We start from the raw sequence: 56960 nt of genomic DNA on the forward strand, positions 1-56960 counted from the left end.
CCGCCACCACGCCACCGCCGCAGACGAACTCCGCCGCGTCACGACCGGCACGAACCTGCGCTAACCTGACCACGCGACCTGAGGAATTCCGATGAGCAACTCTGGGGAATTTCGATGAGCGCCATCATCAGGTCGTGGACAACTCAGCCGCTCGTGCCTGTCCTGCCGATGACCGAATATGGGCCAGCAGACGCCGTGGACGCGCACGTGAGGCCCATGTCGAGGCCCATGTCCCCCGGCCCTCACCAGCGCCAGCGCAAGCACGAGATAGCACTCCCCTACCGCGTGGGCCCGGCGTGCGCGAGAACACACGCAAAAGGCCCGCCCCTCGTGAGAGGGACGGGCCAGAAGCCTTCGGACAGCGCCTAGTGGGCGTAGCGTCCGCGGTAGTACTCGAACACCCAGCCGACGATCGCGATGATGAACAGCGGGGCCGCGAAGTACGCGAACCACCATCCACCGATCGACAGGCCGAGGAAGATCAGGCCGACGGCGAGGGCCAGCACGAACGGCCACCAGCTCTGCGGCGGGAAGAACCCGAGCTCGGGGTCGGCGTCAGCGATCTCCCCGTCGAGACGATCCTCCGGGAGGACGTGCACGCGGAAAGGCTTGGCGGAGCTGCCCAGGTAGAACGCGACGAACGCCACGAACAGACCAGACAGCGCCAGTGCGACGATGCCGACCCACTCGTAGTGGCCGAGAGCCGCACGAGTCCACAGGACGTAGATGACGGTCACAACCGCGTAGAAGACGGCGAGGACCCAGAGGAGGCGGGCTGAGGTCTTCACTCTCGTTCTCCGATCTTGTCGTTGACGGGCGTCAGGTCACGGTATCCGTGTGGTGCGACCTCGGGGTGGTTGAGGTCGAACGCCGGGCGCTCCGAACGGATGCGTGGGATGGACGTGAAGTTGTGTCGCGGCGGCGGGCAGCTGGTTGCCCACTCGAGCGAGGAGCCGTAGCCCCACGGGTCGTCAACCGTGACCTTCGGCGCATTGCGCGCGGTGAGGAAGATGTTCAAGAAGAACGGCAGGAGCGAGATGGCGAGTACGAACGCGCCGATCGTCGACAGCTGGTTCATCCACGTGAAGTTGTCCTCGGGCTGGTAGGTGGCGTACCTCCGCGGCATGCCCATCACACCGAGCCAGTGCTGGATGAGGAACGTCATGTGGAAGCCGATGAACAGCAACCAGAACTGGATCTTGCCGAGGCGCTCGTTGAGCATCTTGCCGGTCCACTTCGGCCACCAGAAGAAGGCGCCGGCGAACATCGCGAACACGATGGTGCCGAAGACCACGTAGTGGAAGTGCGCCACGACGAAGTAGGTGTCCGACACGTGGAAGTCGAGCATCGGCGAGGCCAGGATGACTCCCGTCAGGCCACCGAAGACGAACGTGACGAGGAAGCCGAGCGAGAAGAGCATGGGCGTCTCGAACGTCACCGAGCCTCGCCAGAGAGTTCCGATCCAGTTGAAGATCTTCACTCCGGTGGGCACGGCGATCAGCATCGTCATGAGCGCGAAGAACGGCAGGAGCACGGTGCCGGTCACGTACATGTGGTGCGCCCACACGGACGCTGACAGGGCGGCGATCGCGATCGTCGCGTAGACGAGGGTCTTGTAGCCGAAGATCGGCTTCCTGCTGAAGGCCGGGAAGATCTCGGAGACGATGCCGAAGAACGGCAGAGCGAGCACGTAGACCTCTGGATGGCCGAAGAACCAGAACAGGTGCTGATAGAGGATCGCACCACCGGCCTCGACGTCGTAGATGTGCGTCAGGAACACGCGATCCATGAGGAGACCGAACCAGGCGGCAGCGAGGACGGGGAAGGCGAAGAGGACGAGGATCGACGTGATCATCGCGTTCCAGGTGAAGATCGGCATGCGCCACATCGTCATGCCGGGCGCGCGCATGGTGATGATCGTCGTGATGAAGTTCACGGCACCGAAGATCGTCGCGAAGCCTGTCGCCGCGAGACCGGCCACCCAGAGGTTGCCGCCTACGCCTGGGGAATAGGTGGTCGTCGACAAGGGGACGTAGGCCGTCCAGCCGAAGGATGCCGCACCTCCCGGCGTGAGGAAGCCGCCGACCGCGATGAGCGCGCCGAAGGTGAAGAGCCAGAAGGCGAAGGCGTTGAGTCGCGGGAAGGCGACGTCGGCCGTGCCGATCTGCAGAGGCACGAGGACGTTCGCGAAGCCGGAGAACAGCGGCGTTCCGAACATGAGCAGCATGATCGTGCCATGCATGGTGAAGAGCTGGTTGTACTGCTCTTTCGTGTCGATGATCTCCATGCCCGGCTCGAAGAGCTGGGTACGGATGACCAGCGCCATCACGCCACCGATGCAGAACCAGACGAAGCTGGAGATCAGGTACATGTACCCGATGGTCTTGTGGTCCGTCGAGGTGATCCAGGAAACGAGGACATTGCCCTTGCGCTCGACTGAGCTGCTAGGAGCGGTGGTCGCCTCAGAGACCGGGGTGATGCCTGGACGGTTCAGCGTTGACGTCATATTCGTCGCCCCTATTCCGACTCGTGGTTGAACTCGGGAACATCAGTGCCCGGAAGGTTCTGGTTGCGGTTGTAGTCGTCTCCGTGGGAGCCGACGTTGCCCGCCGCGCGAAGCTCGGCGATGTAGGCGTTGTACTCGGCCTGCGAGACGACCTCGACCTGGAAGAGCATCATCGAGTGGTACTCGCCGCAGAGCTCGGCGCACTTGCCCATGTACGTGCCTTCACGTTCTGGGACGAACGACATGGTGTTGGTGTGGCCGGGGATGTTGTCGATCTTGTAGTGGAAGTCGACGATCCAGAAGGAGTGGATGACGTCGCGCGACTTGATGTCGAGCGTGACGTTCGCACCGACCGGAAGGACGAGCTTCGGCAGCGCAGCCTCGTCGACCTCCCCGGTGGCGGCGCCGCGCTCGCCGCCCTCGGACGGCTCGCGGATCTCCTGCGCCTGGATTCCCTCGTAGTAGACACCGGAGTCGTACTCGGTGTTGCTCGTGGGCAGGTAGTTGAAGTCCCACGCCCACTGCTTGCCGTAGACCTCGATCTTGACGTCCTGCTCTTCTTCGGCGAAGTTGGAGACGACCGGGGCCTCCTCACGCACGGTGAAGGCGAAGAAGCCTGCGACCAGGATGACCGGGACCACGGTGAAGAGGATCTCGATGGGCATGTGGTAGCGCAGCTGCGCCGGCAAGCCCTTCTCGCCCTTGCGGCGGCGGAACAGAACTGACGCCCAGATGATGAGACCCCAGGTGATCCCTCCCACGACGAGGAGGATGATCCAGGAGTTCACCCAGAAGTTCGTGAAGGCGTCGGAATGGTTGGTGACACCAGGGTCACCGGGCATGTAGCCCCGTAGTTCTTGCGACGTGCAGCCAGCCAGGATCAGAATCAGGGCTGCTGCAATCGGAGCGGCGAACCACTTCACGCGGCGGGTGTCTCGCACGGCAAACCTTTCGAGGTGACGCATACAGGTTGCTGTCAGTCTAGTGCGAATCGGAAGGGTCGATGACCCGGGGCGCGCGGGGACGACAAAACGGCGCGGTCAGAGACCGCGCCGTTTCGGGTGTGTCGCGAGGGTGAGCCCCGCGTGTCGAGTCAGTGGAAGGAGTCGCCACAAGCACAGGAACCCTGCGCACTCGGGTTGTCGATCGTGAAGCCCTGCTTCTGGATCGTGTCTTCGAGGTCGATCTTCGCGTTGTCAAGGTAGGGAACGCTCATCGGATCGACGATGACCTCCACGCCATCGAAGTCGACCGTCGCGTCACCGTCGAGGATGCGCTCGTCGAAGAACAGCTGGTAAATGAGGCCGGAGCATCCTCCTGGCTGGACGGCGATGCGCAGTCGCAGGCCACCCTCGCTCTCCTGGCCGATCAGGTTCTTGATCTTGTCAAGGGCCGCCTGGGTCAGGGTCACGGAGTGCGTGGCCTCGCTCACGGTGATGCCTTCAAGAACTGCGCTCATGGATTCTCCTCGTGCTGCTGGGCGGGACGTCCTGCTCCCGCGCTCTTCACCTCAGTAACGGCGTATGGCTCCAGGGTATTCCTCCTCAGCCGGAATCGCATCAGCTGATGTCGGCATCCGGCCGCGCGAAGCGGAGGAGGAAGAGGCCTTCGGCCGAGATCGCGCGACGCAGCACGCCCAGGTCCTGCGACTCGTTGGGGCTGTGCGCCATCGTGGCCGGGTCCTCCACTCCGGTCACGAGGATCTCGGCGTCGGGGTACACCTCTGCGAGGGCGGCGATGAACGGGATCGACCCGCCGATGCCCGTCTCGGCAGGCTCCGCGCCCCACCCGTCGCGCATCGCGGACTTCATAAGGCCGACCGCGGGTCCCGCGGTATCGACGAGGAACGGCTGCCCGACGTCTGGCTGGGTGATCTCGATGTGCGCTCCGAATGGGGCGTGCTCGGTGAGGTGACGCTCGATGGCCGCGTAGGCCTCCGCTGCGTCGTCACCTGGGGCGATGCGGGCCGAGAGGCGGACCGACACGACGGGAAGGAGCGTGTTGGACGCTTCAGCGACGCTCGGCGCATCGATGCCGGTGATGGTGATCGCGGGCTGGTTCCAGAGCCGGTCGTGCATGCTCCCCCGCCCGATCGTCGAGACCCCCTCGAGGAGCTCTGCGTCGCGCCGGACGTCCGCCTCATCCCCGCCTGCTGGTCCCGCGCTGCGCGTGCCGAGACCCGCCACGGCGACCGCGCCATCCGCATCCCAGAGCGTATCGAGCAGGCGCACGGCCGCGAGCATCGCGTCCGGCACTGCACCCCCGAGCATCCCAGAGTGGGAGGCATGACCGAGCGTTCGAACGGTGACCTTCATCGTCACGTTGCCGCGCAGGGAGACGGTCAGCCCAGGAGTGGTGGTGGAGGGGTTGTCGCTGTCGGCGACGATGATCGCGTCGGCCCCGAGGGCAGCCCGATGCTTGGCGAGGAAGTCCGAGAAGCTGCGCGAGCCGTTCTCCTCCTCGCCCTCGATGAACACGGAGATGCCGATTCTGGGCCTCCCTGACGTGGACGCGCTGAGCGCCTCGAGAGCCGCGATATGCGTCATGACTCCCGCCTTGTCGTCACTCGCGCCGCGACCGTAGAGCCGCCCCTCGCGCAGGGTCGGCTCGAACGGCGGGGTTCGCCAGTCGTCGGCGCTCCCCTGCGGCTGCACGTCGTGGTGCGCGTAGAGCAGGACGGTGGGCTGGCCCGGCTCGGCCTGTCGCGTCGCGATCACGGCAGGCTGGCCCGCGTGGCCCTCGGACGTCTCGACGCCGTCGATCTCGACGGAGTCGAACAGCTCGAGCTCACGCAAGAGCTCCGCTGTGCGTTCGGCGCTGCGCTGCACGTGCACTCGGTCGAAGGCGTCCCAGGAGACGGACGGGATGCGGACGAGGCCGGAAAGTCGGGCGATGGTGACAGGAAAACGGTCCTCGACCGCTTCGAGGAGTCGCTGTTCCTGATCGTGTGCATCGAGTGGGGCTTCGGGGAGAGTCATAGCGGTTAGGCTAAATCACACCAGAGTTCTTGAGAGGCATCATGTCGAAGCACGAGTCCAAGAGCGCCGAGACAGCATCGCTTCCCGCGAAGTCTCCGGCGAAGAAGCAGCAGCCGACCCCCACGAGGCGCGAGCGCGAAGCGCAGAACCTGCGTCCCCTCGTCCCAGAGGACCGCAAGCAGGCCAAGCGCGAGATGCAGGCGAAGGTCCGCATCGAGCAGGCGAAGGCACGTGAGGGGCTCGCCAAGGGCGACGACCGCTACCTCCGTCCGACCGAGCGCGGTCCGCAGAAGCGCTTCATGCGCAACTACATCGACGCGAGGTACTCGATCGGCGAGCTGCTGCTGCCGATGATGTTCCTCGTGATCTTCGCGACGTTCATCCCGAGCCAGTCGATCGGCATCTGGGCCATGAGCTTCATCTGGGCGTTCCTCGCCGTGTGCATCCTCGAGGCCGTCATGGTCGCCAACATGATCAAGCGCCGCATCGCCGCGGTCGTCGGCAAGGACAAGGTCGAGAAGGGCATCATGATCGGCACGATCGCCCGCTGCCTGCAGCTGCGAGTCATGCGCATGCCCAAGTCGCAGGTCAAGCGCGGCGCGAAGATCGAGTTCACCGGCAAGTAGTCGCGTCAGGGGCGCGACCGGCTGCCCGCAGGAAAACTCGAAGGCCCGAACGGTATTCCGCTCGGGCCTTCGCTGTTTCACAATCTAGACCCGCAGGGTTGCCCGAAGGTGTCAGGCGGCTGGGAATCCGACATGGTGCCCAAACTGAGACCTTCGCGCGGAAGCGTTGGTCAGCGTGCGAGACGTGCGAGTCCGCGATTGATGCTGGCAGCCCACATGGGACCCGCGTAGAGGAACTCGGTGTAGCCCTGGACGAGCGTTGCGCCCGCATCGAGGCGTCGGCGAACCTCGGCCGCGTCCGCGACCCCTCCGACGGAGATGATGCACAGCCGGTCCCCGGACGCCTCCTTGACGATGCGCAGGACCTCGAGTGAACGCTCGGTCAGGGGACGACCGGACAGGCCTCCAGCGCCGAACGCCTCCACGATGCGTGCCGACGTGCGCAACCCCGAGCGCGAGATCGTCGTGTTGGCCGCGATGATTCCGGCCAGACCCTCGTCGATGGCCAGCTGAGTGACCTCCCGGATCTCCTCGTCGTCCAGGTCTGGAGCGATCTTGACCAGCAAGGGGACACCGGGTGCCGCATCCCGTGCCGCTCGAAGGATGGGCGTCAGCGATCCAAGGGACTGCAGGCTGCGCAGGCCGGGCGTGTTCGGCGAGGAGACGTTCACGACCAGATAGTCCGCGACATCTTTGACCGCGGCCGCGGCGGCCGCGTAGTCGAGATGAGCGTCGTCAGCCTCGGTCGTCTTGTTCTTGCCGATGTTGACGCCGACGATGACGGAGCGGTTGCGACGAGCCGCGATGTTGGCGGCCGCGAGTTCAGCTCCGCGATTGTTGAAGCCCATGCGGTTGATGAGCGCGCCGTCGGCGACGAGCCGGAAGAGCCGCGGACCGGGGTTGCCCGACTGCGGGCGGGGCGTCACGGTCCCGACCTCAACGTGGCCGAAGCCGAGCGTGGCGAGGCCGTCGATGTCCTCGGCGTCCTTGTCGAAACCGGCCGCGAGACCGAACGGCGACGCGAAGCTAAGGCCCATCGTCTCGACCCTGAGCGATTCGGCAGGCGCGGCGAGCGGCGAGAGAAGGGCAGCCGGCCCGCGACGACCGAGCGCACGGATGACCCCGGAGGCGAGCGCGTGCGCGCGTTCCGGGTCCATCTTGGACAGGACGTGCCTGAACAGCAGACGATAGGCGGCGTTCATCGGGTCTCTCCCTTGACTGTCGACTCGCCGTCGGCTGACTCGGTGGCGTACTGGGCCCTGATGCCGTCCTCGTGCATTCGATCGATGGCGGCACGGAAGTCGTCAAGGCCGGCGAAGCCCTGGTAGACGCTCGCAAAGCGGAGGTAGGCGACGTCATCCAGCTCACGCAGCGGCGGCAGGATGGCCAGGCCGATGTCGTTGGCTTCGATCTGCGACGCCCCGGTCGCGCGGATGCTCTCTTCCACGCGCTGCGCGAGGAGCGCCAGGTCCGTATCGGTCACGGGCCGCCCCTGGCAAGCCTTGCGGACACCCGCCACCACCTTGTCGCGTGAGAACGACTCGACGACGCCGTTGCGCTTGATGACCGTGAGGCTCGCCGTCTCGGTCGTGGAGAATCGGCGCCCGCATTCCGGGCACTGCCTCCTTCGACGGATCGCGAAACCGTCGTCGCTCGTGCGTGAGTCGATGACCCGTGAGTCAGGGTGACGGCAGAACGGGCAGTGCATCAGCTGAACCTCGCCGTCACTGCCTCACCGTGCGCCGGGAGGTCCTCAGCACCTGCGAGCGCCACGACATGCTCGCTCACGGCGCGCAGGGCCTCCCTGTCGTAGCGGATGATCTGCTGCGGGCGGAGGAACGTGTGCGCGCCGAGACCGGGCGTGTGCGCGGCCTGGCCGCCCGTCGGCAGCACGTGGTTGGAGCCAGCGAGGTAGTCCCCGAGGCTCACTGGCGAGTTGGCGCCCATGAAGATGGCTCCAGCGTTGTGGAGCATCGCGAGCATCGCCTCGGGCTCGCGAGTCTGCACCTCGAGGTGCTCGGGCGCGTAGGCATTCGACACTCTGGCTGCTGCGGCGAGGTCGTCGACGAGGATGACGGCGGACTGGCGGCCGCCGAGCGAGACGCGCACGCGCTCGGCGTGCTTGGTCGCCGCTGCTCGGGCCTCGACGCGCTCGAGCACACGCTTCGCCCAGTCCGCGTCGGGGGTGACGAGAAGCGCCGACGCGAGCTCGTCGTGCTCGGCCTGGCTCACCAGGTCCGCCGCGACGTGGTCCGCATCTGCGGAGTCGTCGGCGATCACGAGGATCTCCGTCGGGCCCGCCTCGGAGTCGATGCCGACGAACGCCTGCACGATGCGCTTCGCTGCAGCGACGTACACATTGCCCGGGCCCGTGATGACCTCGACCGGTTCGAGGCCGACGTCAGGGACCCCGTGCGCCAACGCGCCGATGGCGCCTGCCCCGCCCATGGCGTAGACCTCGGTGACCCCGAGGAGGCCAGCCGCGCCGAGGATCGTGGGGTGGACACCCCCACCGAACTCCCGCTGCGGCGGCGACGCGATCGCGATCGAGGAGACGCCCGCCGCCATCGCGGCGCAGACGTTCATGACGACGCTCGACGGATAGACGGCCTTCCCGCCAGGCACGTAGAGGCCGACACGCCTCACCGGGTGCCAGCGGAGCTCGACGACGGCGCCGTCACCGAGGGTCGTGACCCTCGGGTCGGGAACCTGGGCAGCCGAGCCAGCGCGGACACGCTCGATCATGGCCTCCAGGCCAGCCCGCACCTGGGGGTCGAGACTCGCCGTGGCTTCGTCGATCGCCTCCTGCGGGACCCGCAGGTGCGGTGGCTCGACACCGTCGAGGCGCACCGCCTGCTCACGGAGCGCGGAAGCTCCCTGCTCGCGGACCGACGAGATGAGCTCGGCGGCCGTGCCGAGCGCACGCCCGACGTCGAGCTCGGCGCGAGGGAGGATGTTCCGAAGCTCGGAGGCGCTGAGCGCAGAACCACGCAGATCGATGAGTTGCATCATGGTGTCTCCATCGTAGTCAGGCGGGAGTGGGGGCCGTCTCGTCCGCGACACGCGACCGGGACTACTCGAGGCAACTGGGCCCGAGCAGAGCCTTCAGCTCCCCGTAGAGGTCCTGGGTGATCCGCACACGGTGCGGCAGCTCGAAGCGGCGGATGACACCCGGCGTGCGAAGTCGGAGCCGCACCTCGCTCTCCCCCGAGTGGCGGCGCAGAACCTTGCCGAGCGCATCCACGACCGGCTCCGTCGCCCGAGTGTCCGGGATGGTGAGCGTGAGCGTGCCCGCGTCCTCGGCCGCTGCGATCTTCGGCAGCGTGAGGCCCTGCGCGTGCAGGTTCATACCGTCGTCTCGCTTCGACACGCGACCCTTGACGGCCACGATGACATCGCCTTGGAGCTGTGTCTGGAACTCCTGGTACGTCTTGCCCATGAACATGACGGTCATGGTGCCGCCGAAGTCCTCGACCTCGATCATCCCGTAGGGATTGCCCGAGTTCCGGGCCACCCGATGCTGCACGCTCGTGATGAGACCGGCGATCGTGACCTGCTGCCCGTCCTCCAGGTGCTCGGCCTGCGTCAGGTCGAGGATGCTCGTGGTGGCGAGCTTCGCGAGTTCTCGCTCGAGTCCCGCAAGCGGGTGGTCGGAGACGTAGAGCCCGAGCATGTCCCGTTCGAAGGCGAGCTTGTCGCGGCGATTGAACTCGGGGCGGACGGGAACGTCGTCCTCCTCGGCTTCGAACTCGTCGAGGCCCGCGAAGAGGTCGACCTGCCCGTGCGCTTCGTTCCGCTTGCGCGACACCGCGACGTCGATGGCGTTCTCGTGCACCTCGACGAGGGCGCGGCGAGTGTTGCCAAGCGAATCGAAGGCGCCGGCCTTGATGAGCGACTCCACGGTGCGCTTGTTGGCCACCGTCGTCGGCACCTTCTTCAGGAAGTCATGGAACGAGACGAACGCGGTCTTCGACTCGCGCGCCTTCTGGATCTCCTCGACGACGTTCGCTCCCACGTTCCTCACGGCGCCGAGACCGAAGCGGATGTCCTCCCCCACCGCGGTGAAGTTGACGAACGACTCGTTGACGTCGGGGGCGAGCACCGTGATGCCCATGCGGCGGCACTCGTTGAGGTACATCGCCAGCTTGTCGCGCGAGTCGCCGACGCTCGTGAGCAGCGCTGCCATGTACTCAGCGGGGAAGTGGGCCTTCAGATACGCGGTCCAGTAGGAGACGACGCCGTAGGCGGCGGAGTGTGCCTTGTTGAAGGCGTAGTCGGAGAACGGCAGCAGGATGTCCCAGAGCATCTTTACGGCTTCATCGGAGTAGCCGTTGGCGTGCATTCCGCCCTGGAAGCCGGCGAACTGCTTGTCCAGCTCCGACTTCTTCTTCTTGCCCATGGCGCGGCGGAGGATGTCGGCCTGGCCGAGCGAGAATCCGGCGACCTTCTGCGCGATGGCCATGACCTGCTCCTGATAGATGATCAGGCCGTAGCTGGTCGAGAGGATCTCCTGGAGCGGCTCCTCGAGTTGCGGGTGAATCGGGGTGATCTCCTGCTCGCCGTTCTTGCGCAGCGCGTAGTTGATGTGGGAGTTAGCACCCATCGGCCCGGGACGGTACAGCGCGATGACCGCGGAGATGTCCTCGAAGTTGTCGGGCTTGAGGAGGCGCAGCAGGGAGCGCATGGGCCCACCGTCGAGCTGGAAGACCCCGAGCGTGTCACCCCGCGTCAGCAGCTCGTAGGCGCCGACGTCGTCCAGTTCGAGGTCCTCGAGGACGAGATCGATGCCGCGGTTCGCCTTGATGTTGACCACCGCGTCACTCACGATGGTGAGGTTGCGCAGTCCGAGGAAGTCCATCTTGATGAGCCCGAGGGACTCGCTCGCCGGATAGTCGAACTGGGTGACGATCTGGCCGTCCTGCTCCCGCTTCATGATCGGGATGATGTCGATGAGCGGGTCGCTCGACATGATGACGCCGGCCGCGTGCACGCCCCACTGGCGCTTCAGGTTCTCGAGACCGCTCGCGGTGTCGAACACCTTCTTCGCGTCCGGGTTGCTCTCGATGAAGGCGCGCATCTCAGCGGCCTCCGAGTAGCGCTTGTGCTCCTTGTCGAAGATCCCGCTGAGGGGGATGTCCTTGCCCATCACGGCGGGAGGCATGGCCTTCGTGAGCTGGTCGCCCATCGAGAACGGGTATCCGAGCACGCGCGAGGCGTCCTTGAGCGCCTGCTTGGCCTTGATCGTGCCGTAGGTGACGATCTGGGCGACGCGCTCCGAGCCGTACTTCTCGGTGACGTACCGGATGACCTCCGACCTGCGGCGATCATCGAAGTCGACGTCGAAGTCGGGCATCGAGACTCGGTCCGGGTTGAGGAAGCGCTCGAAGATGAGGCCGTGCCGCAGCGGGTCGAGGTCGGTGATGCCCATGGCGTAGGCCACCATGGACCCTGCACCGGAACCGCGACCTGGCCCGACGCGGATGCCGTTGTCCTTCGCCCAGTTGATGAAGTCGGCGACGACCAGGAAGTACCCCGGGAAGCCCATCTGGTTGATGACGCCGATCTCGTAGTCCGCCTGCTTGCGGACGTCGCTCGGGACCCCGGCCGGGTACCGCTTGTCGAGACCCGCGTCGATCTCCTTGATGAACCAGGTGCTCTCCGTCTCGCCCTCCGGCACGGGGAAGCGGGGCATGTAGTTCGCGTTCTCGTCGAACTCGGCTGAGCAGCGTTCGGCGATCAGCAGCGTGTTGTCGCACGCCTCAGGGTGATCGCGGAAGATGGCTCGCATCTCGGCTGCCGACTTTAGGTAGTAGCCGGTGCCGGAGAACTGGAACCGGTTCGGGTCGTCCATCGTCGAACCGGACTGCACGCACAGCAGCGCCGAGTGGCTGTCGGCGTCGTGCGAGTGCGTGTAGTGCAGGTCGTTGGTCGCGACCAGGGGAAGGCCGAGGTCCTTGGCAAGCTTCAGCAGGTCCGGCATGACGCGGCGCTCGATGTCGATGCCGTGGTCCATGATCTCGCAGAAGTAGTTCTCTGCGCCGAAGATGTCGCGGAACTCGGCGGCTGCCGCACGCGCCTCGTTGTACTGCCCGAGGCGAAGCCGCGTCTGCACCTCGCCGGAGGGGCATCCGGTCGTCGCGATGAGCCCCTTCGAGTACGTGTTGAGCAGCTCGCGGTCCATGCGCGGCTTGAAGTAGTACCCCTCCATGGAGGCCCGGCTGGAGAGGCGGAAGAGGTTGTGCATGCCCTGCGTCGTCTCGCTGAGCATCGTGATGTGCGTGTAGGCACCGGAGCCGGAGACGTCGTCTCCCCCGCCGTTGCCCCACTTCACACGAGTGCGGTCGCCGCGGTGCGTTCCCGGAGTCAGGTACGCCTCGGTACCGATGATCGGCTTGATGCCGTGCTCTTTCGCGGCCTTCGCGAACTCGTACGCCCCGAACACATTCCCGTGGTCGGTCATCGCCACGGCCGGCATGCCCTGCTCGACGGCGGCCTTCATGAGTTCGCCGATCCGGGCCGCCCCATCGAGCATCGAGTACTCGCTGTGGACGTGGAGGTGGGCGAACGAGTCTGCTGAAGGCAATGTCTCTCCGAGAAGATGGGTGGATCGGCGCACCCATCTTAGGTCGCCGGAGCGCCTCCGAGGACGAGCCTGTGGACTACAGCTCGCCTTCGCGGAGCAGCTCGAGCGAGTGCGCCAGGTCGTTTGGGTACTCGGTCGTGAATCGCACGGGCTCGCCGGTCCGCGGGTGGGCGAACCCCAGCTCCTTGGCGTGCAGCCACTGGCGTCTGAGCCCGAGCTTGCCAGCCAGGGTCGGGTCGGAGCCGTAGAGGGGGTCGCCCACGCACGGGTGCCGCTGGGCGGCCATGTGCACGCGGATCTGGTGCGTGCGTCCGGTCTCCAGGTGAACCTCGAGCAGTGCCCCGCGCCGGAAGGCCTCGAGGGTCTCGTAGTGCGTGACGGAGGGCTTCCCCTCGCTGGTGACGGCGAACTTCCAGGAGGAGCCTGGGTGGCGACCGATCGGCGCGTCGATCGTTCCCGAGAGCGGGTCCGGGTGTCCCTGCACGACCGCGTGGTAGACCTTCTCGACCTGACGATCGTGGAACGCCTTCTTGAGCTGCGCGTACGCGAGCTCGCTCTTCGCCACGACCATCAGGCCACTCGTGCCCGCATCCAGACGGTGCACGATTCCCTGGCGCTCCGACTGCCCGGAGGTCGAGATGGTGAAGCCCGCCGCGGCGAGCGCGCCGAGCACTGTGGGGCCGTCCCAGCCGATCGAAGGATGGGCGGCAACGCCGACTGGCTTGTCGATGACGACGAAGTCGTCCTCGTCGTGCACGATCTTGAGGTCGGGCACGGCGATCGGGACGACCTCGACCGGCCCGGCCTGCTCCCACTCGACGGAGATGACGGCGCCGGCTGTCATCCGGTCGGATTTGCCGACGAGCCTTCCGTCGATCGTGATCCCGCCCGCCGCCGCGATATCGGCGACCTGTGTCCTGCTCAGACCGAGCAGCTTCGAGACGCCTGCGTCGACACGGGTGCCCTCGAGGCCGTCAGGGATCGGGATCGTCCTGGATTGCATTACGCGTCCTTCTTCGCCTTGGGTCGGCGCTTGCCGTCGAAACCGATGTCGAACAGGGTGAGCAGCACGAACGCCGACATCCCAACGACGATGCACATGTCGGCGACGTTGTAGATCGCCGGGAGCATCCACGGCGTGTAGATGAAGTCGATGACGTGGCCGACGCCGAAACCGGGCTCGCGGAAGAGCCGATCGAAGAGGTTCCCGAGAGCGCCTCCGAGCACGAGCCCGAACACTGCGGCCCAGCGCTTCGACGCGAGCCTGCGAGCGACGACCAAGATGACGATGACCATGATCGTCGACACGCCCGTGAAGATCCACGTCGAGCCTGCGGCGAACGAGAACGCGGCGCCCGGGTTCCTCACGAAGTGCCACTGCAGGAAGCCGCCGAGCGCCTCGACGGTCTGGCCCTCGGTCATCGAGGAGACGACGAACGCCTTGGATATCTGGTCGAGCGCAAACGCGCCGACGGCGACCGCGGCGAGCATCGCAAGAATGCGGATGCTCGGACGCGATCGCCGTTCGGTGGTCTGCAGAGGTGTGTCCTCCACGTTCCGAGTGCTACTGGCCCGCTGGTGCGGAGCCTTCGAGGACGTCGCTGGCCTGACGGTTCAGGTCGTTGAGCTGGCCTTCGATGTAGGAGCGGAGGTTGTTGCGGTACTCGCGCTCGAAGATGCGGAGCTCCTCGATACGGGCCTCGAGCTTGGTCTTGGCCTCCTCGAGTCGACCGATGGTCTCGCGTTCCTTGGCCTCGGCCTCGGTGACGATCGTGCGGGCACGACCCTCGGACTCGACCGTGATCTCGCGGGCACGCTTCTCGCTGTCGCCTTCGATCTGGCGGGCGCGGGTCTCGGACTCGGCGATGATCTCGCGAGCACGGGTCTCACCCGTGGCGATGATCTCGTCGCGCTTGCGCGTTCCCTCTTCGACGTGCTCGTCGTGGAGGCGGCGGGCGAGGGCGATGAGCGAGCTGCTCGTCTCGGCCTCGTCTGCACCCTCTACGGCGACCGGAGCGGGAGCTGCAGGCTGCGCGAGCGGCGCGATGGGCTCAGGCTCGGGCTCAGGAGCTGCCTCAACCTCGACGCTGGGCTCTTCGACCGGGGCGGGAGCTGCGGCCGCAGGCGCGCTGCTGGCGCGTGCCTCTGCCTCTTCGAGCTGCTGACGAAGCTGCTCGTTCTCCCCCACGAGGCGGCGCATCTCTGCAACGACCTCGTCGAGGAAGTCGTCGACCTCGTCCTGGTCGTACCCCTCGCGGAACTTGGTCTGCTGGAAGCGTTTGTTGATGACGTCCTCAGGAGTGAGTGCCATGTCGGCCACCTTTCGACTCTCTCTGCGATTGGTCTGTATCTGGAAAAGACTCTGGGTCTGACGAGCAGACTCCGGGTCCGGCGTGACAACACTAGCGTTGCCCAGATGTGCACGCAGAACGTTGCTGTGCTGCGCAGCACATAAGTCACATTACGGCACTTGGGTCCCGCGCGTCACATTCTGTCGGGAAAGTCGCCATTCACCTAATGGAGATCACTCGCCGCTTAGAGCAGGCGCACGAGATTCGATGTGATCACCAGCGCGAACATGACGATGATCCACGCGAGATCGAGGGCGATGTTGCCGATGCGAAGCGGGGGCACGACTTTCCGGACCGCACGAAGGGGCGGGTCGGTCAGCGAGTAGACGCCCTCGCAGAGGACGAGCACGAACCCCTTCGGCTTCCACCGAGGCGCGAACATGCGAGCGTAATCGAGGATCAGCCGGCCCCACATCACCATGATGTAGAGGCCGATGACGAAGCCGAGGATCGCGCCGAGGATATTCATTCGTTTCCTGAGATGTTGTCGCGCAGACACGGCGACGGTGCACCCTCAGGATGCACCGTCTCACCGTTCGCGCGAAAGCGGGCCGCTCTGCTGCTCAGCAGAGTCAGGCTGGTCGGGGGTTTACTGGAAGAACGAGGCTTCCTTCTCCGCCTCAAGCTTGCTCGACTCGCCGTGGACGGCGATGTGCTGAGGCGAGAGCAGGAACACCCGGCTCGTCACGCGCTCGATCTTGCCATAGAGGCCCTGGGAGAGCCCGCTCGCGAAGTCGATGAGGCGACGCGCCTCGGCTTCGTCCATCTCGGAGAGGTTCATGATGACGGGGACGCCATCGCGGAAGTTCTCGGCGATGACCTGCGCGTCTTTGTTGTAGGCCTTCGGGTGGACCGTGAGGATCTCGTTCATTTCCGCCATCGCCGGGGTCGAAGTGTGCTTGGGTGCTTTGGTGATCGGGGTCACGGGTGCCGGCTTCGGGCGCTCGGTGACCACCGGAGAGAGCTGCGGCGAAGGTGCCGCGGCTGGCGACTGCCTCTGCTGCTGCGCCTGTGGCGTCTCGTCGTGCAGATTCTGCTCGTCTTCGTCAGCAAGGCCCAGGTAGACCATGGCATTGCGCAGCGGGTTGGCCATTGTGCTCCTCCGTGTGTTCGGCGTGCACCCACGCTACGTCCGGTCGGGTCGCTTTCCCGTGATTGCCGCGCCGATTCTGAGGTGTGTCGCACCGTTTTCGATGGCGTCGGCGAAGTCGTTGGACATGCCCATCGACAGCGAGGTCGCGGAAGGCGCCAGCGATTGGATGCGCTGCCCGAGGGCCTGGAGTTCGGCGAAGGCCGCGCGCGGATCCCCCCCGAGTGGCGCCACGCACATGAGGCCCTTGAGTTCGAGGGACTCGGTGCGCAGCACCTGCTCGACAAGCGCCTCGAGCTCCGTCGGCTGAACGCCACCTCTGGCTGGGTCCGGCGTCATGTTGACCTGCACGAACGCCCGCAGCGGGTGCGCCCGCTCGACGCCCGACAGCGCGTCGACGAGGCCTCCTCTGTCGATCGAATGGACGGCATCCACGTACTGGGCGATCTGGCGCGCCTTCTTGGTCTGGACCTGGCCGACGAAGTGCCATTCGAGGTCGGCGCGCTCTGCGAACGCCGCCACCTTGTCTCTGGCCTCCGGATGCCTGCTCTCGGCGAAGCGACGAACGCCGAGGTCGACCAGATCGGCGACGAGCTCGGGGCCGTGGAACTTCGTGACGGGGATGAGAGTGACGTCCGAGGGATCGCGTCCCGCGCTGAGACAGCTCTGGTGGATGGCGGCCTGAACCGCCGAGAGGCGCTCGGCCAGCGTCTGATGACCCTGGCCGAGCGCCTCTCCAGCTTGCTCTGGCATGCGCGCTCTACTTGAGGAAGTCCGGGACGTCGAGGATGTCCTCGGCGTCGTCGTAGGCGGCTTCCGGCTCGCGGCGAGGTGCGATGGTGGGCGCCTCGGCCGTCGACCAGGCCGGAGCCTGCGCGACCGGCGCTGGCGCCTGGACGGGCTCGCGCTCGACGGGCACGGAGGGTGCGGAGGCGACAGCGGCTGCGGCTGCGCCAAGCCCGATGGCACCGGTGTTGGCCTGCTGGACAGGCGCGGCCGCTGGCGTCGGCACAGACTGCTGCTCCTGCAGCGTCTTGGGCTCTCCCCCGGCGAAGCCCGCTGCGATGACCGTGACGCGCACCTCGTCGCCGAGAGTGTCGTCGATGACCGCGCCGAAGATGATGTTGGCCTCCTGGTGGACGGCCTCCTGCACGAGCTTCGCAGCGTCGTTGATCTCGAAGATGCCGAGGTTCGAACCGCCCTGGATGGAGAGCAGGACGCCGTGGGCGCCCTCGATGCTCGCCTCGAGGAGCGGCGACGCGACGGCGAGTTCTGCCGCCTTGATCGCTCGGTCGGCGCCCCTGGAGGAGCCGATGCCCATGAGCGCGGAGCCCGCACCCTGCATGACCGACTTCACGTCGGCGAAGTCGAGGTTGATGAGGCCCGGGGTCGTGATCAGGTCGGTGATGCCCTGCACACCGGCGAGCAGCACCTGGTCGGCCGTCGAGAACGCCTCGATCATGGAGATGCCGCGGTCGCTGATCTCGAGCAGACGGTCGTTCGGGACGACGATGAGGGTGTCGACCTCTTCCTTCAGAGTGGCGACGCCCTGCTCGGCCTGCTGCATGCGGCGGCGGCCCTCGAAGCTGAACGGCTTCGTGACGACACCGATGGTGAGCGCACCGATCGACTTCGCGATGCGCGCGACGACGGGAGCGCCCCCTGTTCCGGTTCCGCCACCCTCGCCAGCCGTGACGAAGACCATGTCGGCGCCGGCGAGCGCCTGCTCGATCTCCTCGGCGTGGTCCTCGGCTGCACGGCGGCCGACCTCGGGGTCGGCGCCTGCACCGAGACCGCGGGTCAGTTCGCGTCCGACGTCGAGCTTGACGTCGGCGTCGCTCATGAGCAGCGCCTGGGCGTCGGTGTTGATCGCGATGAACTCGACACCGCGGAGGCCGAGCTCGATCATTCGGTTGACTGCATTGACGCCGCCGCCGCCGATGCCGACGACCTTGATGACGGCGAGGTAGTTGTTGGTGTTCGACACGTGTCCGGCCCCTCGTTGGCGTGTGGTGTGGTGGAAGAACGGATGCACACCTCGACACGTCGCCGCTGGCGAATGTCTGCGAGCTTCAACCTCTACTTGAAGCTCAGAGATATGCTGTTTCCTGGTTGCTTGCTTCGACGCTAGGTCGCGAACGTCGCACGATCCGTGCAGTCAGCAGGTGTGTTGCGTTTTGCGCGCCGAATGTCGGCGAGTCGCTTCAACCGGAGCTTGAAGGTTGCCTCACCCGCTGGCCGAGGAACTCCTCAGCGGGTCACGGGGGTCTCGGGACTCGAGACGTCGTAGCTGGAGATGGACTGGTCGGCGGTGGCCGTGACGAGCGCGGCGAGCACCTCCGCCTTGCGGTCGGACTCCTCCGCGCTCCCCCATACGACCTCGGCACCGCTGCGCATCGTCAGACGCACATCGTCGATGCTCTTGGCCGTCACTGCAGCGACGCCAGCCCTGAAGTCGACGGGCAGGGCGAGCGACACGGCCGCCGCAGAGGCGAACGCCTCGGAGTCGACCCCCTCGCCGCCCAATTCGAGAGTCGGGATGTCCCCTGCGGGCTCCGATTGCGTCCAGAGCACCACGCCGGCCGCATCCATGACGTCGTACCCGGATGGCACCGCGACCGCGCCGATCGGCGACCGCTCGACGATCGTGACGACAAGACGGCTCGGCGGCTCGACGCGGATCGAGTAGCTCTGCACCATCACGTAGGACTGGAGTCGGCTCTCGACGTCGTCGTTCGTGACGAGCGCAAGCGGCTGTCCGTGCAGGTCGGCGAGCGATTCGTCGACCTGTGTCGCATCGACGCGCTGCGTGCCGGCGACGACGATCTCGCGCACGGACATGATCGGACTGTAGACGGCGACCGCGACGAACGCGACAAGTGCGGCCAACGCCGCCGCGACCCAGATCAGGATGCGGCGGCGTCGTCTGGCGCGCCAGGTGAATCGGCGCGCATCGTCGCCGAGCACGCTCACGGCTTGCCTGGCTCCTTCGCGCCGAGCGCCTCGAGGAGCTGGGGCACGATGAGGTTGACGTCGCCGCAGCCGAAGGTGATGACGAAATCACCGTCCTGTGAGATCTCGGCGACCGTGTCGGCGGCATCCTGCCAGTCGGGGCGGTAGGCGACCTTGCTGCGGTCGGCGAACGCCTCCTCGACCAGCGCTCCCGTGACACCGGGGATGGGGTCCTCACGTGCGCCGCACACGTCGAGCACGACGGTCTCGTCGGCGAGACGCTCGTACACCGCCGCGAAGACGTCGCTCATGTCGCGCGTCCGCGAGTAGAGGTGCGGCTGGTGGACGGCGATGAGGCGGCCGGAGCCGACGACGGTGCGCGCAGCCGTGAGCGCCGCTTCGACCTCGGCAGGGTGATGGGCGTAGTCGTCGTAGACGCTGACGCCGCTCACCGTGCCGTGGAGCTCGAAGCGTCGCTTGGTGCCCCCGAACGTCGAGAGCGCGTCAAGGACGGCGGCGGGCTCGAAGCCGAGCTGGACGAGGACGACGAACGCGCCGGTCGCGTTGAGCGCGTTGTGGACGCCGGGCACGTGCAGGAGCGCCGGGTAGTCGACACCCTGCCAGGTGACGGTGAAGCGGGTCTCCCCTCCCTCCGACGCGATGTCGGAGACGCGCGCGTCGGCCGTCGGAGCCTGGCCGAAGGTCAGCACCCGCTTGTGGGTGAGCTTCCCGGTCAGCTCGACGGCAAGCGGGTCGTCGCTGGAGATGACCACGGCCTCGCTGGCCGCATCCGCGAACTGGACGAACGCCGCTTCGAAGGCCTCGACGCTGCCGTAGTGGTCGAGGTGGTCGTTGTCGACGTTCGTGATGAGGGCGATCGCCGTGTCGTAGAACAGGAAGGACCCGTCGGACTCGTCGGCCTCGACGACGAAGGCCTCGCCGCTTCCGACGGCGGAGCTCGTCCCCAGGGCCGAGATGATGCCGCCGTTGACGAAGCTCGGGGACGCGTCGAGGGCGTCGAGGGCCGTCACGACCATGCCGGTCGAGGTCGTCTTGCCGTGCGCTCCGGCGACGGAGACGAGGCGGCTCCCGCGCGTGAGCCAGACGAGCGCCTGCGAGCGGTGCAGGATATTCAGCCCACGCTCCTTCGCCAGGACGAGTTCGGGGTTGTCGGGCCAGAGCGCGCTGGTGACCACGATGGTGTCCGCGTCGCCGAGGTGCTCTGCCGCGTGGCCGATCTCCACGCGGGCGCCGCGATCGCGCAGCTCTCGTGTCGCGTAGTTCTCTGTCCGGTCGCTTCCGGAGATCGTGAGGCCGCGGTCGAGCATCATGCGCGCGATGCCGCTCATGCCTGAGCCGCCGATGCCGATGAAGTGCACGTTCCCGATCTCGTCGGGAATCTGCGCGGTGGCGTCTGGATTGATCATTGCTGCTCCTGAGTTCGCTCGATCTGCGAGCTGCGCGGTCTCTTCCGCGTCGATGGTCGAGGGTACTCCGCCTTCACGTCCGACGGTGCCTAGCCGGTCCGAGCGTCCTCGACCGCCTGGTCCAGCAGGGCAACGACCCGAGAGGCCCCGTCGCGCTGGGCTGATGCGCGAGTCGCCTGCTCCATGCGAGCTCGGCGGTCATCGTCGCGGGCGAGGGCGAGGAGCTCCTTCGACGCCCACTCGGGCGCGAAGTCCGCGTCGGCCACCCGTATGGCACCACCTGCGGACAGGACGGAGCGGATGTTGGTGGTCTGGTGGTCGCCGGTGGCGGCAGGGTACGGGATGTAGACGGCCGGGAGGCCGACGACACCGAGCTCGCTGACGGTGGATGCGCCCGCACGCGCGACGGCCAGGTCGGCGGCGGCGAACGCGAGGTCCATGCGGTCGCAGTACTCGAGCACGTGGTAGCCCTCGACGTGGTCGTGCTCGAACTTCGAGAGCCCCCCGACGAGGTGAAGAACCTGCCAGCCCTCGGAGATGAGTTCGGGGACGACGGCTCGGACGGTCTCGTTGACGCGCCGCGCGCCGAGCGAACCGCCGGTGACCAGCAGCGTGCGACGGTCGGGGGCCAGCCCGAAGAACTCGACAGCCTCGTCGCGCTTCGCGGCGCGGTCGAGGTGCTCGATCTCAGCCCGGAGCGGCATCCCGACGGTAACGGCGCCGCGGAGGGGCGTGCCGTCGAAGGCGACGCCCACGCGCTTCGCCCAGCGCGCCCCGAGCTTGTTGGCCATGCCGGGATGGGCGTTGGCCTCGTGGACGACGGTCGGCACGCGCCCCCTCGCGGCCAAGTAGGCGGGGGCTGCGGCATAGCCGCCGAAGCCGGCGACCGCGTCGATGCTGTGCTCGTCGAGCATGCGGCGCACGGAGGCAACCGTCTCACGGAGTCGAGGCAGGAAGGTCAGCACCTGCATGCCCGGGCGGCGCGGGAAGGGCAGCTTCGGAATCGTGAGGAGCTCGTAGCCGCGCGCGGGAACGAGCCGGGCCTCAAGGCCCTCCTTCGTGCCGAGCACGAGGATCTTCGAGTCGGGGTCGCGCTCGCGCAACGCATCCGCGACCGCGAGCAGCGGGTTGACGTGGCCGGCCGTGCCGCCTCCGGCGAGCAGGTAGTTGGTCACGTGCGGGACTCCGATCGCTTCGGGTTGCGGGCGATCGACAAGACTATGCCGATTGCGAAGAGGGTCGTGATGAGCGCCGATCCGCCGGAGGAGACGAGCGGCAATGGCACGCCGAGGACCGGCAGGAAGCCGATGACGACGGCGATGTTCACGAACGCCTGGAAGATCAGCCAGGTGGTCACTGCACCGACGATGGTCTTCGCCGTCCAGTCTTCCGCCTCGTGGTAGATGCGGACGAGGACGACCGCGAGCAGGACGAAGACGCCGATGACGATGATCGCCCCGACGAGCCCGAGCTCCTCCCCGATGATGGCGAAGATGAAGTCGTTGTCGGCCTCTGGCAGCCACGACCACTTGGCCTTCGAGTTGCCGAGCCCCGAGCCGAACAGGCCGCCGGCGGCGAGGGCGTAGAGCCCATGCGCGCTCTGCCAGCCCCAGGTCTCGTAGTCGACGTCTCCGCCGAAGAAGTTCGTGATGCGGGCCATGCGGTTGTCGCTAAAGATCGACAGCAGGAGCGCGGCAGCCACCGCGATGAACCCGGCGAGCCATAGGAACTTGGATGCGACGCCGCCGAAGTAGAGCGCTCCGAGAACGAGCGCGCCGACGACGATCATCGTTCCCAGGTCCTTGCTCAGCGCCATGACGCCGAAGCTCAGGGCGAGGACGGGCAGGATCGGAACCGCGACCTCCTTGGCGACGTGCAGCTTGCCCTGCTTGCGCCCGAGGATGAGGCCGAGCCACAGCACGAGCGCAACCTTGAGCGCCTCCGCGGGCTGCATCGTCGTGAAGCCGAGGTCGATCCAGGCCCGGTTGCCGTTGATGTCGACACCGATGGGGGTGAAGACCAGCGCTTGGAGGATGACGGCGACGAAGAGGGCTGGCCAGGCGATCCGCTTCCAGAACCGCAGCGGCATCCGGGAAGCGAACAGCATGAGCGGGATGCCCAGCGCCGCGAACGTGGCTTGGCTGACGAACCGCGCCGAGACGGCGTTGCCACCCGCGAACTCCTCGACCGAGGAACTCGAGAGCACCATCACGATGCCGAAGGCGACCAGGAAGAGTGTGATCGAGAGCAGGAGCACGAAGTTGCGGTTGACGCCGCGGATGCGCTTCCCGAGCGAGACGACTACGGCGCTCGAGGAGCTCTTGCGTGCGGAACCGCCAGCCGTCGCGCCCGCGCCTGGCCTAGTCGGCGCTGGCGTCCGGCTCGGAGGTGCGGTCCTGGGAGCCTTCTGTCTCGGCATGCCGGCCCCCTTCAAGATGCGACGCGACGGCGAGCGCGAAACGCTGGCCACGGTCGCTGTAACTCACGAACTGGTCCATGGAGGCTGCCGCCGGAGCGAGCAGCACGGTGTCACCGTCCTGCGCGAGCCGCGCGGCTTCCGCCACGGCGCGTCCCATGATGGAGTCAGTGTCGCTCACGTCGATCTCGATGAACGCGACCTCCGGGGCGTGTTGCGCGAACGCGTCGGCCAGTTCGGATCGAGAGACTCCGAGGGCCACCGCACCTCGGAGGCGTCCGGCGTGCTTCGCAACGAGCGGCGCGATGTCGACTCCCTTGAGGAGCCCTCCCACCAGCCAGACGACGCTGCGGTGCGCGGCCAGCGAGGCGTCGGCGGCGTGGACATTGGTCGCCTTCGAGTCGTCGACCCAGAGGACCCCGGCAGCCTCCGCTACGATCTCGTGGCGGTGCCGATCGACCGAGAAGGTCGAGAGCGCCTCGGAGATCGCGGTGACCGGGACGCCGACAGCCCGAACGAGGGCGGCCGCGGCGAGCACATCCTCCACGAGGTGCTTCGAGGAGAGCCCGCGCGGGCGCAGCTCCTCGAGGGTCGCCAGCTCGAGGGCGGTGCGGGCTCGGTCGTCGAGGAACGCACGATCGACCAGGATTCCGTCGACCACGCCGAAGTCGCTCGGCCCCGGCACATCGGTCCCGAACCCGATAGCGCGGCATCCTTCGACGACGTCGGCCGCCTCGACGAGGTCGAGTGTCGCCTCGTCGCCCTTGTTGTAGACGCACGCGATCTGGGCTCGCTCGTAGACGCGGCCCTTCGCGGCGCGGTAGGCCTCAGCGCCGCCGTGCCAGTCGAGGTGGTCGTCGGCGATGTTGAGGACGACCGCGGCGTGCGCCGACATGGAGTGCAGGGAGTGGAGCTGGAAGCTCGAGAGCTCGACCACGAGCAGTTGGAACTCGGCGGGGTCGCGGAGCACATCGAGGACAGGGACGCCGATGTTGCCGCAGGGGGCGGTGCGGATACCCGCGGCCAGTCCCATGTGCGCTGCGAGCTGGGTTGTCGTCGTCTTGCCGTTCGTCCCCGTGACGGCGAGCCAGGGGGCAGGGTCACCGAACTTGTCGCGGAGCCGCCAGGCCAGCTCGACGTCACCCCACACCGGCGCGTCGAGGGCGTCGGCGGCGACGATGAGCGGGTGGCTCGGGGCGAAACCAGGAGACGCGACGATGAGGTCGGCCTCCAGGGCCCTGAGCGCGTCGACGGCGGACTCGTCGCTGTCGGCGATCGTCACGGGAACGTCGAGCACCTCGAGGATGCGCTCACGCTCGTCATCGTGCGACTGCGCGATGACGTGCGGCTTGGCGCCGAGCTCAGCGAGGGTGTCCGCGACGGAGAACCCCGTCTTGCCCAGGCCGAGCACCGCGACCGACAGGCCGGTCCAGTCGTCGTGCCAGCTCCGGAGACCGTCGACCTCGCGGCCTGTTCCCTCGCGGATCACGTCGTGACTCCCCACTCGGCGTAGAAGAGTCCGATGCCGAGCGCGGCGCAGAGTCCGGCGATGATCCAGAACCGGACGACGACCGTGGTCTCGGCCCAGCCCTTGAGCTCGAAGTGGTGGTGGATGGGGCTCATGAGGAAGATGCGCTTGCCCTTGGTGAGCTTGAAGTAGATGCGCTGCACGATCACGGAGCCGGTCGTCATGACGAAGAGGCCACCGATGAGGACGAGCAGCAGCTCGGTGCGGGTGATGATGGCGAAGGCGGCGATCGCGCCGCCGAGACCGAGCGAACCCGTGTCTCCCATGAAGATCTGCGCAGGCGAGGTGTTCCACCAGAGGAAACCGATGAGCGCACCGGCGATGCCTGCCGCCACGATGGCGACGTCGAGGGGCGCGTAGGCCGTGTAGCAGGCCGACTCGAGCGACTCGGCCAGGCGCTCCGTGCCGCAGGCCTGGTTGAACTGCCAGTAGGCGATGATGCCGTAGGAGCCGATCGAGATGATCGACGCACCGGTCGCGAGGCCGTCGAGGCCGTCCGTCACGTTCACCGCGTTCGACGTCGCCGTCGTGATGACGACGATCCAGACGATGAGGGCGATCGTTCCCGCGATGGCGCCGAGCGCCATGAAGTCGATCGGCAGGTCTCGGATGAACGAGATGTGCGTCGAGAGGACCGGGACGCCGTCGGGGTTGCGGTACTGCAGGCCGATGACGGCGAACAGCCCGGCGACGATCACCTGCCCGACGATCTTCGACCAGCCACCGAGGCCGAGGGACTGCTGCTTGCGGACCTTCAGGAAGTCGTCGATGAAGCCGATGACACCGAGGCCGACCATCATGCCGAGGATGAGGAGTCCGGCGGCCGTGACCTGGTCGCCCGTGGCCAGCGTCGCGATGAAGTACGCCAGCACGGAGCCGACGATGAAGACGATGCCGCCCATGGTCGCGGTTCCGCGCTTCGAGTGGTGGGCTTCCGGCCCGTCCTCGCGGATGAACTGGCCCCACTCGAGCTTGTGGAACAGGCGGATGAAGAGCGGCGTCATGAACAGCGTGAACGCCAGCCCGACACCTCCGGCAATAAGGATCGCAATCACGCGAAGTGCCCCCTGAGGTGCTCGGAGAAACGGTCTCCGAGGTGTCGGAGGCCCGCTGAGTTCGAAGACTTGACGAGGACCAGGTCACCCGGGCGCGTCTCACGGACCATCAGCTCGTACGCCTCGTCCATGGACTCGACGAAGATCGACTCCCCATCCCAGGAGCCCTGGGCGATCGCTCCGAGGTGCAGCGCGCGGGCGTCGCGGCCGACGACGATGAGCTGGTCGATGCCGAGGCGGACGGCGAGGAGTCCGAGGCGGTCGTGCTCCTCGATGGAGGCATCCCCGAGCTCGCTCATGGCGCCGAGCACCGCGACCGTGCGGGCGCCGCTCGGCGCGATCTGAGCGATCGTCTTGAGGGCGGCGGCCATGGAGTCGGGGCTCGCGTTGTAGGCATCGTTGATGAGGTGCACGGAGCCGGCGTGCTGGAGCTCCATACGCCACTGCTCGGCGCGTGTCACGCACTGGAGGGCGTCACGGATCTCGGTGGCCGGCACCGCCTGCGTGTGGGCGGCCGCCGCCGCGGCGAGCGCGTTGGTGACGTGGTGCTCCCCGATCACGTTGAAGCGGACGACGACGGGTTCCTGCTCGGGAAGGTGCAGCGTGAACTCCGTCCCGTCGAGGCTCGTCGAGACCTCGCTCGCGCGAACGTCCGCTCGCTCGCCTCGACCGAACCACAGCACGTTCGCGTCGGTCTTGTCTGCCATCGAGGCGACGCGCGCATCGTCGGCGTTGAGCACGGCGGTGTCCCCAGTCACGAGCCCTTGCACCATCTCGGTCTTCGAGGTGAGCGTGACCTCGATGCCGCCGAACTCGCCCGCGTGCGCGAGGCCGACTGTCAGCACGATGCCGACGTCCGGCTTGGCCATCGAGATGAGCCTGCGGATCTCGCCGGGAGCGCTCGCGCCCATCTCGGCGATGAGGGTCTGCGTCTCCTCTGTGAGCTTCAGGAACGTCAGCGGGGCGCCCACCTCGTTGTTGAAGCTGGCGATGGGCGCGACCGTCTCGCCTCGCGCCGAGAAGATCTCGTTGAGGAGGTTCTTCGTCGTCGTCTTCCCGTTCGACCCGGTGACCGCGATCGTGACGAGCTGTCCGCGGGACTTCACGCGCGTCACGACCTCGGTTGCGAGGCGTCCGAGGGCGAGGACGGCGTCGTCGACGACGACCTGCGTGACGGGAAGGTCGAGGGCGCGCTCGACGATGAGGAGCGAGGCGCCGTTCTCGACGGCCTTCGGGGCGAAGAGGTGCCCGTCGGTGACCTCGCCCGGCTTGGCGACGAAGATGTCGCCCGGACGGATGAGTCGGGAATCGGTGTCGACGGTGCCGCTGAACACGCTCTCGAGCGTGTCGTCGCCCACGGGACGTGCCTCTCCCCCGGTGATGTCAGCGATCTCGCGAAGTCGGAGTTCGATCATCCGCTCACCACCCTGCTTCCCTGAGCGCCGCTCTGGCCTCGTCTCGTGCCGAATACTGGATCTTGGTGCCCGCGACCTCGGTGTAGCTCTCGTGGCCTGGGCCGGCAACGAGGATAGTGTCCTCCGGCCCTGCGAGCGAAACCGCCTTGCGCAGCCCGAGGCTCGCGTCGGCGATCTCGTGCAGCTCCCGGTCAGGGTGGCTCGCCTTCACGCTCTCGACGAGCACCTTCCTGATCTCGTCAGGGTCCTCGGTGCGCGGGTTGTAGTCGGTGATGATGACGACGTCGCTGCCAGCTGCCGCGACCCGTGCCATCTCCGGGCGCTTGGTGCGGTCACGGTCGCCATCGGCGCCGAAGACCATGAACAGGCGGCCGGTGGTCATCTCCCGGAGGGCGCCGAGCGTCTGCTCGAAGGCGTCGGGGGTGTGCCCGTAGTCCACGTAGAGGCGCGGCCCCTCGTCTCCGGAGACCAGCTCGAGTCGTCCGGGCACGAAGGCGTCGATGCCGCCGTCACGTTCGAGCACTTCCGCGATCTCGCCGAGGTCGTAGCCGGACTCGACGAGCATCGCGATCGCCAGCCCGGCGTTCGCCGCCGAGAACCAGCCGGGCATCGGGATGCTCGAGTGCAGCACTCGGTCGTCCGGGCTCGTGAGCGTGAAGCTCGTGCTGCCGCCTTCTGCGCCCGTGACGACGAGGTTCCAGTCGGCCTCGGTTCCGGGCTTGGAGGAGATCGTCGTGACGGGGATGCGGGAGTCCTCGACGACCCGCGCGCCCCACTCGGAGTCGAGCGAGACCACGCCGCGTCGCGCGCGTTCCGGGGTGAAGAGCTTGAGCTTCTCGCCGAAGTACTCCTCGAAGTCGACATAGTCGTCGAGGTGGTCGTGCGAGAGGTTGATGAAGCCGACGACGTCGAACTCGATGCCGTCGACACGGTGACGCGTCACGGCCTGGGCGGACACCTCGATGCTCGCCGCGTGGACCCCGACTTCGCGCATGCGGGCGAGCAGAGCGTGGAGCTCGCTCGCTTCCGGGGTGGTCAGGTTCGCCTCGATGCGCTCCTCGCCGATGCGGCGTTCGACCGTGGTCGTGAGGCCCGTGACGACGCCGAGCTGCAGCAGGAGCCCGTCGAGGATGTAGACGACAGAGGTCTTGCCGTTGGTTCCTGTGACGCCGAAGAGCTTCGGCTGGTCGGGGTCGGTCCGGTAGATCCAGGCGGAGACGTCGCCGAGCGCCAGGCGGGGCTCCTCCGTGACGAGCACGGGAACGCCGACCTCGCCGGCGAGTGCGGCACCGGCCGCGTCGGTGAGGATGGCGACGGCGCCGGCTTCCTCGGCTTTCGCGGCGTAGCTGGCGCCGTGCACTCGCGCGCCGGGCAGCCCCACGTAGAGGTCGCCGGACTCGACATCCATCGAGGAGATGGAGACGCCGGTCACCTCGACCTGGTCGACGCCTTCTGGGGCGTCGAGTCCGAAGTGCGCGCACAGCTCAGAGAGAGAGCGCGGCACTGGATGGGATGGACGGATGCTTGCTGCGGGCATGACTTCCTGTGCAGTAGTGCGGATCAGAACGTGGTCGGTATGGTCGGCCACGGACTCGGCGATGGTGCCACCCGGTTGGATTGGAGTACGTACGCCATGACATCGTGCCATGCTGGCGCGGTGGCGGCGCTTCCAGTCATCGTAGTTGGGTTCATGATCGAGACCGTCACGACGTACTTCGGGTCGTCGATGGGGGCGACTCCGGCCATGGAGGCCATGTACTGCCCCTGCAGGTAGGTGCCGTCGCCCGCCGAGACCTCGGCCGTGCCCGTCTTGATTCCGACTCGGTACCCGGGGATCGCGACCTGCTTGGCGAGGCTTCCGCTCTGTGCCGTGGCCTCGAGGAGGGTGAGCGTGTCGGTTGCCGCCTGTGCGGAGACGACCTGACGCGGCTCGCCCGGTTCCGTCTCCTGGAAGCCGTCTTCGGTCTCGCAGCCCTCGACGAGCTGGACGGGGAGCCGTTGTCCGCCGTTCGCGATGGTCGCGTAGGCGCTCGCCATCTGGGGGGCGGTGACCTGCAGGCCCTGACCGAACATCGTGGCGTAGTTCGTCTGCGGGTCCCAGTCCTCCCACGGGTGGACGGTGCCGGACTCCTCGCCGAGGAAGTCGGCCTCGGTGTCGGCGTTGAGCCCGAAGTCGAGCATGTAGTCGTAGCGTTCGCTGGCACTCAGGCGCTCGCCCATCATGGCGATGCCGATGTTGGAGGAGCGCGTCATGATGCCGGCCGCGGTCCAGCGCTCGTCGCCGTGCGCCCAGTCGTCGCCGAAGCTCACGTCGGTCTGCTCGAAGCGGCCGGGAACGGTGATCTGCTCGCCCGGCGTTGAGAGCCCCTTGTCGAAGACCATGGCTGCGGTGAGGGCCTTCATCGTCGAGCCGGGCTCGTACGGCGCGGTGAACGCGCGCGAGCCGCGAGCCTCGGTTGCCGTGGCGCCCGGGTCGTTGGGGTCGACGGATGGGTAGTCGGCGACCGCGAGGACCTTGCCCGTCTCGACTTCCACGACGGTCGCGTGCCCCCACTTCCCGCCCATCGCGGTGACCTGCTCGGCGAGCACCTGCAGGGCGTACCACTGCAGGTCGGCGTCGACCGTGAGCTTGAGCGTGCCGCCCTGCTTGGCCTCGGTGAGCGTGACCTCGGTGCCGGGGATGCGCACGTTATCCGCACTGCGCTCATAGGTCTCCTCGCCGTCGATGCCGGCGAGGCACTGGTTCTCCGAGAGCTCGAGGCCGGCGAGGGGCTCGCCGTCTGCACCCAGGAACCCGGTGAGGTTGCCCGCCACCTGCCCGTTCGGGTACACGCGGGCGGCTTCACGTTTGGGGTAGATCCATGGGATCTCGAGCGCACGGATCTTCTCGTAGGCCGCGAGCTCGAGGCCTCGGCTGAGGTACGCGAAGTTGCTGTTGGGGTCGATCGCGAGGGCCGCATCCACGACGCCGACGAGCTCCGCCTGCTGCTGGCCGGTGATCGCGGCGATCTCACCGAGCGCCTGCTCGCGCGAGACCTTCGTGGTCTTTCCGTCCTCACCCTCGCGAGGGAACTCACCCACGTTCACGGGAGCGACCGTGAGGTCGAAGCGGTCGGCGGAGTCGGCGAGGATCTCACCGTTCTTGTCGACGATCGACCCGCGCTCGCTGAAGATCGTGCTGGAGACGCCGCGCTTCGATTCGGCGTCGGCGTTGATGGTCGAGGCCGAGACGAGCTGCACGTCGATCAGGCGGACCCCGAAGGCGATGAGCACTGCGGTCACCAGGATGATGACGAGGCCAGCCCTGCGCCTGGACACTTTCGGTGACACGGTGGTCCTCCCCCTTGTTCGGCTCTGCTCCCAGCTGAGTGGCCTCTCGGCGCCTCAGCCTCGTCGTGGTTCTACCTCGTCGAAGGAGAGCGCAGCTCGGTGACAGACGGTACTTCAGGCGCGGCTGCCTGCTGCGGTGAAACTCCGTCGGCGGCGGGAGCCGGTGCCGGCTGCGTCACTTCGTTGGTGACGAGACCCGTGTTGATGGGCGCGGATGTGCCGGTGGAGCTCGCGTCCGTCGCGAGCGACGCGCTCCCGACCTGCAGGAACGCCTGCGAGTCGGTGGGAACCATGCCCAGCTTCGTGGCCTCGACGGCGAGGTTCTGCGCCGAGGACATGGCGCTCAGCTCCTCGAGCGCGGCCGACTCCTCGCGCTGCAGCTCCGTCTGGGTCTGCTCGAGGCCGCTCACCTCGTAGGCCCCCTGCGAGATTGCGATGCTCAGGGCGAGCTGGGTGACGAACACGCCCGCGAGGATGCCGAGCGAGATCATGATCGAGCGCAGGCTCGGCAGGCGCCGAGCGCTTGGCGCTTCGACGAGGCGCAGCCGAGGAGACTGCGCCTGCTTCTTGGGGGCTGCCTTGGACCGACGGGGTGCCGTGGATCCTCGAAGGATGCTCGTTGCTGCCGTCATGCCCGTGGACTCCTTACTCGTTCAACCGCGCGCAGGCGCACGGGCAGTGCTCGTGGATTGATCTCGCCTTCTGCGGCACCGGCGCGCTCGGCTCCGCGCACGAGGCGCGAGAACTCGGGCTTGTGCTCGGGAAGCTCGACCGGTAATCCGCTTGGCGCGGTCGACGTGGTCTTCGCCTCGAAGAGTCGCTTCACGAAGCGGTCCTCGAGCGACTGGTAGGCCTCGACGACGACGCGGCCGCCGACGACGACACGGTCGAGCGCCTGGGGAAGCGCGCGCTCGAGGGCGCCCAGTTCGGCGTTCACCTCGATGCGAAGCGCCTGGAAGACGCGCTTCGCGGGGTGACCCGCGTCGCGCTTGGCCGCCGGGGTCGCGCGCTGGAGCACATCGACGAGCTGCCCGGTGGTCTCGATCGGCGCCTGGGCGCGCTCTCGCACGATCCAGCTCGCGTACCGGGGCGCCAGCTTCTCGTCGCCGTAGCGGTAGAAGAGCTCCTTGAGCTCGTCCTCACCGTAGGACGCGACGATCTCGGCTGCCGTGACGCCCTTCGTGGCGTCCATGCGCATGTCGAGCGGCGCATCCTGGATGTACGAGAAGCCGCGACTGGCCTCGTCAAGCTGCAGCGAGGACACACCGAGGTCGAACAAGACGGCGTCGACCGTGCCGATGCCGAGCTTGTCGAGTGACGACTCGAACTCGTCGTAGACGGCGTGCACCAGCGTGACGCGGTCGCCGAAGCGGGCGAGCCGACGGCCGGCGAGCCCAAGGGCCTCGGAGTCGCGGTCGAAGCCGACCAGCCGGGCATTCGGGCAGCGATCGAGGACGGCCTCGCTGTGCCCGCCCATGCCGAGTGTCGCGTCGACGTAGATGCTGCCGGGACTCTGCAGGGCCGGCGCAAGGAGCTCAACGCATCGCTCGAGGAGCACCGGCGTGTGCAGCATCGCGGGGTCGCGCTCGCTGCCCCCACTGTCCTGGACGTTCTGGTTGTTCTCTGTCATGACGTTTCGGGTTCCTCCCTGATCACTGATTCCCATCCGTTCTCTCACCCCCGCCGGGAAGGGCGAGGGGAGCGAAGTGGAGATTCCATCTGCCGCCGGGGAAGTGGCTTCAGATGGGGCTCCTGCGGTACTGCTGTGCTCTGCTGCGAGGGAAGGCGCTTCAGAGCGGAACGGCTGAGAATCGGCGGTCAGGGTCAGAAGAGTCCCGGGATCACCTCCTCAGCGGTCTCGGAGAAGGCGGCCTCGTTTGCCTCGACGTAGGTGTTCCAGGCCTCGGCGTCCCAGATCTCGGCGCGCGTTCCGGCCCCGATGACAGCCAGTTCGCGGTCGAGTCCGGCGTACTGCCTGAGCTGCTGCGGGATCGTGACGCGGTTCTGGCGGTCTGGCGCCTCCGCGTGCGCACCGGACAGCAGGAGGCGCAGGTAGTCGCGCGCCTGCTTGCTCGTGACGGGCGCCTGACGGATGCGGTTGTGGAGCTCCTCGAACTCGCTCGTCGAGAAGACGTAGACGCAGCGGTCCTGCCCACGGGTCAGCACGACGCCCTCCGCGAGCTCATCCCGGAACTTGGCCGGAAGGATGAGCCGCCCCTTCTCATCGAGCTTGGGCGAGTACGTGCCAAGGAACATGCACGCCTCCCTCCCCGTCGCTGAATCCCCACAAGCTCCACTTTACTCCACAACCAACCACCTAGCTACGCAAACACCCGATTTGCTCCCTGTGAATGCGAGAAGAGGCCAGTAAATTACTGGCCTCTGCATGGTGGAGGAAAGTGGAGCTAGTTGGTGCCATTCAGGGCACAAAAAACGGGACCGGCCAGGTGGCCGGTCCCGTTGGTGGTGCGAAGTGGTGGGTGGTGGTGGTGGTAGTAGTAGTAGTGCGAGGTGGGGCCGCTGGGCGCCCGCTCCCGCTACTCCCCCTGCTGCCGCTTGTCCCAGCGATTGCCGAGCTTGTCCATGAAGGACCCATCCGAAGACTCGCCGCGCTTCGGCGACGGGCGACCGGTCGGCAGCGGATCGGATTCCGAGGCGCCCTTCGGGGCCGCGAACGCGTAGACCACGCCCGCGAGCATCAGCACGAACCCGACAACCCCCAGGACAGGGATGTTGGTCGCGACGCCGGCGACGACGACGCCGATGCCGACCGCGACGGAAAGAAACGCGACGACGACGGCTCGCGTGGTGACCGCAGCACCGCTTCTCGGCGATGTGGAGACAACGTCCGCATCGTTCTGATAGAAGCTGCGCTCCATCTCATCAAGCAACCGCTGCTCTTGCTCAGATAGTGCCATGTTGACCTCGTGCTCAAGGGGGCGATCGGAGCCCCGCTCCGAAGTATTGCGCCCATTGTAGGCGCGCACACCTGGGTAGAGTGGTGTCGTGTCTGAGAGTTCCTCGCTGTCCTCCAAAGTCCAGCGTCGTCTGGACGCAACAATCGACGAGAACCTGCGAGTTCTCGGCCCGATCGGCGTCGACGTGCCCGCCTTCCTCGAGCAGGCCGCGAGCTTCACGACGGGCGGCAAGCGACTTCGCGCGTCCTTCTGCGCCGCAGGCTTCGGCAGCGCGACCGGCACGAGCGACCACACTGAGGCCGTCGTCCGCGCCGCTGCCTCCATCGAGTTCTTCCACGCCGCCGCTCTCGTCCACGACGACATCATCGATCGCTCTGACACGCGGCGAGGCGCCCCCTCCACGCATCGCGCCTTCGCACGCCATCACCGCGCGTCGGCCTGGGCAGGCGACGAGACGCACTTCGGCCTGAGCGCCGCGATCCTGCTCGGTGATCTCCTGCTCGTCTGGAGCGACCAGCTCTTCGTCGAGGCCTGCGCCCTCGTCTCCCCTGAGAACGCGGTTCGTGCACGGGCGGAGTTCAGCAAGATGCGCAGCGAGGTGACCGTCGGGCAGTACCTCGACCTCGTTGAAGAGGTCGCGTGGCCGGTTGTGCCCATCGATGCACGAGCCTCCCGAGCGAAGACCATCGCCATCTCGAAATCGGCGCGATACAGCGTCGAGGAGCCGCTCGTGCTCGGCGCGCTGCTCGGAGGGGCATCCGACTCGCACGTCGAGCAGATCCGCTCGTTCGGACTGCCGCTCGGACTCGCCTTCCAGCTCAGGGACGACGTCCTCGGCGTCTTCGGCGACGAGGCCGTGACCGGCAAGCCGAGCGGTGACGACCTGCGGGAGGGAAAGCGCACGCTCATGATCGCCGCGGCGCAGGAGCTGGCGGCACCGGATGACTCGGCGCGTCTCGACGAGCTCCTGGGCGACCCGGATCTGAGCGACGCCGACATCACGTGGATGCAGTCCCTCATCGCCGAGTCAGGTGGACTTCAGCGCACCGAGGATCTCATCAGCACGTCGTTGGGCGAGGCGCTCACCGGCCTGGCGGCGATCGAACTCGACAGCGAGTCGCGGCAGCTACTCGAGGACCTCGCGGAGCGCACCGCGCACCGCGCACACTGACAGGGCCGCAGACCCGCAGCGCAGCAGCCACGAGCGCCCAAGGACGTTCGGTCCCCGTCCATGCCGGCGCCTCAGATGGCGAGGAGCTGCACCGCGTGACGAACCTGCGTCTTGCGGCCCTCGACGAGCGCGTCCACGGGGGCGACGCCGAGCGTCTCGTCGACGCTCAGGAGCCAGACCATCTGCTCGTGCGCGCTTAGCCCCGCGTCCGCGAGCAGGAAGAGCGTGCCACGGAGGCCGACGAGCGGCTCCCCGTCCTTGATGAACTCTCGCGGGATGCGCGGCTCGCGTTCGATGCGGAACGAAAGCAGCTGCTTGTCCTCGATCAGGGTCGACACGCGCCCCGTCGAGACGCCGAGCTCGGCAGCGGCCTGGGGAATCGTGTACCACTCGCGGGTACTGAAGACGTCACTCACGTCTCACATCGTCGCAGACGCCGCCCGCGGATGCGAGCCGATGCGATTGATCGGCGGCGTCCGGTGTTTCATCCGGGGGCTGACCGCCTGCTCGGGCTATCCTGCACGACGTGAGTCCCGTTGGTCCCGACGACATGATCGGCCGTCTGATCGACGGCCGATATCAAGTGCGCTCTCTGATCGCCAAGGGCGGCATGGCTACGGTCTATGTCGCCACTGACCTGCGCCTGGAACGCCGCGTCGCCATCAAGGTGATGCACGATCACCTCGCTGCCGACGAGCGCTTCCGCGAGCGATTCATCCGCGAGGCTCGCTCCGCTGCGAAGATCACGCACCCGAACGTCGTGAACGTCTACGACCAGGGCGACGACGAGATCTTCGCGTACATGGTGATGGAGTACATCCCGGGCATCACGCTGCGGGACCTCCTGCACGACCACCACAAGCTCACCCCCGAGCAGTCCATCGATGTCATGGATGCCGTCCTGGCGGGCCTGCAGGCCGCGCACAAGCTCGGCATCGTCCACCGCGACCTCAAGCCGGAGAACGTGCTGCTGGCCGACGACGGCCGCATCAAGCTCAGCGACTTCGGGCTGGCCAGGGCGGCGAGCGCGAACACGGCGACGGGCCAGGTGCTCCTCGGAACGATCGCGTACCTGAGCCCGGAGCTCGTGACCAAGGGCACGGCGGATGTGCGCAGCGACATCTACTCGCTCGGCATCATGCTCTTCGAGATGCTCACCGGTGAGCAGCCGTACCGCGGCGATCAGCCCGTGAACATCGCGTACCGCCATGCGAACGAGACGGTGCCTGCGCCCAGCGAGGTGAACCCCAACGTCCCCCACGAGCTCGACGAGCTCGTCGCGTGGTCGACGGAGCGTGACCCGGAGCTGCGCCCCGCCGACGCTGGCGTCATGCTCGAGGCCCTCCGTCGTGCCGAGGCCGAGCTCGGGCAGTCCGCGCGTCCGCTCCCGCCGACGGCTGTGATCGCCCAGGCGGGCGACGAGGACATCGAGGACACCGACCCGACCGAGCTGGCGGCCATCACCAGCCAGCTCTCCTCGGCGTCCTCACCTCCCGACGCGTTCGATGGGCACGTCGAGCCCTTCACGCCGGGCTCGCCGCCTGTGATGGCCAGCCCTGCCCTCTTCCCCGAGGAGACAGCGACCGACCTCTCCCCCAAGCTCCCTCCGGCGACCACGACGGCAGAGTCGGGCGCGCGCAAGCGGCGCCGCTTCGGCGCCGTGATCGCCGTGATCGTCATCGCGCTGATCACCGCCGCCGGCGGTGTCGGGTGGTGGTTCGGTCTCGGGCCGGGGTCGTACGACACGGTTCCCCAGGCGGTCTCCTTGACGCAGGCGGATGCCGAGGCGGCCATCACGGCCGCTGGTTTCACCGTCGGCGACGTGACGCAGGAGTTCTCGCTCGACGTCGCGGCGGGCACGGTCATGGATATGGACCCGCAGGCGGGCACTTCCCTCGCGCCGGAGACCCCGATCTCGCTGGTCGTGTCTGCTGGACCTGAGATGCTCGACGTGCCTGATCTCGAAGGGCTCACCCTCGACGAGGCCGAGGGTGCGATCACCGAGGCTGGGTTCACCTACGATCCCGCGACGACGCTGCGGCAGTTCTCCGATCAGGAGGCGGACATCGTCCTCTCCGCGACCGACAACAACGGGGCTCCGCTGCCCGCGACCCTCGCTGAAGGCCAGCCGATTCGACTGATCGCCTCAGCCGGCGTCGTTCCCGACGTCGCAGGCGAGACGGAAGCCAACGCGACCCAGCTGATCGAAGAGGCTGGCCTCGTGGTGAACGTCTCCAGCCGCGAGTACTCCGCATCGGTTGCGAGCGGCGTCGTCATCGCGTTCTCCACGACGACGGACCCGGTTGTCCCGGGAGACACGATCAACATCTCCGTCTCACGAGGTCCCGCACCCGTCACGCTCCCCGACGTGGTCGGGAAGCCGATCGCTGAGGCGATCTCGCAATTGGAGGGGCTCGGACTCACCGTGGGCCACAACGTGCCCCCTGGCATCGTCAACGACCCGAACCCGGTCATCAAGTTCGTGGTGTCGACGCAGTCTCCAGCGGCCGGGGTCGAGGTTCCTGCGGGCTCGAACGTCACGCTGACCGCGACGGCGACGCTCTAGCGGCCGGGCTGCTGCTGCTGCTGAAGGCAGCAGGGCCGGCTGCGCCGCTCGAACAGAAGAGGCGCATCCCGTCTCCGGGATGCGCCTCTTCTGTTTGCTGAGACTCGGCTCAGCGCTTCGCGGCGCGGAGCTCCTCAGCAACCAGGAACGCGAGCTCGAGGGACTGCATGTGGTTGAGGCGCGGGTCGCAGAGCGACTCGTAGCGCGTCTCGAGCGTCTTCTCGTCGATCTGCTCTGAGCCGCCCAGGCACTCCGTCACGTCATCGCCCGTGAGCTCCACGTGGATGCCGCCCGGGTGCGTCCCCGCGGCACGGTGCGCCTCGAAGAAGCCCTTGACCTCGTCCACCACGTCGTCGAAGCGACGCGTCTTGTAGCCGTTCGGGGTCGTGATGCCGTTTCCGTGCATCGGGTCGGTGATCCACAGCGGCTGCGCGTCTGCGCCCTTGATGGCCTCGAGCAGGGGCGGAAGGGCGTCGCGGATCTTGCCGGCACCCATGCGTGTGATGAAGGTCAGGCGCCCCGGCTCACGGTTCGGGTCGATCTTTTCGATGAGCCGCAGCATGGTGTCTGGAGTTGTCGAGGGCCCGAGCTTCACACCGATCGGGTTCTTGACGCGGCTGAAGAAGTCGACGTGCGCCTCGTCGAGGTCACGCGTCCGCTCGCCGATCCAGATGAAGTGACCGGAGGTGTCGTACGGCTGGCCGGTCCGCGAGTCGATGCGGGTCATGGGGCGCTCGTAGTCCATGAGGAGTCCCTCGTGGCCCACGAAGAACTCGACATCACGCAGCGCGTAGAAGTCGGCACCGGCGGCCGCCATGAAGCGAACGGCGCGATCGATCTCAGCGGCGAGCTGCTCGTAGCGCGCGTTCGCGGGGTTCGCGGCGAAGCCCTGGTTCCAGGAGTGCACCTCTCGGAGGTCGGCGAACCCGCCGGTCGTGAAGGCGCGGACGAGGTTCAGCGTGGATGCCGCCGTGTGGTACCCGCGGAGCATGCGCTCGGGGTCCGGCGTCCGCCCCTCCGTCGTGAAGTCGAAGTCGTTGACGATGTCGCCGCGGTAGGCGGGCAGCGTCACGTCGCCGCGCGTCTCGTTGTCGCTCGAGCGGGGCTTCGCGAACTGCCCGGCCATCCGGCCCATCTTGACGACGGGCATCGAGGCACCGTAGGTCAGGACGACGGCCATCTGCAGGATCGTGCGGACGCGCGCTCGGATCTTGTCGGCGGTCGCTCCCGCGAAGGTCTCGGCGCAGTCGCCACCCTGGAGGACGAATGCCTGGCCGGCCGCGGCCGTGGCGATACGATCGCGCAGCCTGTCGACCTCGCCCGCGAAGACGAGCGGCGGCAGGGACGCGAGCTCACCGGAGACGCTCGCGACCTTCGTCGCGTCGCCCCACTGCGGCTGCTGCCTGATCGGCAGCTCGCGCCACGCGTCGAGGCCCTCGAGCACGCCGGGAGGCGTCGGGATCGACTCTGTGCGGGTGGAGGTGAATTGGCTCATGCTCGCTTCTCTGATCTCATGTCTCGGATCTCACGCTGACAGCTCACGCGCTGCAGCACTGGTTGTTCTGAATCTCACGCCGGACGGCCCGACACTACCCGGGGCAGCGCGCGCTGTGCTCGTCTGATCGCTGACAGCAATCACCGGCTCTCGCGCGTTCAGGGCTTCTGCGCGGCGGCGAGCGCCTTGGCCTCTGCGTCCATCTTGGTTCGGATGGACGAGGCGTAGATGTCGCGATAGTCCTGGTTGCTGAGGGCGTGCAGCTCGCTCATGATCTCGTCCGTGATGGAGCGGAGCACGAACCGGTCGGCCGCCATGCCCTCGTAGCGCGTGAAGGTGAGCGGCTCGCCGAAGACCATGCCGACCTTGCGCAGCCGCGGCACCTTCGCGCCGATCGGCAGGACACGCTCGGTGTCGACCATGACGACCGGTACGACGGTGACCGGCTTGTCCGCCTGCATGATCATGCGGGCGATGCCTGTCCGGCCGCGGAACATGCGCGCGTCCGGGCTGCGCGTTCCCTCCGGATAGATGCCGAGCACGCGGCCCTCGCTGAGGACGCGGAGCCCGGTCTGGAGGGACGCCTCGCTCGCGGCTCCGCCGCCTCGATCGATGGGGAGCATGCCGGTGGACTTGAAGAACTGCGCGGTCAGCCAGCCCTTGATGCCGGTGCCGGTGAAGTACTCCTTCTTCGCGAGGAAGTACACGCGGCGGTCGATCGAGAGCGGCATGAAGAACGAGTCGACGACCGAGAGATGGTTCGACGCCAGGATGACCGGCCCCTTCGCGGGGATGTTCTCGATTCCCCGCACCCACGGGCGGAACGTCGCGCGCACCAAGGGCCCTGCGAAGAGATGCTTGAGCACCCAATACAACATGCGTGGCCTCCCGATAGGCGATGGCACATCAGTGTACTCGGGACATGCCACGCACCGGTGCGCCGCTCGCCGTGTCCGGAACGGTAGGGTTGAAGGCCACTGGACGTGAAGCCGGATGACCCCGGCCGATGGACGTCCAGGCGGCTCACGACCAGGACCACACTCAGGAGTTGCAATGAAGCTATCCGAGACCCCCGCCGTAGTCAGCCCGGAGCCGAGCTGGAACACCACCGATCTGCTCCAGTACAGACTTCGAGAATCGCCGGATCTCGCCCTCTTCGGACTGCCGGACGGCGATCGCTGGCGCGATGTCTCCGTCAAGGAGTTCCACGCCAAGGTGAACGACCTCGCGAAGGGCTTCGTCGCGGCCGGCGTCGAGGTCGGCGAGCGCGTCGCGTTCCTGGCGAAGACGAACTACGAGTGGACGCTCGTCGATTTCGCCCTCTGGTACGCGGGCGCCGTCATGGTGCCGGTGTACGAGACGAGCTCGTCGGCGCAGATCGAGTGGATCCTCGAGGACTCGGAGGCGGTCGGCATCATCTCCGAGCTTCCCGAGCACGACGACAAGCTCGACGAGATCGCCGACACCGTCTCGAGCCTCCGCGTGCGCTACGCACTGCATGCAGGCGCCATCGATGAACTCGCCAGGCTCGGGGCCGACGTCGACGACGCTGAGATCGAGCGCAGGCGCGGCATCGCGAACGGCGACGACATCGCGACGCTCATCTACACGTCAGGATCCACGGGGCGCCCCAAGGGGTGCGTCATCATGCACTCGAACTTCGTCGAGCTCTGCCGGAACGTGAAGGACCCGCTGGGCGCGCTCATCTACCCTGGCGCATCCACCGTGCTGTTCATCACGCTCGCGCACGTGTTCGCGCGGTTCATCTCCGTGCTCTGCATCTACGGCGGCGTGAAGGTGGGACACCAGCACGACACCACGAAACTGGTCGAATCGCTCGGCACCTTCCACCCGACCTTCCTGCTCGCAGTTCCGCGCGTGTTCGAGAAGGTCTACAACTCAGCTGAGCAGAAGGCGGAAGCCGGTGGGCGCGGCAAGATCTTCCGGAAGGCGGCGGATGTCGCCGTGCGCTACTCGGAGTCGCAGGACGCCGGCCGCACGCCGCTCGTGCTCGGACTCCAGTACAAGCTCTTCGACAAGCTCGTCTACTCGAAGCTTCGCGAGGTGATGGGCGGCCGCGTGAAGCACGCCGTCTCCGGCTCGGCACCGCTCGGCTCCCGCCTCGGCCACTTCTACCGCGCCATCGGCGTGAACATCCTCGAAGGCTACGGCCTCACCGAGACCACGGCCCCGGCGTCCGTGAACCTCGCCGAGAAGTCCAAGATCGGGACCGTCGGCCCCGCGCTGCCCGGCGTCGCAGTCCGCACGGACGAGCACGGCGAGCTGCAGGTCAAGGGCATCAACGTCTTCCGCGAGTACTGGAAGAACCCCGAGGCGACGGCCGCGGCGTTCGACGGCGAGTGGTTCAAGACCGGCGACCTCGGCTCGATCGACGATGACGGCTACATCACGGTGACGGGTCGCATCAAGGAGATCATCGTCACCTCCGGCGGGAAGAACGTCTCCCCCGCGGCGCTCGAGGACCCGATTCGCGCCGACCCACTCGTCGGGCAGATCGTGGTCGTCGGGGACCAGCGTCCCTTCATCTCCGCGCTCGTGACGCTCGACCCGGAGATGCTGAAGACCTGGCTGAGCAACAACGGCGAGAATCCGGACCTCACGGTCGCTCAGGCGGCCGAGCACCCCAAGGTGCTCGCCGAGATCCAGCACGCGGTCGATCGGGCGAACACGCGCGTATCGCGGGCCGAGTCGATCCGGAAGTTCGTCGTGCTCGACGGGGAGTTCACGGAGGCCAACGGAACGCTCACGCCGAAGATGTCCATCAAGCGCCACGTGATCCTCGAGAAGTACAAGGGGATCATCGAGGGCATCTACAACGCGGCGCCAGCGACCCAGGGCATCACGCTCAAGTAGATCGGCAGAGCACCGATCCTGCGCCTTCGGCCATGCCCCTCAGCGAGTCGGGCGGCCGAAGGCGCTTGCCGTGGTCCTGCCCGCCGTGGACGCACTGGCCGCCGTCGCGGGCGCGAACCACTCGCTGCCACGGATCTCGCGCATGGCGGCCTTGCGGTGCTCAGCAGCAAGCGTGTCGATGTAGACGACGCCCTTGAGGTGGTCGGTCTCGTGCTGCAGCATCTGCGCCATGAGCCCGGCTCCCTCGAGCACCACGGGCTCGCCGTCCAGGTCGATGCCGGTCACACGCGCGTGCTCGTACCTCGGTGTCTTGTTCCAGAGGCCAGGAACCGACAGGCAGCCTTCGTCGATCTCATCGAGCTCGCCCCACGTGCTCTCGAGAACCGGGTTGAGCACGTAGCCGGTCTCGCCATCGATGTTGTACGAGAAGGCCGCGAGTCCCACGCCGATCTGCGGCGCGGCGACGCCTGCCCTTCCGTCGAGCGACGTCGTGTCCAGCAGGTCGGTGACGAGGCTGCGGATGCGGTCATCGATGACGGTGATCTGCTCTGCGGGCGTCCGGAGCACCGGATCACCGTAGTAGCGGATGGGGCGAACGGTCACAGTTCCTCCTCGGCGCGCAGCAGCGCGTTCTCGACCACCTCGCTCGCTGCGGGGTGAGGCCAGTACTGGCCACGCGCGAGGCCCCTGATGGAATGCCCGAAGCTCGCCGCGAGGACGAGGGGCTGGAGCAGGACCGCCGCATCCGGACCCACGATGTGTGCCCCGAGGATGGTCGCGCTGCCCCGCGCGATGACGAGTTTACAGAAGCTCCGCTCGTCTTCGAGCGCCCACCCCCAGGCGGTCGAGCCATATTGGTGCGTCACCTCGAACGCGTCGTAGCCCAGCTGCTCGGCGCGTTCGAGCGTCACTCCGAAGCTCGCGATCTGCGGCTCGGTGAAGACGACGTCCGGCACGGGGCCGAGCGTGTTCTTCATGAGACGGCGCCCGGGCTCGACCGCGATGTTGTGCGCGACGACTCTCGCCTCGTGGTTGGCGACGTGCTTGAGCTGGTGCTCAGAGTCGATGTCACCGAGCGCGAACACCCCGGAGACCGGGTGGCCGTCGCGCAGCACCCGCTGGTAGGCGTCCACTCGCAACCGGCCGTCATCGTGGTGGTCGAAGCCGACCTCGTAGGTGCCGAGCGTGTCCGTGTTGGGGATGCGTCCGATCGCCACCAGCACGGCGTCGACCTCGATCTGCTCCCCCGCGTCCGTCGTGAGCGTCGCGACTCGACCGTCTTCGGAGAAGCCGACGACCGAGGTGCCGGTCTCGACCCGCCACCGCTCACGGGCGGCCTCCGTGAACGTCGCGGCGACGTCCGCGTCGAGCGAGGAGAGCACGCGCCCACGCACGAGCTGCGTGACCTCGGAGCCGAAGGCGCTGAAGACATGGGCGAACTCCGATGCGATGGACCCGCCGCCGATGATCGCGAGGCGGCGCGGCACATCGTCGATGCGCATGATCGTGTCCGAGGTGTGCACGAGCGTGGAGTCGAGGGGCACCACATCGTGGTGGCGTGCCCGGCTGCCCGCGGCGATGACCAGCGTCTCCGCGCTCAGCCTGCGCCCGGAGGCGGTCAGCACCTCGCGGTCGCCGAGCATCTCGACGCGCTCGCGCACGAGCGTCACGCGCGGGTTCCCGTGCTCACGGTAGCTCTCCCCGCCCTCGCTGATCTGGTCGATCCGCCCGAAGACACGGTCGCGCACCTCCGGCCAGGACGGACGCAGGTGGACGTCATGGACGCCCAGCCGCTGCGCGTCCCGCGCATTTCGAACCACGTCGGCGACGTGCACGAACATCTTCGTGGGAATGCACCCGACGTTGAGGCACGTGCCACCGAAGTGCGGTCCGTCGTCGACGATGGCCGTCTTCGGCCCGCCCTCGCCGCCGGGCGGGAGCGTGTTGCCGGAGCCTGCACCGATGATGAGCAGCTCGAAGTGCTCAGCGGCTGGGCGCTCAGTCATCTGCACGCTCAGCGCCAGGGCGGACGACGGCGAGGAGGTCGCCGTTGCCGACCTCGAGCGGCGAGGAGATGGCGAGGCGCTCGACGACGCCCGCGACAGGTGCCGTGATGCCGGCCTCCATCTTCATGGCCTCGATGGTCGCGACGGTCTGCCCCTGCGACACGCGTTCGCCGACCTCGACGCGGAGCGTCACGACGCCGGAGAACGGTGCGGCGACGTGCCCGGGGTTGCCGCTGTCCGCCTTCTCGCGTTCGATCGTGTCGACCTTGATGCTGCGATCGCGGACGAAGACCGGGCGCAGCTGTCCGTTCAGGGTCGCCATGACCGTGCGCATGCCGTCAGCGTCCGGCTCGCCGATGGCCTCGAGGCCCACGAAGAGCTGCACGCCCTTCCCGATGTGGATGACGTGCTCCTCTCCGGGTTCGAGCCCGTAGAGGTAGTCGAGGGTGTCGAGCACGGAGAGGTCGCCGAAGAGCCGGACGGTGTCCTCGTAGCTTGCCGTGGGCTGTGGGAACAGGAGGCGGTTCAGGGTCCGTCTGCGCTCGAGGCTGTCCCCCGCGAGCCCGGCTTCGTCGGTGTCGGAGAGCGGCGTGACTTCGATCTTGACGTCGCGCCCCTCGAGCACCTTGCTGCGGAATGGCTCCGGCCATCCGGCCGGCAGCTCGCCGAGCTCACCGGCCATGAAGCCGATGACCGAATCCGGGATGTCGTACTTTCCCGGGTTCTCGGCGAAGTCGGCCGGATCTGCGCCGACGGCCACGAGGTGCAGGGCCAAGTCGCCCACGACCTTCGAGGACGGCGTGACCTTCGGGATGCGGCCGAGGATCTTGTCGGCCGCGTCGTACATGTCCTCGATGTGCTCGAACTGGTCCGCGAGGCCGAGCGCGATGGCCTGCTGCCGGAGGTTTGACAGCTGACCTCCCGGGATCTCGTGCTTGTAGACGCGACCCGTCGGACCCGGGAGCCCGGATTCGAAGGGACGGTAGACCAGCCTGACCGCCTCCCAGTATGGCTCGAGGTCGGTGACGTTCGTGAGGCTGATGCCCGTGTCCCGCTCGGTGTGCTCGAGGGAGGCGACTAGCGCCGAGAGGCTTGCCTGACTCGTTGTTCCCGACATGGGGGCGCTTGCGACGTCGACGGCGTCGACGCCGGCCTCACTGGCGGCGAGGAGTGTGGCGAGCTGTCCGCCCGCCGTGTCGTGCGTGTGCAGATGCACGGGCAGATCGAAGCGGTCGCGGAGCGCGGTGACCAGCTTCGAGGCTGCCTGCGGGCGGAGCAGCCCGGCCATGTCCTTGATGGCGATGATGTGCGCGCCCGCGTCGACGATCTGCTCCGCGAGGCGCAGGTAGTAGTCGAGCGTGTAGAACGGCTCGTTGGGGTCGGCGAGGTTGCCGGTGTAGCAGAGGGCGACCTCGGCGACCGCCGTTCCCGTCTCGAGAACCGCGTCGACGGCGGGTCGCATCTGGGAGACGTCGTTGAGGGCGTCGAAGATGCGGAAGATGTCGACCCCGGTCGCAGTCGCCTCGTGGACGAACGCCTTCGTCACGGCCTCCGGGTACGGCGTGTAGCCGACGGTGTTCCGGCCCCGCAGCAGCATCTGGAGTGGGATGTTGGGGACGGCTTCGCGGAGACTCGCGAGGCGCTCCCACGGCTCCTCGCCGAGGAAGCGGAGCGCGACGTCGTACGTCGCACCGCCCCAGGCCTCGATGGACAGCAGCTCGGGCGTGAGTCTCGCGAGGTAGGGCGCAGCCGTGACGAGGTCGCGGGTGCGGACGCGCGTCGCGAGCAGCGACTGGTGTGCGTCACGGAAGGTGGTGTCGGTGACCGCGAGGCGCTTCTCGGAACGCAGCTGGGCTGCGAACCCCGCGGGGCCGAGATCCAAGAGCTCCTGACGCCGCCCGGCGGGAAGCGGGACGGAGGTGTCGAGCGCGGGCAGCTTCGTCCGCGGCTCGACGGAGGTCGGGCGCACGCCGTGCGGTGCGTTGACCGTGACGTCGGCCAGCCAGTTCACGATCTTCGTGCCGCGGTCGCCCGGGCGACGGTATTCGAGCAGCCCCGGGCGCTTCTCGATGAAGTCGGTCGCGACGTCCCCGCGCTGGAAGTCGGGATCGTCGAGCACACCGAGGAGGAAGGGGATGTTCGTGGCGACGCCGCGGATGCGGAACTCGGACAGCGCGCGTCGAGCGCGCCGCACCGCAGCCGGGAAGTCGCGCCCGCGTGCCGTGAGCTTCATGAGCATCGAGTCGAAGTGCGGCAGGACCTCGGCTCCCGTGGCGATGGTGCCTCCGTCGATGCGGATGCCGGAGCCTCCCGCGGAGCGGTAGGTCGTGATGACCCCCGTGTCCGGGCGGAACCCCTGAGATGGGTCCTCGGTCGTGATCCTGCACTGCAGCGCGAAACCGTGCAGCTCCAGCTGGTGCTGCTCGAGCCCCATGTCGTCGAGGCGCTCGCCCGAGGCGACGCGCATCTGTGCCTGCACGAGGTCGACATCCGTCACCTCCTCGGTGACCGTGTGCTCGACCTGGATGCGCGGGTTCATCTCGATGAACACGTGCTGCCCGGCTCGGGGGCCGGCCGTGTCGAGGAGGAACTCGACGGTGCCCGCGTTCACGTAGTCGATGGACTTGGCGAAGGCGACCGCGTCGGCGTAGAGCTGCTCCCGCACCTCCTGCGAGAGGTTGGGCGCAGGGGCGATCTCGACGACCTTCTGGTGGCGTCGCTGAACGCTGCAGTCGCGCTCGAAGAGGTGCACGACGTTGCCGTGCTCGTCGGCGAGGATCTGGACTTCGATGTGGCGTGGGCGGAGCACGGCCTGCTCGACGAACATCGTCGGGTCGCCGAAGGCGCTGTCCGCCTCCTTCATCGCAGACTCGAGCGCTTCACGCAGGTCCTCCTGGCGCTCGACGCGCCGCATCCCTCGCCCGCCGCCGCCGGCGACCGCCTTGGCGAAGATCGGGAAGCCGATCTCCTCGGCGGCGGCGCACAGGGCGTCGAGGTCGGTGGAGGGCTGGCTCGAGGCGAGCACCGGCACCCCCGCGGCGATCGCCTGGTTCTTGGCCGTGACCTTGTTGCCCGCCGATTCAAGGACCCGAGGGGGCGGCCCGATGAAGGCGATTCCCGCGTCCTGGGCGGCCCGCGCGAGTTCTGGGTTCTCACTCAGGAAGCCGTAGCCGGGGTAGATCGCGTCGGCACCGGATTCCTTCGCGACGCGCAGGATCTCCGCGACGTCGAGGTAGGCCCGGACTGGCTGTCCCACGGTGCCGATCTGGTATGCCTCGTCAGCTTTCAGGCGGTGAAGCGAGTTGCGGTCCTCGTAGGGGTACACCGCGACCGTCCGTGCTCCGAGCTCCACAGCGGCACGGAATGCGCGAATGGCGATCTCGCCTCGATTGGCAACCAGGATCTTCTTGAACACCGGTGTTCCACCTTCCGACAACAACGACAGGGGCTTGCAGCAACGTGACGCCAGCCTAGTGAATGTAGCCTGGGCTGGTGTTCGTCCTCAGCATCAGTTCTCTCAAGGGCGGCGTCGGCAAGACCACGGTGACCCTGGGCCTCGCTTCCGCCGCCTGGGCCCGCGGGCTCAGAACCCTCGTCGTCGACCTGGATCCCCAGTCGGATGTCTCGACTGGGCTCGACGCGCGCGCGCAGGATGGCGCCACGATCGCCGACGTCCTCCGCTCTCCCAAGCCGAGCACCGTGCGAGCCGCGATCGCCCGCTCGTCGTGGGGCGAGGGAGGCCACGGCGTCATCGACCTCATGGTCGGAAGCCCGGCGGCGCTGAGCTTCGACACCCCGAACCCGTCGATCCGCGAGATCTGGCGCCTCGAGGAGGCCCTGGCCGTCGTCGAAGCAGACTACGACCTGGTCCTCATCGACTGCCCGCCATCCCTCAACGCGCTCACCAGGACAGCCTGGGCGGCCTCTGACCGTGTTGCCGTCGTGACGGAGCCGGGACTGTTCTCGGTGGCGGCAGCAGACCGCGCGCTCCGAGCGGTGGATGAGATCAGGCGCGAGCTCTCGCCACGGCTGCAGCCGCTCGGCATCATCGTCAACCGGGCGAAGCATCAGTCGATCGAGCACCAGTTCAGGCTCGGCGAGCTGCGCGACATGTTCGGACCGCTTGTCCTCTCCCCCGCGTTGCCTGAGCGGACGTCGCTCCAGCAGGCCACGGGCGCGGCCAAGCCCGTGCACCTGTGGCCCGGGAGCTCCGCCGAGGAGATGGCCGCGAGCTTCGACACGCTCCTCGAGCGCATCATGCGTGCGGGACGCCTCGGCCCGTATGCCAGCGCCGCGGGTACCGACGACGAAGCCCCGGTGACGCGTGGGCGTCAGCGGGGCCGGTCGAACAGCTAGGGCGCGAGACTCGGCGGCTAGCTCGCGCGGCTTGCGCGGCGAGCTGCGAGCTCGTCAACTGGGTCGATGGTCTGCTGCTCGAAGTCCACGAGCGTCGATTCGACCTCTCGGAGCACCTGGCCCACGAAGATGCCGAAGACGCCCTGACCGCGGTGCACGAGGTCGATGACCTGATCGTTCGAGGTGCAGAGGTACACGCTCGCACCGTCCGACATGAGGGTCGTCTGCGCGAGGTCGACGACGCCGGTCTCGTGCAGCTGGTCGACCGCGGTGCGGATCTGCTGGAGCGAGATGCCGGTCTCGAGCAGTCGCTTGACGAGCTTGAGGACGAGGATGTCCCGGAACGAGTAGAGACGCTGGGAGCCGGACCCCTTCGCACCGCGCACAGTCGGCTCGACCAGGCCCGTCCGAGCCCAGTAGTCGAGCTGGCGGTAGGTGATGCCGGCGGCCCTCGCGGCAACGGCGCCGCGGTAGCCGGAACCCGGATCGAGGTCCGGAATGCCATCGGTGAAGACCAACTCGCCGCCGGTTGGCGCGTCGCCCTGTCCCTGCTCGCTCATGCCTGCACCTTTCACACGTTTTCGACTGGCTCAGCTCCCAGGAGAACTGGGGCGGAAGCAGTGGGTCTTACCACAGGGGAACTTGAGGTAAGTCCCGAGCCGTCTGAGTTGATTCTATTGGAGCGCGTGCGACTCGGCTACTTCCGAACGACAACGATGTGATCCCGACCCGTCTCGCCCTGTATCTCGGGCTTCGGGATGCGAGCAGCGGCGTGTCGCGGAGAGGACTGGCGCCGTTCGGATCCACCTGACGTTCAAGTGGAGGGTGAAGCTACCTGCGACCGCGGACGGCCTGGCGGATGAGCGACCGTCGGACGGACTCGAGGTGCTCGGCGAGCTCGTGCGCCCGCTCGTGCGCCTCTCCGCCCGAACGCGCCCGTCGAGTGCTGGTCGACAGGGCCTGCTCGATGAGACCGAATTCGTGGTGCGCGGCGGCGCGGAACGGTCGGAGGTGTCGCGGCTCGATGCCCACCTTCTCCAGTTCGACGAGTGTGCTCAGCATCGTGAGCTCGTCCTCCTGGTACCGGCTGGCCGCAGGGATCAACCCAGCGCTCACGGCCTGCTCCAGGAGCGCAGGCTTCGCGCCGGAGCGCTCGAGGAGCTGCGCGCGGTCGAGCACGGTGCCCGCGGCGAGCATCGTCTGCCGCTGCGGTGCCCTGGACCCCGGAAGTTCGGGCTCAAGCCCGCGGTCGAGCGCGTCGAAGTACTCAGCGATGACCTTGAGCGGCAGGTAGAGGTCCCGCTGCATCGTGAGCACTTCCCGCAGCCGAGCGACGTCGCCGGCGGAGAACTTGCGGTAGCCCTTGGGCGTGCGCTCGGGATGCACGAGCCCCTTGTCCTCGAGGAAGCGCAGCTTCGAGGGACTCAGCTCGGGGAACTCGACGTTCAGCCGCTGGAGGACCTGTCCGATGCTGAGCATGCGGCCCTGCCCACTGGAAGAAGCCGCCGCGATAGCGGCCACCGTCAGTTCCCGGCAGACGCGGACGTCAGGCTCGTGTCGAGCGGAGAGCTGTAGAACGTGAGGCGGAACTTGCCGACCTGCACCTCTCCGCCGTTCGTGAGCACTGCAGAGTTGATGCGCTCGCCGTTGTAGTAGGTGCCGTTGAGCGAGCCGAGGTCGCGCATGTGGAATTCGCGGCCGTGCCTGGTGAACTCGGCGTGACGACGAGAGACGGTGACGTCGTCGAGGAAGATCTCGGCGTTCGGGTGGCGACCGGCGACCTGGAGGTCGGTGTCGAGCAGGAACCTGGCCCCGACGTTGGACCCCCTGCGCACGATCAGGAGCGCGGAGCCGGAGGGGAGAGCGCTGATCGACTCCATCTCCTCCTTCGAGACACCGCCGGCGATGAGCGCGGCGAGTTGCGCGCTGAAATCGCCAGTGAACGAAATCGTCGACGATTGCGTCTGCTCATCGACGACGCCGTCGCCGTCAGGGGTTCGCGCCTCAGCGTCAGACCCAGCCATATTTGCCTCCTCGAGTCGGTGCTCAAGCGTAGCGGAATCGGGGGTGCCCGAATTCCGGTCGGTGAACTGCACAAGCACCGCCAGCCATTGTGCGTCAGACGACTGAGTGTTGTCGAAACGAGCGACCGAATCGTTGCCGGTTTTCACCCTCGGCGTACACTCCGTGGGTGGCAAACCTGTCTTCCTCTGACGAAAACGCGTTCGACGACCGCTACGGCGGTGATCCCGTCGCACAGATGCGGGCGCGCAAATCCGCCCCGCTGACGCGCAAGGTTCCCATGGCGAGCGGTATGTGGCTCGAGGACGCGGCCACCGGCTTCTACGGGCGCCTCGCCTCCGCCAACAAGCAGACCGTGACGCTGCTGGACTTCGACGGGCAGCGGAAGGCGTTCCCGGCGGATTCGATCTTCCTCCTCGAGGACGAGCCGGTCCTCCTCGGCCCTCCGGTCGCGAAGCAGCCGTCCGGGCGCGCGAGGAGCGCATCCGGGTCGTTCCACGTCGCCGACGCGAAAGCGCGCACCGCGAGGGCTGGTCGCATCTTCGTCGAGGGAAAGCACGACGCGGAGCTCGTCGAGAAGGTCTGGGGCCACGACCTCCGCATCGACGGCGTCGTCGTCGAGTTCCTGCAGGGAGCCGACCACCTCGCCGAGGTGCTCACCGTCTTCGGCCCGAGCCAGACGCGGCGCGTCGGCGTGCTGCTCGACCACCTCGTCAAGGGCTCCAAGGAGCAGCGCATCGCGGACGACATCACGAAGCGCTTCGGCGCCTCTCACGTCCGCGTCGTCGGGCACCCGTACGTTGACGTGTGGCAGTCGGTCAAGCCCGAGCGCCTCGGGCTCAAGGCCTGGCCGGTCATCCCCCGTGGGCAGGACTGGAAGAAGGGCATCTGCCGGGCGCTCGGCTGGCCAGCCGAGGAGCAGGCGGACACCGCGAGGGCGTGGCAGCGCATCCTCGAGCAGGTCCGCGACTACCGCGACCTGGAGCCGTCCCTGCTGGGCCGCGTCGAGGAGCTCATCGACTTCGTCACGGAGCCCGGCGGCGCAGGTACCTGACGGCGTAGACCGCGCCAGCGGCGACGTGCAGGACCGTGCCGATGGCGAGCATCCACCACGTGATGCCCCGCAGGGGCTCAGCGGGCACCTGAGCGGCGTAGGAGAGCAGGTGGAGCGGCATCGCGACCATGATGAACGCCGACCTGGCCTTGCCGAGCAGGTTGACTCTTCCCTCGCGGACGCGGTCGAGTCGGGTGAGCCCGATCACGAGCAGAGTCACATCGCACACGAAGATCGTGATGAGGACGAACCACGGGAGATAACCCAGGAGCGCGAGCCCGAGGCCGATGGCGATGATGCCGAGTCGATCCGCGACCGGGTCGAGGATCTCCCCCACCCGTGAGACCTGGCCGAGCCGGCGAGCGAGGAACCCGTCGATCCAGTCGGTAGCGCCGAAGGCTGCGAGGCTCAGGGTCGCCGCGAGTGCTCTGCCATCGGCGGCGAGCCAGATGGTGAGCGGCACGAAGACGAGCAGCCGCGCCACCGAGATGGCATTCGGCAGCGTCGCCCACCGCATCGGGGCTTCCTGCTCTCTGCTCGCCATGCGCCCATTGTCTCAGCGGGCGCAGCCCAGCGACTGGGTGGGCCAGCGTGTCGCCGGGATGGTCGCGTCGTTCGCCGCCGGCGCACCGAGATCCGCGGACGACCCCGGACTCGCTACGATCAGCGGATGGACCCCGACGAGCATGGCTCCCCCCAAGCCGGCCCCGCGTCCGTGCGCGTCGACGTGTGGCTCTGGGCTGTGCGCATCTTCAAGACGCGCAGCGCCGCCACAGCCGCCTGCAAGGCCGGGCACGTGAAGATCGACGGCGACCGGGCGAAGCCCGCCCAGCGCATCCACGTCGGCGACGAGGTTCGCGTGCGCACCGATCGTGATCGGATCCTCGTCGCGCAGCAGCTGCTCAAGAAGCGCGTGGGCGCACCGATCGCGGCGAAGGCGCTCATCGACAACTCACCGCCACCTCCCCCGCGCGAGTTCGCCGCGCCCATCGCGTTCCGCGACCGAGGTGCCGGCAGGCCGACGAAGCGCGAGCGGCGCGAGATCGATCGCATCCGCGGGCGCGACATCGAACCGGAGCCCTGGGACGCGGAGGAGTGAGCCGGCGGCCGACGCGTGTCGTCCGCCCGCGGATGGCCCGAATCAGGCTCCGGCGGGACGAAGCTCCCGTCGGGAACGTCGAGTCCTACGCCGTGATGGCGTTGCGCTCCCCCGCTCGCACCGGCACCGTGAGGCGGTTGTCTGCGGCGGGCGTGGGGCAGACGAACTGGTCGCTGAAGGCGCACGGCGGGAGGTACGCGCGATTGAAGTCGATCGTGGTCGTCCCGTCGGCCTCCGGCGCCGGGACGGTGAGGAACCGGAACCGGTAGCTCTCGTCGCCGCTGGTCGCATCCGCGAAGACGACCTGCAGTCCAGCCTCTGCGTGGTCGGCGTCGATCGAGAACCGGGCTCCGCCGAGCGTGAAGTCGAGCTTCCCGCCGAGGTCCTTCCTGGACACGTAGCCGTCGGCCTGGAGCACGTCGACCTGCTCGGTCGACGGTCGGAAGGTGGCGGAGACGACGTAGCCGTCACCGGGCGCGTAGCTGTCGATGCCGAGCAGCGCCGCGCGTCCGGGCGCGGCCGGGTCCAGCACGCGAAGTGCGCGCTGGTCGTCGCGAGCGAAGGCCCGAAGGATGCGCTCGCCATCGCGGAGCTCGTCGCCCGCGGTGAGCGTGACCCGATCTCCGACTGCCTCACCGGATGCATCCGTGTATCCGCTCGAGGCGAGGCCAGTGCCGACGACGGCCCCGTCCTCGATCGTCCAGGCGCCCGCTACGGTGTCGAGCTCGAGCTCGACGCCGTCGGCGAGCCAGTTCGTGGCGACGAGTGCCGCCGGCCCATACGGGGCTCGGACCGCGCGTTCACGACTGTCGTGCCAGGCCGCCCAGCGCTTGCCGAACTGGTCTCCGGTGGTGGTGCTCTGCTGCGTGCTCATGCTGCTCCCGATCCTGGTTCTCTCTGCTGATGTCGCCGACAAGTCTCAAGGTACTCAGCGCGACGGCGTCGTTCTCGCGAAATGACACGGCATTCGTCCTCGGGCGCGAGAAGGCGCCCACGAACGGATTCGAGGTGTACGGCCCGACGGCGAACCGTCGCGGATGCGCCGTGCCGTCGCCCCGCACGATGCGCGAGTCAGCGCGCCGCACCTCGATGACGCCGGTGGCGAGGCTGCCCTCCGGCGTGGCCGCGATCCGCTCGCGCCCCTCGCCGGATGCTATGAGCTGGCGCAGGGCGTCGTTGTCGGTGTGCGCGACGTCGGAGTCCGGGAGCCAGGCGTCGATGAGCGCGCGGGCCGAGACCTCCTGCTCGAGCGTGCTCCCCTTCGCGTGGAACACCCCGGTCTCCTCGTCTTCCCAGACCCGGAGGTCGCCTCCGAGGAAGTGCACGACACCGGCCTCGCTGAGCGCGAGGAGCTCGTCGAGGCGGTGCCCCGGTGGGCCGGAGGCGACGTAGCTGAAGAAGCCCTTCCACCAGACGCGCACGTCGCCTGCGAGGGAAGCTGGTGACCAGTTGGGCGCGTCCTGGAACTCGACGAAGGTCATGAACGAGAAGAGCAGCGCCAGGAAGAGCCCCTGGCTCTCGCTGTGCTCCTGCCGGTTCCTGCGCCGCAGGTCCTCGCGAATGTACTCGTGCAGCGAGGCCGAGACCGACCCGACGTCCGTGGCGACGGCACCGCGGAGGGGGTGGTCGAAGGTCTCGATGTCGAGTTCGTCGCTGGGGTCGACGAGCGCCGCGACGACCGCGTCGTGGAGCTCCGGAGACTGCGCGCCGAGACGGTCGAGGTCAGCCCGGAACTCGACCCAGGAGATGCGGACGCGCTCCGGGTGGCCCGTGAACAGCTCCCGGTAGTAGCCGTGGAGCATCTCCTTCGCGAGCAGCGGCCAGAAGTGCGTGCGGAAGTCGAGGATCTCGTGCCGCGCGACGACCTCCCGTGCGATGTCCGGCGTGAAGTACCGCGTCTCGAAGGGCTCTCCCTGCAGCACGCTGGTGACCTTCGAGTGGTAGGGGACACCGCGCCTGGAGCCGACGAGGATGCGCGGCTCGCGTCCTGAGGGCAGGTACGTCAGACGTCCCTCGTCCACGCTCGGCACGAACGTTCCCCCCCGGCCCTCGGTGAGCAGCACGAGCAGGTCCACGGCGGCGAGTCCGAGCCCGCGGACGATGACGGGCTCCCCCGCTCGAACGGCGCTGAAGTCGGCGTCCGCCGTGAACGAGGGCGGCACGTACGCGAGCTCGTGGCGCGCCGCGAAGTCGCTGAGCTCGGCGGTCCTCGTCCCTTCATGCACTCGCGTTCCCGAGTGGCCCAGGGCGTAGACGACCACGTCGACCGTGAGCCCGTCACCCGTATCGAGCTCGACCCGCTGGGAGCCGTTCTCGAGCGTCGTGACGCCCGTCACCTGCGCGGTGTGCACCAGCACGGTCAGCCCTTCCGGCGCGGCGTCTGCGGCCTGCTCGAAGAACCAGCCGAGATACCGGCTCTGGAGCCGCCTGGTGGGGAAGCTCGCGGGACCCAGTGCCCGGATCTCCGCGGCGAGCTGCGGGTCTTCCGCGTCGAGCTCGTACCCGGGCAGGTCGCCGCGCGTCGCGAGCTGCGCCCACTCGACCAGCGATGGGCCCTCTCGGATTGGCCCCTCGATGGTGCTCGTCTCGTCGGTGAACATCGTGACGTCGGCCGCGAGCGAGTTGAGCTTGAGGAGCCCGGACTGCGCGTCGCGCCAGATGCGCCCGGCGCCCGGCGGGTGCGGGTCGATGAGGTGCACGACCAGCTGACCGGTGGCGTCGGCGTCGTAGTTGGCGACGATGCGCTCGAGCAGTCCGGCGCCGCGCGGGCCCGCGCCGAGCACGGCGATGCAGCGCGCCCCCTTGCTGCTGTCGCTGTCGATGAGCCTGGCGGCGGAGGTCATGCGATGGCCTCCAGGACGCGCTCGGCGGGCCGCCCGCCCGGGATCGCGTCGACGAGCGCCCGTGTGTAGTCGTTGGTGCTGCGCTCGAAGACCTCGTCGACCGTGCCCTCCTCGAGCAGCTCTCCCCCGCGGAGCACGCCGACCCTGTCCGCGATCTGCCTCACGACGCCGAGGTCGTGGGTGATGAAGAGGTAGCTCAGCGAGTGCTCTGCCTGGAGGTCGACGAGCAGTTGCAGGATCTGCGCCTGCACGGAGACGTCGAGCGCCGACACCGCCTCGTCGAGCACGATGAGCTCCGGTTTAAGCGCGAGCGCCCTGGCGATGGCGACGCGCTGGCGCTGCCCACCGGAGAGCTGCGCGGACCGCCGCTCGGCGAAGCTCGCGGGCAGCGCGACATCGTCGAGCAGCTCGAGCACGCGTGCCCGCCGTGAGGCCTTGTCGCCGACACCGAAGGCGCGCAGCGGCTGCTCGATGGACTCGGCAACGGTGAACCGCGGGTCGAGGGAGGAGTAGGGATCCTGGTGCACCAGTCCCGTCCTACGACGGAATGCCCTGAGCGCGCCGCCTCGTGCTCCGGCGACCTCGACGCCGTCGAGGCGGATGCTGCCCTGGTCTGGCCGTTCGAGCAGCAGCGCGAGTCGCGCCGTCGTGCTCTTGCCTGAGCCCGATTCTCCGACGAGCGCGTAGCTCTCGCCGCGCGCGATCGCGAACGCGACGTCCTTCGTCGCATCCACGCGCGCCCCGCCGGGGAGCCGGAAGGTCTTGCTGAGGCCGGAGACCTCGAGCACTGGCCTGCTCCGGTCGATCGCGAGGGCGCCCTGCGCCGGCGCGAGCCGGGTCGAGGTCCTCGTCGGCGCGGCCGCGACGAGTCGCTTCGTGTACGGATGCTGTGGGTCCTCGAGCACCTGCGCGGCAGGTCCCGCTTCGACGATCACGCCGTGCTGCATGACCAGGATGCGGTCCGCGCGGTCGGCGGCGACGCCGAGGTCGTGGGTGATGAAGAGCACCGACGTGGAGGCGACGGCGGCGCGTTCCGCGATGAGGTCGAGGATCTGTCGCTGCACGGTCACGTCGAGGGCGCTGGTCGGCTCGTCCGCGATGATGAGGCCCGGTGAGGCGGCGAGCGCCGCCGCGATGAGGACACGCTGCCGCATGCCGCCGGAGAACTGGTGCGGGTACTGGGCTGCTCGCTTCGCAGCGTCCGGGATGCCCGCATCCGCCAGCAGCTCGACGGCTCGCGCGCGCGCATCCTTCTTCGTCGCGAGGCCGTGGATGAGCAGCACTTCGGCGACCTGCGAGCCGACCGTCTGCAGCGGGTTGAGTGACGCGGAGGGGTCCTGCGGGATGAGGCCGATGCGTGCGCCCCGCACGGCGCGCCACTCGAGCGGGGTGAGGGCGGTGAGGTCGAGCCCGTCGTAGCGGAGCGCATCCGCGCGGACGTCGGTGCTCGACGGGAGGAGGTCGACGATGGACTTCGCGACGCTCGTCTTGCCGGAGCCGGACTCGCCGACGATCGCGACCTGCTCGCCCGGGTAGACGTCGAAGGAGACACCGGCGACGGCGAGCGTCGTGGCCCCCTTGTAGGCGAGCCGGAGGCCGCGCACGGAGAGCAGGGGCCCGGCGGGAGCTTCGCTGGGGACGGGTGACTGCGTTGACGTCATGAGCGGTCTCCTCGGTCTTGGAGCCAGCGGGAGAGGCGGGCGGTAGAGAGCACGACGGCGACGATCACGAGGCCGGGCAGCGTCGTGAGCCACCAGGCGGCCTGCAGGTAGTCGCGTCCCTCGGAGATGAGCGCGCCCCACTCGGGCTGGGGCGGCGGGGCGCCGAAGCCGAGGAAGCTGAGCGCGGAGATGGCGAGCACCGCTGCGCCGAACTCGATGGCGGCGAGGGCGAGCACCGGGGTGATCGCGGCGGGCAGCACCTGGCGGAAGATGATGCTGGGCCAGCGGGCGCCTGACAGCTTCGCCGCTTCGATGTACCCGGCCGTCGCGACCGAGAGCACCTGCGAGCGCATGATGCGCGCGAAGGCCGCGGTCGAGGCGAGGCCGACCGCGATGGCGATGTTGAGCGTCCCGAAGCCGAGCCCCGTGATGATGGTGAGCGAGAGCAGCAGCGCCGGGATCGCGAGGATGACGTCCATGAACCGCATGATCGCCTCGTCGACGAACCCGCGAAGGTAGCCCGCGAGGAGGCCGAGGAGCGCGCCGGTGCCGAGGGCGATGACCACGGCGAGGCCGGAGGCCAAGAGGGTGGTCTGCGATCCGTAGATGAAGCGAGCGAGGGTGTCCCGGCCGAGGTT

At 67.8% G+C, this 56960-nt stretch carries 50 protein-coding genes (1 of these 50 running past the window's edge); 7 read left to right on the plus strand and 43 right to left on the minus strand.

Going from position 1 to position 56960, the window contains the following annotated elements:
* Window positions 1–365 precede the first annotated feature (365 nt).
* The 5 genes from ABVF28_RS10525 to ABVF28_RS10545 all read right to left on the minus strand — a co-directional run bounded on the left by ABVF28_RS10525 (window position 366) and on the right by ABVF28_RS10545 (window position 5484).
* Window positions 366–788 (minus strand): cytochrome c oxidase subunit 4, encoded by a 423-nt coding sequence (locus ABVF28_RS10525; protein ID WP_104252848.1) that lies wholly within the window; start codon window positions 786–788, stop codon window positions 366–368.
* On the minus strand, window positions 785–2506 hold the full coding sequence (gene ctaD / locus ABVF28_RS10530) for a cytochrome c oxidase subunit I (protein WP_104311859.1): 1722 nt from the start codon (window positions 2504–2506) through the stop codon (window positions 785–787). The genes ABVF28_RS10525 and ctaD overlap by 4 nt, the downstream gene beginning before the upstream one ends.
* A gap of 11 nt (window positions 2507–2517) precedes the next feature.
* A complete protein-coding gene (gene coxB / locus ABVF28_RS10535; RefSeq protein ID WP_104311858.1) occupies window positions 2518–3471 on the minus strand; it encodes a cytochrome c oxidase subunit II in 954 nt (317 codons plus the stop codon).
* Window positions 3472–3599: 128 nt separating this feature from the next.
* The gene (locus ABVF28_RS10540; RefSeq protein WP_371030424.1) at window positions 3600–3965 is read right to left on the minus strand and encodes a HesB/IscA family protein; all 366 of its coding nucleotides are present in this window, start codon (window positions 3963–3965) and stop codon (window positions 3600–3602) included.
* Window positions 3966–4065: 100 nt separating this feature from the next.
* Window positions 4066–5484 carry a dipeptidase gene (locus ABVF28_RS10545; RefSeq protein WP_371030425.1) on the minus strand — a complete coding sequence of 473 codons (1419 nt, stop codon included), beginning with the start codon at window positions 5482–5484 and terminating at the stop codon, window positions 4066–4068.
* A 41-nt stretch (window positions 5485–5525) separates the two neighbouring features.
* On the opposite strand from ABVF28_RS10545, the gene ABVF28_RS10550 reads away from it, so the two are divergent.
* Complete coding sequence (locus ABVF28_RS10550) at window positions 5526–6110, plus strand: DUF3043 domain-containing protein (protein WP_104311856.1); 585 nt, start codon at window positions 5526–5528, stop codon at window positions 6108–6110.
* Window positions 6111–6280: 170 nt separating this feature from the next.
* On the opposite strand, the gene ABVF28_RS10555 is transcribed toward ABVF28_RS10550, so the two are convergent.
* The 24 genes from ABVF28_RS10555 to ABVF28_RS10670 all read right to left on the minus strand — a co-directional run bounded on the left by ABVF28_RS10555 (window position 6281) and on the right by ABVF28_RS10670 (window position 33244).
* On the minus strand, window positions 6281–7312 hold the full coding sequence (locus tag ABVF28_RS10555) for a quinone-dependent dihydroorotate dehydrogenase (RefSeq protein ID WP_371030426.1): 1032 nt from the start codon (window positions 7310–7312) through the stop codon (window positions 6281–6283).
* Entirely contained in the window at window positions 7309–7818 is a 510-nt protein-coding gene (gene nrdR / locus ABVF28_RS10560; protein ID WP_179556804.1) for a transcriptional regulator NrdR, read from the minus strand. The genes ABVF28_RS10555 and nrdR overlap by 4 nt, the downstream gene beginning before the upstream one ends.
* On the minus strand, window positions 7818–9122 hold the full coding sequence (gene hisD, locus ABVF28_RS10565; protein ID WP_371030427.1) for a histidinol dehydrogenase: 1305 nt from the start codon (window positions 9120–9122) through the stop codon (window positions 7818–7820). Before hisD ends, nrdR begins: the two co-directional genes overlap by 1 nt.
* A 61-nt stretch (window positions 9123–9183) precedes the next feature.
* On the minus strand, window positions 9184–12693 hold the full coding sequence (gene dnaE / locus ABVF28_RS10570) for a DNA polymerase III subunit alpha (RefSeq protein WP_371030428.1): 3510 nt from the start codon (window positions 12691–12693) through the stop codon (window positions 9184–9186).
* Window positions 12694–12769: 76 nt separating this feature from the next.
* The gene (locus tag ABVF28_RS10575) at window positions 12770–13696 is read right to left on the minus strand and encodes an RluA family pseudouridine synthase (RefSeq protein WP_371030429.1); all 927 of its coding nucleotides are present in this window, start codon (window positions 13694–13696) and stop codon (window positions 12770–12772) included.
* Window positions 13696–14247, minus strand: a complete 552-nt coding sequence (gene lspA / locus ABVF28_RS10580) for a signal peptidase II (RefSeq protein WP_258068099.1) — start codon at window positions 14245–14247, stop codon at window positions 13696–13698. Before lspA ends, ABVF28_RS10575 begins: the two co-directional genes overlap by 1 nt.
* Window positions 14248–14257: 10 nt before the next feature.
* On the minus strand, window positions 14258–15004 hold the full coding sequence (locus ABVF28_RS10585) for a DivIVA domain-containing protein (protein WP_104252838.1): 747 nt from the start codon (window positions 15002–15004) through the stop codon (window positions 14258–14260).
* A gap of 224 nt (window positions 15005–15228) precedes the next feature.
* Window positions 15229–15513, minus strand: coding sequence for a YggT family protein (locus ABVF28_RS10590; RefSeq protein ID WP_104252837.1), 285 nt, complete (start codon window positions 15511–15513; stop codon window positions 15229–15231).
* Between the two features lie 120 nt (window positions 15514–15633).
* Window positions 15634–16137 carry a cell division protein SepF gene (locus tag ABVF28_RS10595; protein WP_104252836.1) on the minus strand — a complete coding sequence of 168 codons (504 nt, stop codon included), beginning with the start codon at window positions 16135–16137 and terminating at the stop codon, window positions 15634–15636.
* A 33-nt stretch (window positions 16138–16170) separates the two neighbouring features.
* On the minus strand, window positions 16171–16887 hold the full coding sequence (locus ABVF28_RS10600) for a YggS family pyridoxal phosphate-dependent enzyme (protein WP_371030430.1): 717 nt from the start codon (window positions 16885–16887) through the stop codon (window positions 16171–16173).
* Between the two features lie 7 nt (window positions 16888–16894).
* On the minus strand, window positions 16895–18121 hold the full coding sequence (gene ftsZ / locus ABVF28_RS10605; RefSeq protein WP_104311848.1) for a cell division protein FtsZ: 1227 nt from the start codon (window positions 18119–18121) through the stop codon (window positions 16895–16897).
* A 263-nt stretch (window positions 18122–18384) separates the two neighbouring features.
* Entirely contained in the window at window positions 18385–19107 is a 723-nt protein-coding gene (locus ABVF28_RS10610) for an FtsQ-type POTRA domain-containing protein (RefSeq protein WP_371030431.1), read from the minus strand.
* Window positions 19104–20513, minus strand: a complete 1410-nt coding sequence (murC, locus tag ABVF28_RS10615; RefSeq protein WP_179556810.1) for a UDP-N-acetylmuramate--L-alanine ligase — start codon at window positions 20511–20513, stop codon at window positions 19104–19106. The genes ABVF28_RS10610 and murC overlap by 4 nt, the downstream gene beginning before the upstream one ends.
* A gap of 89 nt (window positions 20514–20602) precedes the next feature.
* Entirely contained in the window at window positions 20603–21688 is a 1086-nt protein-coding gene (gene murG, locus ABVF28_RS10620; RefSeq protein ID WP_371030432.1) for an undecaprenyldiphospho-muramoylpentapeptide beta-N-acetylglucosaminyltransferase, read from the minus strand.
* Complete coding sequence (ftsW, locus tag ABVF28_RS10625) at window positions 21685–22932, minus strand: putative lipid II flippase FtsW (RefSeq protein ID WP_371030434.1); 1248 nt, start codon at window positions 22930–22932, stop codon at window positions 21685–21687. The genes murG and ftsW overlap by 4 nt, the downstream gene beginning before the upstream one ends.
* Entirely contained in the window at window positions 22874–24418 is a 1545-nt protein-coding gene (gene murD, locus ABVF28_RS10630) for a UDP-N-acetylmuramoyl-L-alanine--D-glutamate ligase (RefSeq protein WP_371030435.1), read from the minus strand. The genes ftsW and murD overlap by 59 nt, the downstream gene beginning before the upstream one ends.
* The gene (gene mraY, locus ABVF28_RS10635; RefSeq protein WP_104311842.1) at window positions 24415–25512 is read right to left on the minus strand and encodes a phospho-N-acetylmuramoyl-pentapeptide-transferase; all 1098 of its coding nucleotides are present in this window, start codon (window positions 25510–25512) and stop codon (window positions 24415–24417) included. The genes murD and mraY overlap by 4 nt, the downstream gene beginning before the upstream one ends.
* Window positions 25509–26927 carry a UDP-N-acetylmuramoyl-tripeptide--D-alanyl-D-alanine ligase gene (gene murF / locus ABVF28_RS10640; RefSeq protein WP_371030436.1) on the minus strand — a complete coding sequence of 473 codons (1419 nt, stop codon included), beginning with the start codon at window positions 26925–26927 and terminating at the stop codon, window positions 25509–25511. The genes mraY and murF overlap by 4 nt, the downstream gene beginning before the upstream one ends.
* A 4-nt stretch (window positions 26928–26931) precedes the next feature.
* Complete coding sequence (locus tag ABVF28_RS10645; protein ID WP_371030437.1) at window positions 26932–28464, minus strand: Mur ligase family protein; 1533 nt, start codon at window positions 28462–28464, stop codon at window positions 26932–26934.
* A 23-nt stretch (window positions 28465–28487) separates the two neighbouring features.
* Entirely contained in the window at window positions 28488–30257 is a 1770-nt protein-coding gene (locus ABVF28_RS10650) for a peptidoglycan D,D-transpeptidase FtsI family protein (RefSeq protein WP_371030438.1), read from the minus strand.
* Between the two features lie 71 nt (window positions 30258–30328).
* Window positions 30329–30889, minus strand: coding sequence for a hypothetical protein (locus tag ABVF28_RS10655; protein WP_104311838.1), 561 nt, complete (start codon window positions 30887–30889; stop codon window positions 30329–30331).
* A complete protein-coding gene (gene rsmH, locus ABVF28_RS10660; protein ID WP_371030487.1) occupies window positions 30886–31830 on the minus strand; it encodes a 16S rRNA (cytosine(1402)-N(4))-methyltransferase RsmH in 945 nt (314 codons plus the stop codon). Before rsmH ends, ABVF28_RS10655 begins: the two co-directional genes overlap by 4 nt.
* 251 nt (window positions 31831–32081) lie before the next feature.
* On the minus strand, window positions 32082–32513 hold the full coding sequence (gene mraZ / locus ABVF28_RS10665) for a division/cell wall cluster transcriptional repressor MraZ (protein ID WP_371030439.1): 432 nt from the start codon (window positions 32511–32513) through the stop codon (window positions 32082–32084).
* A 281-nt stretch (window positions 32514–32794) separates the two neighbouring features.
* The gene (locus ABVF28_RS10670; protein WP_371030440.1) at window positions 32795–33244 is read right to left on the minus strand and encodes a DUF3040 domain-containing protein; all 450 of its coding nucleotides are present in this window, start codon (window positions 33242–33244) and stop codon (window positions 32795–32797) included.
* Window positions 33245–33263: 19 nt separating this feature from the next.
* Between ABVF28_RS10670 and ABVF28_RS10675 the strand changes: the two genes are divergently transcribed.
* Window positions 33264–34346, plus strand: coding sequence for a polyprenyl synthetase family protein (locus tag ABVF28_RS10675; RefSeq protein ID WP_371030441.1), 1083 nt, complete (start codon window positions 33264–33266; stop codon window positions 34344–34346).
* A 71-nt stretch (window positions 34347–34417) separates the two neighbouring features.
* On the opposite strand, the gene ABVF28_RS10680 is transcribed toward ABVF28_RS10675, so the two are convergent.
* Window positions 34418–34762 (minus strand): Rv2175c family DNA-binding protein, encoded by a 345-nt coding sequence (locus ABVF28_RS10680; RefSeq protein WP_104252820.1) that lies wholly within the window; start codon window positions 34760–34762, stop codon window positions 34418–34420.
* A gap of 134 nt (window positions 34763–34896) precedes the next feature.
* On the opposite strand from ABVF28_RS10680, the gene pknB reads away from it, so the two are divergent.
* Window positions 34897–36912, plus strand: coding sequence for a Stk1 family PASTA domain-containing Ser/Thr kinase (gene pknB / locus ABVF28_RS10685; RefSeq protein WP_371030488.1), 2016 nt, complete (start codon window positions 34897–34899; stop codon window positions 36910–36912).
* Window positions 36913–37021: 109 nt separating this feature from the next.
* On the opposite strand, the gene ABVF28_RS10690 is transcribed toward pknB, so the two are convergent.
* Both ABVF28_RS10690 and ABVF28_RS10695 read right to left on the minus strand, forming a co-directional pair.
* Window positions 37022–38407: a class II 3-deoxy-7-phosphoheptulonate synthase gene (locus tag ABVF28_RS10690; RefSeq protein ID WP_371030442.1), complete on the minus strand. Its 1386-nt coding sequence runs from the start codon at window positions 38405–38407 to the stop codon at window positions 37022–37024.
* Window positions 38408–38565: 158 nt separating this feature from the next.
* Complete coding sequence (locus tag ABVF28_RS10695; RefSeq protein WP_104252817.1) at window positions 38566–39285, minus strand: 1-acyl-sn-glycerol-3-phosphate acyltransferase; 720 nt, start codon at window positions 39283–39285, stop codon at window positions 38566–38568.
* A gap of 175 nt (window positions 39286–39460) precedes the next feature.
* Here ABVF28_RS10695 and ABVF28_RS10700 point away from each other — a divergent pair, with 175 nt between their 5' ends.
* Complete coding sequence (locus tag ABVF28_RS10700; protein WP_179556818.1) at window positions 39461–41281, plus strand: long-chain fatty acid--CoA ligase; 1821 nt, start codon at window positions 39461–39463, stop codon at window positions 41279–41281.
* Between the two features lie 39 nt (window positions 41282–41320).
* On the opposite strand, the gene ABVF28_RS10705 is transcribed toward ABVF28_RS10700, so the two are convergent.
* From ABVF28_RS10705 to ABVF28_RS10715, 3 genes are read right to left on the minus strand one after another with little or no spacing between them, the layout of a single operon-like run.
* Window positions 41321–41884, minus strand: a complete 564-nt coding sequence (locus ABVF28_RS10705; protein WP_371030443.1) for a peptide deformylase — start codon at window positions 41882–41884, stop codon at window positions 41321–41323.
* Window positions 41881–43287 carry a mycothione reductase gene (locus ABVF28_RS10710; RefSeq protein WP_371030444.1) on the minus strand — a complete coding sequence of 469 codons (1407 nt, stop codon included), beginning with the start codon at window positions 43285–43287 and terminating at the stop codon, window positions 41881–41883. The genes ABVF28_RS10705 and ABVF28_RS10710 overlap by 4 nt, the downstream gene beginning before the upstream one ends.
* Window positions 43280–46702 (minus strand): pyruvate carboxylase, encoded by a 3423-nt coding sequence (locus ABVF28_RS10715; protein ID WP_371030445.1) that lies wholly within the window; start codon window positions 46700–46702, stop codon window positions 43280–43282. The genes ABVF28_RS10710 and ABVF28_RS10715 overlap by 8 nt, the downstream gene beginning before the upstream one ends.
* A gap of 77 nt (window positions 46703–46779) precedes the next feature.
* On the opposite strand from ABVF28_RS10715, the gene ABVF28_RS10720 reads away from it, so the two are divergent.
* Window positions 46780–47643 carry a ParA family protein gene (locus tag ABVF28_RS10720; RefSeq protein WP_104311826.1) on the plus strand — a complete coding sequence of 288 codons (864 nt, stop codon included), beginning with the start codon at window positions 46780–46782 and terminating at the stop codon, window positions 47641–47643.
* Window positions 47644–47660: 17 nt separating this feature from the next.
* Here ABVF28_RS10720 and ABVF28_RS10725 read toward each other — a convergent pair whose 3' ends face one another.
* The 3 genes from ABVF28_RS10725 to ABVF28_RS10735 all read right to left on the minus strand — a co-directional run bounded on the left by ABVF28_RS10725 (window position 47661) and on the right by ABVF28_RS10735 (window position 49667).
* Window positions 47661–48203 (minus strand): MerR family transcriptional regulator, encoded by a 543-nt coding sequence (locus tag ABVF28_RS10725; protein WP_104252811.1) that lies wholly within the window; start codon window positions 48201–48203, stop codon window positions 47661–47663.
* Between the two features lie 271 nt (window positions 48204–48474).
* Window positions 48475–49122 (minus strand): MerR family transcriptional regulator, encoded by a 648-nt coding sequence (locus ABVF28_RS10730; protein ID WP_104311825.1) that lies wholly within the window; start codon window positions 49120–49122, stop codon window positions 48475–48477.
* A 44-nt stretch (window positions 49123–49166) separates the two neighbouring features.
* The gene (locus ABVF28_RS10735; protein ID WP_371030446.1) at window positions 49167–49667 is read right to left on the minus strand and encodes an FHA domain-containing protein; all 501 of its coding nucleotides are present in this window, start codon (window positions 49665–49667) and stop codon (window positions 49167–49169) included.
* Between the two features lie 236 nt (window positions 49668–49903).
* On the opposite strand from ABVF28_RS10735, the gene ABVF28_RS10740 reads away from it, so the two are divergent.
* Complete coding sequence (locus ABVF28_RS10740; protein ID WP_104252968.1) at window positions 49904–50719, plus strand: DUF3097 family protein; 816 nt, start codon at window positions 49904–49906, stop codon at window positions 50717–50719.
* Here ABVF28_RS10740 and ABVF28_RS10745 read toward each other — a convergent pair.
* Complete coding sequence (locus ABVF28_RS10745; protein ID WP_104311824.1) at window positions 50691–51263, minus strand: CDP-alcohol phosphatidyltransferase family protein; 573 nt, start codon at window positions 51261–51263, stop codon at window positions 50691–50693. The two genes, ABVF28_RS10740 and ABVF28_RS10745, sit on opposite strands and share 29 nt — an antisense overlap.
* A gap of 126 nt (window positions 51264–51389) precedes the next feature.
* On the opposite strand from ABVF28_RS10745, the gene ABVF28_RS10750 reads away from it, so the two are divergent.
* Window positions 51390–51818, plus strand: a complete 429-nt coding sequence (locus ABVF28_RS10750) for an RNA-binding S4 domain-containing protein (RefSeq protein ID WP_371030447.1) — start codon at window positions 51390–51392, stop codon at window positions 51816–51818.
* An 85-nt stretch (window positions 51819–51903) separates the two neighbouring features.
* Here the strand turns inward: ABVF28_RS10750 and ABVF28_RS10755 are convergent, their stop codons facing one another.
* The 4 genes in view from ABVF28_RS10755 to ABVF28_RS10770 are tightly spaced (each overlapping or abutting the next) and all read right to left on the minus strand, a layout consistent with a single transcriptional unit that may run on beyond the window.
* Entirely contained in the window at window positions 51904–52692 is a 789-nt protein-coding gene (locus ABVF28_RS10755) for a DUF1684 domain-containing protein (protein ID WP_371030448.1), read from the minus strand.
* A complete protein-coding gene (locus ABVF28_RS10760) occupies window positions 52619–54661 on the minus strand; it encodes an FAD/NAD(P)-binding protein (protein ID WP_371030449.1) in 2043 nt (680 codons plus the stop codon). Before ABVF28_RS10760 ends, ABVF28_RS10755 begins: the two co-directional genes overlap by 74 nt.
* Window positions 54658–56322 (minus strand): dipeptide ABC transporter ATP-binding protein, encoded by a 1665-nt coding sequence (locus ABVF28_RS10765; protein ID WP_371030450.1) that lies wholly within the window; start codon window positions 56320–56322, stop codon window positions 54658–54660. The genes ABVF28_RS10760 and ABVF28_RS10765 overlap by 4 nt, the downstream gene beginning before the upstream one ends.
* On the minus strand, window positions 56319–56960 hold the 3' portion of the coding sequence (locus ABVF28_RS10770) for an ABC transporter permease (protein ID WP_211890533.1). It continues 354 nt past the right edge of the window; the window shows 642 of its 996 coding nt (coding positions 355–996); its start codon lies beyond the right edge, outside the window — the gene reads right to left on this strand; it ends in the stop codon at window positions 56319–56321. Before ABVF28_RS10770 ends, ABVF28_RS10765 begins: the two co-directional genes overlap by 4 nt.

It is taken from the genome of Pseudoclavibacter sp. JSM 162008, assembly GCF_041366455.1.
Classification (GTDB): Bacteria; Actinomycetota; Actinomycetes; order Actinomycetales; family Microbacteriaceae; genus Pseudoclavibacter.

Excerpts from the sequence above, each read along its gene's own strand:
- ctaD (WP_104311859.1), bottom strand. The coding sequence starts at position 2,506 with ATGACGTCAACGCTGAACCGTCCAGGCATCACCCCGGTCTCTGAGGCG.
- coxB (WP_104311858.1), bottom strand. The coding sequence starts at position 3,471 with ATGCGTCACCTCGAAAGGTTTGCCGTGCGAGACACCCGCCGCGTGAAG.
- ABVF28_RS10540 (WP_371030424.1), bottom strand. The coding sequence starts at position 3,965 with ATGAGCGCAGTTCTTGAAGGCATCACCGTGAGCGAGGCCACGCACTCC.
- ABVF28_RS10545 (WP_371030425.1), bottom strand. The coding sequence starts at position 5,484 with ATGACTCTCCCCGAAGCCCCACTCGATGCACACGATCAGGAACAGCGA.
- ABVF28_RS10550 (WP_104311856.1), top strand. The coding sequence starts at position 5,526 with ATGTCGAAGCACGAGTCCAAGAGCGCCGAGACAGCATCGCTTCCCGCG.
- ABVF28_RS10555 (WP_371030426.1), bottom strand. The coding sequence starts at position 7,312 with ATGAACGCCGCCTATCGTCTGCTGTTCAGGCACGTCCTGTCCAAGATG.
- nrdR (WP_179556804.1), bottom strand. The coding sequence starts at position 7,818 with ATGCACTGCCCGTTCTGCCGTCACCCTGACTCACGGGTCATCGACTCA.
- hisD (WP_371030427.1), bottom strand. The coding sequence starts at position 9,122 with ATGATGCAACTCATCGATCTGCGTGGTTCTGCGCTCAGCGCCTCCGAG.
- ABVF28_RS10575 (WP_371030429.1), bottom strand. The coding sequence starts at position 13,696 with ATGCAATCCAGGACGATCCCGATCCCTGACGGCCTCGAGGGCACCCGT.
- ABVF28_RS10585 (WP_104252838.1), bottom strand. The coding sequence starts at position 15,004 with ATGGCACTCACTCCTGAGGACGTCATCAACAAACGCTTCCAGCAGACC.
- ABVF28_RS10590 (WP_104252837.1), bottom strand. The coding sequence starts at position 15,513 with ATGAATATCCTCGGCGCGATCCTCGGCTTCGTCATCGGCCTCTACATC.
- ABVF28_RS10595 (WP_104252836.1), bottom strand. The coding sequence starts at position 16,137 with ATGGCCAACCCGCTGCGCAATGCCATGGTCTACCTGGGCCTTGCTGAC.
- ABVF28_RS10600 (WP_371030430.1), bottom strand. The coding sequence starts at position 16,887 with ATGCCAGAGCAAGCTGGAGAGGCGCTCGGCCAGGGTCATCAGACGCTG.
- murC (WP_179556810.1), bottom strand. The coding sequence starts at position 20,513 with ATGATCAATCCAGACGCCACCGCGCAGATTCCCGACGAGATCGGGAAC.
- ftsW (WP_371030434.1), bottom strand. The coding sequence starts at position 22,932 with ATGCCGAGACAGAAGGCTCCCAGGACCGCACCTCCGAGCCGGACGCCA.
- murF (WP_371030436.1), bottom strand. The coding sequence starts at position 26,927 with ATGATCGAACTCCGACTTCGCGAGATCGCTGACATCACCGGGGGAGAG.
- ABVF28_RS10645 (WP_371030437.1), bottom strand. The coding sequence starts at position 28,464 with ATGCCCGCAGCAAGCATCCGTCCATCCCATCCAGTGCCGCGCTCTCTC.
- ABVF28_RS10655 (WP_104311838.1), bottom strand. The coding sequence starts at position 30,889 with ATGACGGCAGCAACGAGCATCCTTCGAGGATCCACGGCACCCCGTCGG.
- rsmH (WP_371030487.1), bottom strand. The coding sequence starts at position 31,830 with ATGCTGCACACGCCGGTGCTCCTCGAGCGATGCGTTGAGCTCCTTGCG.
- mraZ (WP_371030439.1), bottom strand. The coding sequence starts at position 32,513 with ATGTTCCTTGGCACGTACTCGCCCAAGCTCGATGAGAAGGGGCGGCTC.
- pknB (WP_371030488.1), top strand. The coding sequence starts at position 34,897 with ATGATCGGCCGTCTGATCGACGGCCGATATCAAGTGCGCTCTCTGATC.
- ABVF28_RS10690 (WP_371030442.1), bottom strand. The coding sequence starts at position 38,407 with ATGAGCCAATTCACCTCCACCCGCACAGAGTCGATCCCGACGCCTCCC.
- ABVF28_RS10695 (WP_104252817.1), bottom strand. The coding sequence starts at position 39,285 with ATGTTGTATTGGGTGCTCAAGCATCTCTTCGCAGGGCCCTTGGTGCGC.
- ABVF28_RS10700 (WP_179556818.1), top strand. The coding sequence starts at position 39,461 with ATGAAGCTATCCGAGACCCCCGCCGTAGTCAGCCCGGAGCCGAGCTGG.
- ABVF28_RS10710 (WP_371030444.1), bottom strand. The coding sequence starts at position 43,287 with ATGACTGAGCGCCCAGCCGCTGAGCACTTCGAGCTGCTCATCATCGGT.
- ABVF28_RS10725 (WP_104252811.1), bottom strand. The coding sequence starts at position 48,203 with ATGAGCGAGCAGGGACAGGGCGACGCGCCAACCGGCGGCGAGTTGGTC.
- ABVF28_RS10730 (WP_104311825.1), bottom strand. The coding sequence starts at position 49,122 with ATGCTCAGCATCGGACAGGTCCTCCAGCGGCTGAACGTCGAGTTCCCC.
- ABVF28_RS10735 (WP_371030446.1), bottom strand. The coding sequence starts at position 49,667 with ATGGCTGGGTCTGACGCTGAGGCGCGAACCCCTGACGGCGACGGCGTC.
- ABVF28_RS10740 (WP_104252968.1), top strand. The coding sequence starts at position 49,904 with ATGCGGGCGCGCAAATCCGCCCCGCTGACGCGCAAGGTTCCCATGGCG.
- ABVF28_RS10745 (WP_104311824.1), bottom strand. The coding sequence starts at position 51,263 with ATGGCGAGCAGAGAGCAGGAAGCCCCGATGCGGTGGGCGACGCTGCCG.
- ABVF28_RS10750 (WP_371030447.1), top strand. The coding sequence starts at position 51,390 with ATGGACCCCGACGAGCATGGCTCCCCCCAAGCCGGCCCCGCGTCCGTG.
- ABVF28_RS10755 (WP_371030448.1), bottom strand. The coding sequence starts at position 52,692 with ATGAGCACGCAGCAGAGCACCACCACCGGAGACCAGTTCGGCAAGCGC.
- ABVF28_RS10760 (WP_371030449.1), bottom strand. The coding sequence starts at position 54,661 with ATGACCTCCGCCGCCAGGCTCATCGACAGCGACAGCAGCAAGGGGGCG.
- ABVF28_RS10765 (WP_371030450.1), bottom strand. The coding sequence starts at position 56,322 with ATGACGTCAACGCAGTCACCCGTCCCCAGCGAAGCTCCCGCCGGGCCC.